General features: G+C 65.1%; 59 protein-coding genes and 1 tRNA gene (2 of these 60 cut by a window edge). 35 read left to right on the forward strand and 25 right to left on the reverse strand.

The window, feature by feature from the left end; translation table 11 throughout:
* On the forward strand, positions 1-306 hold the 3' portion of the coding sequence (locus tag ACFQS4_RS15970) for a carotenoid biosynthesis protein (RefSeq protein ID WP_500194259.1). It extends 165 nt beyond the left edge of the window; 306 of the gene's 471 nt are visible here — the last part of the coding sequence; the start codon falls outside the window, past its left edge; its stop codon occupies positions 304-306.
* 27 nt (positions 307-333) lie between these two features.
* On the opposite strand, the gene thrC is transcribed toward ACFQS4_RS15970, so the two are convergent.
* From thrC to ACFQS4_RS15985, 3 genes are all read right to left on the reverse strand, one after another.
* Positions 334-1,617, reverse strand: coding sequence for a threonine synthase (gene thrC, locus ACFQS4_RS15975; RefSeq protein ID WP_500194261.1), 1,284 nt, complete (start codon positions 1,615-1,617; stop codon positions 334-336).
* A 107-nt stretch (positions 1,618-1,724) separates the two neighbouring features.
* Entirely contained in the window at positions 1,725-2,096 is a 372-nt protein-coding gene (locus ACFQS4_RS15980) for a helix-turn-helix domain-containing protein (RefSeq protein ID WP_500194264.1), read from the reverse strand.
* Between the two features lie 74 nt (positions 2,097-2,170).
* Positions 2,171-2,476, reverse strand: a complete 306-nt coding sequence (locus ACFQS4_RS15985) for a DUF8001 family protein (protein ID WP_500194266.1) — start codon at positions 2,474-2,476, stop codon at positions 2,171-2,173.
* A gap of 141 nt (positions 2,477-2,617) precedes the next feature.
* On the opposite strand from ACFQS4_RS15985, the gene ACFQS4_RS15990 reads away from it, so the two are divergent.
* Positions 2,618-3,115 carry a DUF6789 family protein gene (locus ACFQS4_RS15990; RefSeq protein WP_500194268.1) on the forward strand — a complete coding sequence of 166 codons (498 nt, stop codon included), beginning with the start codon at positions 2,618-2,620 and terminating at the stop codon, positions 3,113-3,115.
* 77 nt (positions 3,116-3,192) lie between these two features.
* Positions 3,193-3,525 (forward strand): DUF7126 family protein, encoded by a 333-nt coding sequence (locus ACFQS4_RS15995; RefSeq protein WP_254158552.1) that lies wholly within the window; start codon positions 3,193-3,195, stop codon positions 3,523-3,525.
* A gap of 439 nt (positions 3,526-3,964) precedes the next feature.
* On the opposite strand, the gene ACFQS4_RS16000 is transcribed toward ACFQS4_RS15995, so the two are convergent.
* Complete coding sequence (locus ACFQS4_RS16000) at positions 3,965-4,675, reverse strand: 5-formyltetrahydrofolate cyclo-ligase (protein WP_500194271.1); 711 nt, start codon at positions 4,673-4,675, stop codon at positions 3,965-3,967.
* 210 nt (positions 4,676-4,885) lie between these two features.
* Here ACFQS4_RS16000 and ACFQS4_RS16005 point away from each other — a divergent pair, with 210 nt between their 5' ends.
* Positions 4,886-5,155 carry a thioredoxin family protein gene (locus ACFQS4_RS16005; RefSeq protein WP_253430898.1) on the forward strand — a complete coding sequence of 90 codons (270 nt, stop codon included), beginning with the start codon at positions 4,886-4,888 and terminating at the stop codon, positions 5,153-5,155.
* Positions 5,156-5,235: 80 nt separating this feature from the next.
* Positions 5,236-5,400: a hypothetical protein gene (locus ACFQS4_RS16010; RefSeq protein ID WP_500194274.1), complete on the forward strand. Its 165-nt coding sequence runs from the start codon at positions 5,236-5,238 to the stop codon at positions 5,398-5,400.
* A 105-nt stretch (positions 5,401-5,505) separates the two neighbouring features.
* Here the strand turns inward: ACFQS4_RS16010 and npdG are convergent, their stop codons facing one another.
* The 3 genes from npdG to ACFQS4_RS16025 form a co-directional block, all read right to left on the reverse strand.
* Positions 5,506-6,180 carry an NADPH-dependent F420 reductase gene (gene npdG, locus ACFQS4_RS16015; RefSeq protein ID WP_500194276.1) on the reverse strand — a complete coding sequence of 225 codons (675 nt, stop codon included), beginning with the start codon at positions 6,178-6,180 and terminating at the stop codon, positions 5,506-5,508.
* Between the two features lie 138 nt (positions 6,181-6,318).
* On the reverse strand, positions 6,319-6,606 hold the full coding sequence (locus ACFQS4_RS16020) for a hypothetical protein (RefSeq protein ID WP_500194278.1): 288 nt from the start codon (positions 6,604-6,606) through the stop codon (positions 6,319-6,321).
* A 177-nt stretch (positions 6,607-6,783) separates the two neighbouring features.
* Positions 6,784-8,352, reverse strand: coding sequence for a midas domain-containing protein (locus ACFQS4_RS16025; protein ID WP_500194281.1), 1,569 nt, complete (start codon positions 8,350-8,352; stop codon positions 6,784-6,786).
* 249 nt (positions 8,353-8,601) lie between these two features.
* Here ACFQS4_RS16025 and tgtA point away from each other — a divergent pair, with 249 nt between their 5' ends.
* Entirely contained in the window at positions 8,602-10,089 is a 1,488-nt protein-coding gene (tgtA, locus tag ACFQS4_RS16030) for a tRNA guanosine(15) transglycosylase TgtA (RefSeq protein WP_500194283.1), read from the forward strand.
* Positions 10,090-10,174: 85 nt separating this feature from the next.
* Positions 10,175-10,756, forward strand: a complete 582-nt coding sequence (locus ACFQS4_RS16035) for a 2Fe-2S iron-sulfur cluster-binding protein (RefSeq protein WP_500194285.1) — start codon at positions 10,175-10,177, stop codon at positions 10,754-10,756.
* A gap of 231 nt (positions 10,757-10,987) precedes the next feature.
* Here ACFQS4_RS16035 and ACFQS4_RS16040 read toward each other — a convergent pair whose 3' ends face one another.
* Positions 10,988-11,425, reverse strand: a complete 438-nt coding sequence (locus tag ACFQS4_RS16040) for an SPW repeat protein (RefSeq protein ID WP_500194287.1) — start codon at positions 11,423-11,425, stop codon at positions 10,988-10,990.
* Positions 11,426-11,628: 203 nt separating this feature from the next.
* Positions 11,629-12,450 carry a manganese catalase gene (locus ACFQS4_RS16045; protein ID WP_500194290.1) on the reverse strand — a complete coding sequence of 274 codons (822 nt, stop codon included), beginning with the start codon at positions 12,448-12,450 and terminating at the stop codon, positions 11,629-11,631.
* Positions 12,451-12,630: 180 nt separating this feature from the next.
* Here ACFQS4_RS16045 and ACFQS4_RS16050 point away from each other — a divergent pair, with 180 nt between their 5' ends.
* Entirely contained in the window at positions 12,631-13,086 is a 456-nt protein-coding gene (locus ACFQS4_RS16050) for a hypothetical protein (RefSeq protein ID WP_500194293.1), read from the forward strand.
* Between the two features lie 67 nt (positions 13,087-13,153).
* Here ACFQS4_RS16050 and ACFQS4_RS16055 read toward each other — a convergent pair whose 3' ends face one another.
* The gene (locus ACFQS4_RS16055; RefSeq protein ID WP_500194296.1) at positions 13,154-14,395 is read right to left on the reverse strand and encodes a DHH family phosphoesterase; all 1,242 of its coding nucleotides are present in this window, start codon (positions 14,393-14,395) and stop codon (positions 13,154-13,156) included.
* Positions 14,396-14,449: 54 nt separating this feature from the next.
* The gene (locus ACFQS4_RS16060) at positions 14,450-14,920 is read right to left on the reverse strand and encodes a universal stress protein (RefSeq protein WP_500194299.1); all 471 of its coding nucleotides are present in this window, start codon (positions 14,918-14,920) and stop codon (positions 14,450-14,452) included.
* 221 nt (positions 14,921-15,141) lie between these two features.
* On the opposite strand from ACFQS4_RS16060, the gene ACFQS4_RS16065 reads away from it, so the two are divergent.
* Both ACFQS4_RS16065 and ACFQS4_RS16070 read left to right on the forward strand, forming a co-directional pair.
* Positions 15,142-15,600 (forward strand): universal stress protein, encoded by a 459-nt coding sequence (locus tag ACFQS4_RS16065; RefSeq protein WP_500194301.1) that lies wholly within the window; start codon positions 15,142-15,144, stop codon positions 15,598-15,600.
* A 72-nt stretch (positions 15,601-15,672) separates the two neighbouring features.
* Positions 15,673-16,116 (forward strand): hypothetical protein, encoded by a 444-nt coding sequence (locus ACFQS4_RS16070; protein WP_500194304.1) that lies wholly within the window; start codon positions 15,673-15,675, stop codon positions 16,114-16,116.
* 85 nt (positions 16,117-16,201) lie between these two features.
* On the opposite strand, the gene ACFQS4_RS16075 is transcribed toward ACFQS4_RS16070, so the two are convergent.
* Positions 16,202-17,032, reverse strand: a complete 831-nt coding sequence (locus ACFQS4_RS16075; RefSeq protein WP_500194306.1) for a stage II sporulation protein M — start codon at positions 17,030-17,032, stop codon at positions 16,202-16,204.
* 282 nt (positions 17,033-17,314) lie between these two features.
* Here ACFQS4_RS16075 and ACFQS4_RS16080 point away from each other — a divergent pair, with 282 nt between their 5' ends.
* The 6 genes from ACFQS4_RS16080 to ACFQS4_RS16105 all read left to right on the forward strand — a co-directional run bounded on the left by ACFQS4_RS16080 (position 17,315) and on the right by ACFQS4_RS16105 (position 24,965).
* Complete coding sequence (locus tag ACFQS4_RS16080) at positions 17,315-18,787, forward strand: ATPase domain-containing protein (protein ID WP_500194308.1); 1,473 nt, start codon at positions 17,315-17,317, stop codon at positions 18,785-18,787.
* 99 nt (positions 18,788-18,886) lie between these two features.
* Positions 18,887-20,038 (forward strand): sensor histidine kinase, encoded by a 1,152-nt coding sequence (locus ACFQS4_RS16085; RefSeq protein ID WP_500194311.1) that lies wholly within the window; start codon positions 18,887-18,889, stop codon positions 20,036-20,038.
* 26 nt (positions 20,039-20,064) lie between these two features.
* Complete coding sequence (locus tag ACFQS4_RS16090; RefSeq protein ID WP_500194313.1) at positions 20,065-21,354, forward strand: amidohydrolase; 1,290 nt, start codon at positions 20,065-20,067, stop codon at positions 21,352-21,354.
* A 186-nt stretch (positions 21,355-21,540) separates the two neighbouring features.
* A complete protein-coding gene (locus ACFQS4_RS16095) occupies positions 21,541-22,311 on the forward strand; it encodes a hypothetical protein (RefSeq protein ID WP_500194315.1) in 771 nt (256 codons plus the stop codon).
* Positions 22,312-22,645: 334 nt separating this feature from the next.
* A complete protein-coding gene (locus ACFQS4_RS16100) occupies positions 22,646-23,962 on the forward strand; it encodes an adenosylhomocysteinase (RefSeq protein WP_500194317.1) in 1,317 nt (438 codons plus the stop codon).
* Positions 23,963-24,179: 217 nt separating this feature from the next.
* Positions 24,180-24,965, forward strand: a complete 786-nt coding sequence (locus ACFQS4_RS16105; protein ID WP_500194319.1) for a DUF7089 family protein — start codon at positions 24,180-24,182, stop codon at positions 24,963-24,965.
* A gap of 80 nt (positions 24,966-25,045) precedes the next feature.
* Here ACFQS4_RS16105 and ACFQS4_RS16110 read toward each other — a convergent pair whose 3' ends face one another.
* A complete protein-coding gene (locus tag ACFQS4_RS16110) occupies positions 25,046-25,624 on the reverse strand; it encodes a DUF7090 family protein (RefSeq protein ID WP_500194322.1) in 579 nt (192 codons plus the stop codon).
* 337 nt (positions 25,625-25,961) lie between these two features.
* Between ACFQS4_RS16110 and ACFQS4_RS16115 the strand changes: the two genes are divergently transcribed.
* Positions 25,962-26,642, forward strand: coding sequence for a class I SAM-dependent methyltransferase (locus tag ACFQS4_RS16115; protein WP_500194324.1), 681 nt, complete (start codon positions 25,962-25,964; stop codon positions 26,640-26,642).
* Between the two features lie 61 nt (positions 26,643-26,703).
* Here the strand turns inward: ACFQS4_RS16115 and ACFQS4_RS16120 are convergent, their stop codons facing one another.
* Positions 26,704-27,327 carry a DUF1684 domain-containing protein gene (locus ACFQS4_RS16120; RefSeq protein WP_500194325.1) on the reverse strand — a complete coding sequence of 208 codons (624 nt, stop codon included), beginning with the start codon at positions 27,325-27,327 and terminating at the stop codon, positions 26,704-26,706.
* A gap of 40 nt (positions 27,328-27,367) precedes the next feature.
* Positions 27,368-27,778, reverse strand: a complete 411-nt coding sequence (locus tag ACFQS4_RS16125) for a hypothetical protein (RefSeq protein WP_500194328.1) — start codon at positions 27,776-27,778, stop codon at positions 27,368-27,370.
* A gap of 141 nt (positions 27,779-27,919) precedes the next feature.
* Here ACFQS4_RS16125 and ACFQS4_RS16130 point away from each other — a divergent pair, with 141 nt between their 5' ends.
* From ACFQS4_RS16130 to ACFQS4_RS16175, 10 genes are all read left to right on the forward strand, one after another.
* Complete coding sequence (locus ACFQS4_RS16130; RefSeq protein ID WP_500194330.1) at positions 27,920-29,236, forward strand: MFS transporter; 1,317 nt, start codon at positions 27,920-27,922, stop codon at positions 29,234-29,236.
* Between the two features lie 360 nt (positions 29,237-29,596).
* Positions 29,597-30,475, forward strand: a complete 879-nt coding sequence (locus tag ACFQS4_RS16135) for a homoserine kinase (RefSeq protein WP_500194333.1) — start codon at positions 29,597-29,599, stop codon at positions 30,473-30,475.
* A 164-nt stretch (positions 30,476-30,639) separates the two neighbouring features.
* Complete coding sequence (trmY, locus tag ACFQS4_RS16140) at positions 30,640-31,242, forward strand: tRNA (pseudouridine(54)-N(1))-methyltransferase TrmY (protein ID WP_500194336.1); 603 nt, start codon at positions 30,640-30,642, stop codon at positions 31,240-31,242.
* 21 nt (positions 31,243-31,263) lie between these two features.
* On the forward strand, positions 31,264-31,860 hold the full coding sequence (locus ACFQS4_RS16145; protein ID WP_500196639.1) for a P-loop nucleotide/nucleoside kinase family protein: 597 nt from the start codon (positions 31,264-31,266) through the stop codon (positions 31,858-31,860).
* Positions 31,861-31,918: 58 nt separating this feature from the next.
* Positions 31,919-31,991 (forward strand) — tRNA-Pro (locus ACFQS4_RS16150).
* Positions 31,992-32,228: 237 nt separating this feature from the next.
* Positions 32,229-33,593, forward strand: coding sequence for an ABC transporter substrate-binding protein (locus ACFQS4_RS16155; RefSeq protein ID WP_500194337.1), 1,365 nt, complete (start codon positions 32,229-32,231; stop codon positions 33,591-33,593).
* 18 nt (positions 33,594-33,611) lie between these two features.
* Positions 33,612-34,496: a branched-chain amino acid ABC transporter permease gene (locus ACFQS4_RS16160; RefSeq protein ID WP_500194340.1), complete on the forward strand. Its 885-nt coding sequence runs from the start codon at positions 33,612-33,614 to the stop codon at positions 34,494-34,496.
* Entirely contained in the window at positions 34,493-35,542 is a 1,050-nt protein-coding gene (locus ACFQS4_RS16165) for a branched-chain amino acid ABC transporter permease (RefSeq protein WP_500194343.1), read from the forward strand. Before ACFQS4_RS16160 ends, ACFQS4_RS16165 begins: the two co-directional genes overlap by 4 nt.
* A complete protein-coding gene (locus tag ACFQS4_RS16170; RefSeq protein WP_500194346.1) occupies positions 35,539-36,294 on the forward strand; it encodes an ABC transporter ATP-binding protein in 756 nt (251 codons plus the stop codon). The genes ACFQS4_RS16165 and ACFQS4_RS16170 overlap by 4 nt, the downstream gene beginning before the upstream one ends.
* A 75-nt stretch (positions 36,295-36,369) precedes the next feature.
* On the forward strand, positions 36,370-37,074 hold the full coding sequence (locus ACFQS4_RS16175; protein ID WP_500194348.1) for an ABC transporter ATP-binding protein: 705 nt from the start codon (positions 36,370-36,372) through the stop codon (positions 37,072-37,074).
* 128 nt (positions 37,075-37,202) lie between these two features.
* Here ACFQS4_RS16175 and ACFQS4_RS16180 read toward each other — a convergent pair whose 3' ends face one another.
* Positions 37,203-38,174 (reverse strand): ornithine cyclodeaminase family protein, encoded by a 972-nt coding sequence (locus tag ACFQS4_RS16180; protein WP_500194350.1) that lies wholly within the window; start codon positions 38,172-38,174, stop codon positions 37,203-37,205.
* A gap of 107 nt (positions 38,175-38,281) precedes the next feature.
* Here ACFQS4_RS16180 and ACFQS4_RS16185 point away from each other — a divergent pair, with 107 nt between their 5' ends.
* Positions 38,282-39,445: an NAD(P)/FAD-dependent oxidoreductase gene (locus tag ACFQS4_RS16185; protein ID WP_500194352.1), complete on the forward strand. Its 1,164-nt coding sequence runs from the start codon at positions 38,282-38,284 to the stop codon at positions 39,443-39,445.
* Between the two features lie 114 nt (positions 39,446-39,559).
* On the opposite strand, the gene ACFQS4_RS16190 is transcribed toward ACFQS4_RS16185, so the two are convergent.
* The 5 genes from ACFQS4_RS16190 to ACFQS4_RS16210 form a co-directional block, all read right to left on the reverse strand.
* Entirely contained in the window at positions 39,560-39,829 is a 270-nt protein-coding gene (locus tag ACFQS4_RS16190) for a hypothetical protein (RefSeq protein ID WP_500194355.1), read from the reverse strand.
* 157 nt (positions 39,830-39,986) lie between these two features.
* Positions 39,987-41,252, reverse strand: coding sequence for a DUF2238 domain-containing protein (locus tag ACFQS4_RS16195; RefSeq protein ID WP_500194358.1), 1,266 nt, complete (start codon positions 41,250-41,252; stop codon positions 39,987-39,989).
* 131 nt (positions 41,253-41,383) lie between these two features.
* Positions 41,384-42,172 carry a formate/nitrite transporter family protein gene (locus tag ACFQS4_RS16200; RefSeq protein WP_500194360.1) on the reverse strand — a complete coding sequence of 263 codons (789 nt, stop codon included), beginning with the start codon at positions 42,170-42,172 and terminating at the stop codon, positions 41,384-41,386.
* Between the two features lie 177 nt (positions 42,173-42,349).
* Positions 42,350-42,748 (reverse strand): HalOD1 output domain-containing protein, encoded by a 399-nt coding sequence (locus ACFQS4_RS16205; RefSeq protein WP_500194363.1) that lies wholly within the window; start codon positions 42,746-42,748, stop codon positions 42,350-42,352.
* Positions 42,749-42,931: 183 nt separating this feature from the next.
* Positions 42,932-43,624, reverse strand: a complete 693-nt coding sequence (locus ACFQS4_RS16210) for a helix-turn-helix domain-containing protein (protein ID WP_312910290.1) — start codon at positions 43,622-43,624, stop codon at positions 42,932-42,934.
* A gap of 372 nt (positions 43,625-43,996) precedes the next feature.
* Between ACFQS4_RS16210 and ACFQS4_RS16215 the strand changes: the two genes are divergently transcribed.
* The gene (locus ACFQS4_RS16215; protein ID WP_500194368.1) at positions 43,997-45,118 is read left to right on the forward strand and encodes a DUF4397 domain-containing protein; all 1,122 of its coding nucleotides are present in this window, start codon (positions 43,997-43,999) and stop codon (positions 45,116-45,118) included.
* A gap of 108 nt (positions 45,119-45,226) precedes the next feature.
* On the opposite strand, the gene ACFQS4_RS16220 is transcribed toward ACFQS4_RS16215, so the two are convergent.
* Positions 45,227-45,502 (reverse strand): PadR family transcriptional regulator, encoded by a 276-nt coding sequence (locus ACFQS4_RS16220; RefSeq protein WP_253430794.1) that lies wholly within the window; start codon positions 45,500-45,502, stop codon positions 45,227-45,229.
* 192 nt (positions 45,503-45,694) lie between these two features.
* Between ACFQS4_RS16220 and ACFQS4_RS16225 the strand changes: the two genes are divergently transcribed.
* The 3 genes from ACFQS4_RS16225 to ACFQS4_RS16235 all read left to right on the forward strand — a co-directional run bounded on the left by ACFQS4_RS16225 (position 45,695) and on the right by ACFQS4_RS16235 (position 47,851).
* Positions 45,695-46,240: an NUDIX hydrolase gene (locus tag ACFQS4_RS16225; protein ID WP_500194371.1), complete on the forward strand. Its 546-nt coding sequence runs from the start codon at positions 45,695-45,697 to the stop codon at positions 46,238-46,240.
* Positions 46,241-46,373: 133 nt separating this feature from the next.
* Positions 46,374-47,312, forward strand: coding sequence for a cobalamin-binding protein (locus tag ACFQS4_RS16230; protein ID WP_500194374.1), 939 nt, complete (start codon positions 46,374-46,376; stop codon positions 47,310-47,312).
* Positions 47,309-47,851: a desampylase gene (locus tag ACFQS4_RS16235; RefSeq protein WP_500194376.1), complete on the forward strand. Its 543-nt coding sequence runs from the start codon at positions 47,309-47,311 to the stop codon at positions 47,849-47,851. The genes ACFQS4_RS16230 and ACFQS4_RS16235 overlap by 4 nt, the downstream gene beginning before the upstream one ends.
* 416 nt (positions 47,852-48,267) lie before the next feature.
* Here ACFQS4_RS16235 and ACFQS4_RS16240 read toward each other — a convergent pair whose 3' ends face one another.
* Complete coding sequence (locus tag ACFQS4_RS16240; RefSeq protein WP_500194378.1) at positions 48,268-49,455, reverse strand: MFS transporter; 1,188 nt, start codon at positions 49,453-49,455, stop codon at positions 48,268-48,270.
* 211 nt (positions 49,456-49,666) lie between these two features.
* Here ACFQS4_RS16240 and lpdA point away from each other — a divergent pair, with 211 nt between their 5' ends.
* The 3 genes from lpdA to ACFQS4_RS16255 all read left to right on the forward strand — a co-directional run bounded on the left by lpdA (position 49,667) and on the right by ACFQS4_RS16255 (position 53,704).
* Positions 49,667-51,082 carry a dihydrolipoyl dehydrogenase gene (gene lpdA / locus ACFQS4_RS16245; RefSeq protein WP_500194381.1) on the forward strand — a complete coding sequence of 472 codons (1,416 nt, stop codon included), beginning with the start codon at positions 49,667-49,669 and terminating at the stop codon, positions 51,080-51,082.
* Positions 51,083-51,149: 67 nt separating this feature from the next.
* The gene (gene rdfA / locus ACFQS4_RS16250; RefSeq protein ID WP_500194383.1) at positions 51,150-51,794 is read left to right on the forward strand and encodes a rod-determining factor RdfA; all 645 of its coding nucleotides are present in this window, start codon (positions 51,150-51,152) and stop codon (positions 51,792-51,794) included.
* 122 nt (positions 51,795-51,916) lie between these two features.
* Positions 51,917-53,704 carry an archaea-specific SMC-related protein gene (locus ACFQS4_RS16255; protein ID WP_500194386.1) on the forward strand — a complete coding sequence of 596 codons (1,788 nt, stop codon included), beginning with the start codon at positions 51,917-51,919 and terminating at the stop codon, positions 53,702-53,704.
* Between the two features lie 25 nt (positions 53,705-53,729).
* Here ACFQS4_RS16255 and ACFQS4_RS16260 read toward each other — a convergent pair whose 3' ends face one another.
* Positions 53,730-54,206 (reverse strand): Lrp/AsnC family transcriptional regulator, encoded by a 477-nt coding sequence (locus ACFQS4_RS16260; RefSeq protein WP_500194388.1) that lies wholly within the window; start codon positions 54,204-54,206, stop codon positions 53,730-53,732.
* A 308-nt stretch (positions 54,207-54,514) separates the two neighbouring features.
* A protein-coding gene (locus ACFQS4_RS16265; protein WP_500194390.1) for a zinc-dependent alcohol dehydrogenase crosses the window boundary here: on the reverse strand, positions 54,515-54,694 show its 3' portion. It continues 903 nt past the right edge of the window; the window shows 180 of its 1,083 coding nt (coding positions 904-1,083); its start codon lies beyond the right edge, outside the window — the gene reads right to left on this strand; the stop codon is at positions 54,515-54,517.

Below are 54,694 nucleotides of genomic sequence, written 5' to 3' on the forward strand. Positions count from 1 at the left end.
GAGCACCACCTCGGCCCGAAGGTCGCGGGCGTGCCGCTCTACGTGCTGTTCGGCTGGACCGGCGCGATCTACGTCGCACTTCGGCTCGCGTTTCTCGCGGTCGACGGCTGGAGTGTCGTCGTCCTCGCGGCCGCGCTCGCGACCGGGTACGACCTGCTGGTCGATCACCAGGGCGTCGAGGAGGGGTATTGGACCTACACCGACGGGCTCCCCGGGCCCCGTCGTCGCGGGGTTCCGTGGTGGAACTTTCTGGGCTGGTTTGTCATCAGTGGACTGACAGCGGCGGTCGCCGTCTCGCTGCTCTAGTTCGGCCTCCCTTTCGCGACTAGCGAGTCAGGACTCGAGTACCTCGAGGACGCCCGCCGTATCGGCGGGAACCGGCTCCGGATCGCGGCCGGCCGCGGCGGCCGCGTCGGGGTCCTTGAGCAAGTGTCCGGTAGTGAGACAGGCGACGCGTTCGTCGGCGGCGACGATGCCCTGTGCTCGAAGTTTCCGAAGGCCAGCGACCGACGCGGCCGACGCGGGTTCGACCCCGATGCCTTCCTCGGCCAGGTCGCGCTGAGCCGCGGTGATCGCCTCGTCGCTGACGGCGACTGCGGTCCCGCCGGTCTCCCTGATCCCGGGGAGGGCCTTCGGCGCGTTCACGGGATTGCCGATCCGGATCGCCGTCGCGCGCGTTTCGACTTCGTCCCAGCGGCGCACCGCGTCCGCGTCGTTCTCGATCGCTTCGACCATCGGTGCGGCCCCCTCGGCCTGCACGCCCGTCAGTTTCGGCACGTTCCCGATCGCGAGTTCGCCCGCCTGGACCAGCTCGCGGAAGACCTTGTACAGCGCCGCAGTGTTCCCCGCGTTGCCGACGGGGAGGACGATCCGGTCGGGCCAGGTCCCGTAGTCGGCCTGGAACCCCTCGAGAATCTCGAGCCCGATCGTCTTCTGGCCCTCGAGGCGGAACGGGTTCAGCGAGTTGAGGAGGTAGGTTTCGCCACGACTGGCCAGCTCCTGGACGATGTCGAGACACCAGTCGAAGTTGCCGTCGACCTCGAGGATGCGCGCCCCGTGGAGGCTGGCCTGGGCGATCTTGCCGGCGGCGACCTTGCCTGCGGGAAGGAGGACGAGCGTCTCCATGCCACCGCGAGAACCGTACGCCGCGAGGGCGGCACTGGTGTTGCCCGTGGAGGCGCACGCGAGGCGGTCGGCGCCGAGTTCGCGGGCGACGGCGACGCCGACGGTCATTCCCCGATCTTTGAAGCTCCCGGTCGGGTTCATCCCCTCGTGTTTAATTCGAAGGGTCTCGACGCCGACGTCGGCTTCAAGCCGAGGAACTCGGTAGAGCGGCGTGTTCCCCTCCCGGATTGTGACACCCGAGTCGAGCGGGAGCGATTCGGCGTACCGCCAGACCCCGGTGCCCGAGAAGTCCTCGAACGTGGGAAGGTCGTCGGAGCGAACCTCGAGCAGCCCGTCGCAGGCGTCGCAGGTGTAGCGAATGGCCTCGAACGGGGCGAACGTCTCGCCGCAGGCGACACACTCGAGCCAGGTACCGTCGACCGCGGTTTCGGCTGGTGACTCCCAGTTGGCCGTGAGAGAGAGGGTGTGCGAAGGATCGTGGCTTTCGGTCATTACCGGCGGGAGGGAGCCAACGGGGAAAAGTGGGTGGGTTGCTGCGGATGCTGCCGTCGAGGGCTATCGGGCCACCACGATGTCGGTGGTCATCACGACGCCGATTCTCACGAAAAGTCGTCGATGACCTCGTGAACGCCCGCGGTCCAGGTGTCGAGCGCTTCGTGGAGCGCTTCTTTCGCCTCGGGGAGGGGGACGGCGGTGTACTGGTAGACGTATCCACCGCCGTCGAGGAGTCGCCGATCTCGTTGTGCGAGCCCGCGCTCGACGAGCGTCGACAGCGATCGGTTGACCGTGCTTCGGTCGCGGTCGAGCACCGACGCCAGCTCCGCGATCGTGCTCCCGGGGTGCTCGAGGAGCGTCAGGTAGGTCCGCGTTTCGTGGGTTTCGATGCCGAATACGCAACTCATCACGGTGTGGAATTGCGGATCCGACTGCTCCATCAACTCCTCGAGTCGATGGCGGGGATCGTTCGACATGTGTTCACGTGCGGGCGATGGCGCCAAAAACGCTCGCCCGGTCGTGCGGGGTTGTACGGGTTCGCGGCCGAGGATCAGTCCTCGTCGTCGCTGTACGGGTCCGTCGATTCCGCGTTGCCGCTCGAGTCGGCTGAATCCGTGGCATCCGATTTCGCGTATCCCATCTTTCGAATGCAGGCTCGCATCTCCTCGAGCGTTTCGTGCCGGTGAAGGCGGGTCGGCGTATCGCAGTAGTACGTACCGTCGACGACGCGAAGCGTGACGTCGTGGCTCTCGCCGAGTGCCCGGGTCGTGATCACGACTCGGCGCCCGTCTCGAAGCGCCTCGAGAATCGTCTCAGGCGGGTGCTCGCCGGCCGCGATCCGCAACGGCGTCGTCATTCGTTCTCCGTTCGAGAACCACAGGAAAAACGGTTTCTCTCCATTACCCCGTCCGTTCCCGACGCCACGCACGCGCGATCGTGTATGAACGACTCCACACCGGGATAGACGTAGTTCCTCGAGGACTGTACGTCCTCTTGTATGGCATCAGGTACCACATCACAGACGACCGTCGCGAATCGAACATCGATCCAGCCCTGGCAAGCCGGGGTCGTCGGCGGGCTACTCGGCTCCGTCGCCTTCGGCGCGCTCATGGTGACCATGATCCCGGACCCCGTCCTCGAGGTCGCGATTCCGAATATGTACGGTATCGAGGCCACGCCCGCGAACCCTGCGGACCTCGCGGGCTGGGTAATTCACCTCTCACACGGCGCCGTTATCGGCGTCGTCTTCGCCGTACTGGTCCACCGCGGACCGATCGCCACCTGGACGAACTCGGGCGTCAAGACCGCGCTGGTCGGACTGCTGTACGGCGTCGTCGTGTGGGTCGTCCTGGCGGTCTTCGTCATGCCAATCTGGCTCGACGCGGTCGGCTTCCCGGGCGCTCCGCCGCTTCCGAACGTCAGCGAACTCAGCCTCGTCGGTCACGCCGTTTACGGCCTCGTTCTCGGTACGGTCTACGCCCTGATCCAGCCCTGACCGGGAAAGTGGCTTCCCCGCCGGGTTTGCGCCGCTTCGACACACACAAACCCCCGGGGCTCGTCGCCTCAGCCACGATGAACGCGATTGTCACTGCTCCCGACGAGGACGGTATCGCCGACGCGCTCGAGGCCGTCGGCGCCGACGTGAAACGGCTCGAGGGTCCCCTGACCCGGCCGGTACTCGAGGAAGCAGGCATCGTCGACGCTGAATTGTACGTCCTGACTGACGTCGGTGAGTCGACGACGATCCCGATCGTCTGTGATCTCACCGACGACGTTCGGACGGTCGTCTACGACCGGAATACGGTGCCGGAGTTCGTACGCGGCCAGCTCGACCTCGCGGTCGACCCGGCCCTGATCGCTCCGGACGTGCTCGCGAGCGAACTCGTCCGGGAGCCATCGCCGTGACCACTCGTCGCTAGTTCCCGCGGGATTGGCACATTTTGCCTGCAACTGGAATAAATTCGTTGCAATTGATCGTGCGGATTCGGAATATTCTGTTAATGAACTTTCTACCCCTCGAATTCGGCCGATTAAATCCGGGTAAAGTGTGGTAGAATCCGACCGAATCGGGTGGACCGACACCGGCGTTGAAGTAACTACCACTCGTTGTCCTTGATGGAGGTCGACGGGCGAATCCCACCACAAGAGGCACCCCAAGCCTTAGTCGATCCCGTGACTTCCAGCAACCCACCACAGCACCCTTCCCCACCATTGCCGCGCCACGTTCGCGGACGGAGGCCTGCACCTCCTCCGGCCGGTTCGTGGCTGTCGACGATGGAGGCTCTGCACCGGCCTCCTTCGTCCCTGCAATTTTCCACCCTCGAGACCGATCTCTGACCGATCTCTAGTCGTCGATGTCGTCTCGAAGTGCCCGTAGTATTGGGATCTCGTCGAGCCGTTCGTCAGCGAGCGCGTTCCAGTCGATACCCGTCGGCCTGTCGGCCGGGTCCGGGCGGAGAACGCGTTCCGGTGTGACGATCAGATCCATCGGGACGTCGTGGGCGTCCGACTCGAGACCCGAGACCAGCTGTCGTTCGTGGACGGTCGTCGCGACGATTGTCTCGTCGTCGACCAGGCCGAGTTCGCGAAGGATGGCGTACTCGAGGTCGCTGTAGCCCTCGCCTTTGCCGATCCGGGTTCCCGTTTCGTCGACGGCGACGCTTCCGGAGACGATCAGGTCGATGTCGGGGACGGTTTCGGGTCGAACCGCGGTGCCGTGAGTCGACGAACCGGAGACCGTCGTCGCCGCGTCGTAATCCTCGAGCGTCTCTGGATCGAGTTCAAGAAAGCACCGCTCGTCTCGAAGGCGCGGCACCGCCATGTAGACCGTCTTTCCGTCTCGAAGCGCTCGCCGCCGCACGGGTAGCTGTGGCGCGTCCGGATTGGCCTTGATCGTCTCTGCGGCCTGCCACTCCGGTTGCTCGGCTAACACCGCCGCGGCCTCTTTCGCCCCCTCGAAATTCGGAATGCGGCCGTGTGGCGGGTAGGGAAACCGGGCCGTTCCGGAGGACTCGAGGTCGTCCCAGATTCGGTCGCGGATCGCGTCTTTCTCCATACGAGTCGTACGTCTCACCGTCCCTATGGTGATGGTGATTTCGACCGATCGTCGCGTCGCTCGCCCCAAGATTTCGGATGCGGCCGACCGTTCCCAGATCACTACGGCCGCTCGTATGGACCTCTTACACTTCTAACACCCGGACTTCCGGCAAGCATACACAGGTGGGAAACCCTTATGCGCGGCGGGCGGAAAGATCCGATGAACGGCATGACTGTTACGCTCAAGGACTTCTACGCGGACTGGTGTGGCCCCTGTAAGACCCAGGACCCGATCCTCGAGGAGCTCGAGGACGACTGGGACGGCCGATTCGAAGTAGAGAAGGTCAACGTCGACGAGGAACAGGACGTCGCAAACGAGTATCAGGTTCGCTCGTTGCCGACGCTCATCATCGAGAACGACGACGGCGTGGTCGAACGCTTCGTCGGCGTTACCCAGCGCGAGGACATCGAGGACGCCCTCGAATCGGCCGGCGCGTAAGGGCCGCGACCGAGCGCAGGCCTGAGCAACCGAAAATCGGTTCGTCGCTCGGACGGACGATTCTCTCCGCGTTTTTCGCCGTGACGATCGAGTACGTTCCGATCGACGAGCGGGACGCCGACGTCGTCGATGCGCTCGAGGTAAACCTGGAGGGCGGTGATCGTGTCGTCCTCCGTCTCGAGGCCAACCGATTTTTCGCCTCCGTCTCGAGATCGATCGATTCATCGACGCGTACGCGTCGGTGAGGGCGCTGGTGTCGGCGGTCGTGGACAGTTCGTCGAGAATCAGTACCGTGACGCCATCGTTCGCCGGCGTCTCAAGAAGCGGTGCCAGCGCTGCTCCTGTACAGGTCAGTGGAATCGAACACCAACGTCGCGCATGTCGTCGTTGTACCGGGCGACGTTGATCACGAGCGGCGTCACGCTCTCGACCTCGGGTGCGTTGGCGATGGGGCCGGCGTCGAGCGCCCGGAGACCGTCGATCTCCGTCGCCAGTCGCCGCACCATCTCTTTCGCCGAGACGTCGTCGCCGACGACGAGGGTATCGACGTCCAGGTCGGCCTCGAGGTTCGACAGTTTCGCGGCAGCGAGGTTGTGGAACGCGCCGACGACCGGCACGTCGTCGGGCGCGCGCTGAGCGACGAGCGCCGTGACGCTCCCGGTTCCGGGCGGGTGGTAGTGCAGGCCGTCCTCGTCGCCTTTCATGCCGACCGCGGGGCTGACCAGAATCGAGTCCGCGTCGAGTTTTTCGGCGACCGCTTCGACCGTGTCGCCGACGTGGTACGGCGGCACCGCGAGTACGACGACGTCCGCGCGGTCGGCCGCCATCTCGTTGGCGAAGCCCTTGACCGTCGGCTCCCCGCCGCGGGACTGGGATTCGATCGTTTCGACGTAGGTGTCGGCGGCGTCTCGAGCCTTCTCCGGGTCGCGAGAGCCGATCAGAATCTCGTGGTCGGTGTCTCGAGCAAAGCGCAGCGCCAGTCCTTCGCCGATGTCGCCGGTCCCACCGAGGAGTGCGATTCGCATACCCGATTCTGGGGTCGGCAGGGTGATTAATCGCTAGGTGTTCGGTCGGTCCTGCCGGTTTCGGTGGGCGTTCACTCGAGAACGAAAAAGGGCCGAGACGGGTGTCCGCCTCACACCTCAGGGTTCATGGTTCATGGCTCATGGCGCGTCGTCGTCTTCCGGGTTCATCGCCGACCCGAGGCCGCCATCGTAGGCGCCGCGATTCTCGATTTCGCGGATCCGCTGCTCGATTCGGGTTTCCAGGGCTTCCCGAGGCGATGTGTGGCCCTCGAGGTCGACGTCGAGGTCCGCCTCCTGGAGTTCCGAATCGTCGAGGTCCGTTAGCGTTCGTCGCGCGTCTTCGAGGACGGTAAGCGCCTCGTCGGTCTCGAGGTCGGTCGCGCGCTCGAGAGCGGCCTCGATCTCGTCGGGGGAGTGTTCGGCCATACGGTCGATACGAGATGGGGCGGTATCAAGGTCGGGCCGTCGGGTTTCGGCTGGGTGCGGAGGCGCTCGATGGTGTGGATCGACGAGCACCGTCCATCGAACGCTGTTGCTCATCAGCATTCAGGCGTGCGAAAAAATCGAAACGGCACGTGGACTGAGTCCACCGGCCGTGACTTCTCAGCCGAGGAACGGCAGTGAACGCTGGTCGGTTTCGGTGTCGTTGGTGTCGTCCTCGGTGTCAGTATCGTCGGTATCGTTAGTGTCGGTACCGGTATCCGTCTCGTTGTCGCCGTCCTCACCGAGCGCCTCCTCGAGTTCGCTGGTGTCGCCGAGCGTGACCGTTTCGGCGGTGGAGTTCTCGACGGTTACCTCGCTGGCGGAGACGAACTCGATGGTCTCACCGGTGTCGTTCATCTCGTCGTCGGTGCCGATGTCGGTCTCGTTCTCTTCACCGTCGTCGGTTCCGATGTCGGTCTCGTTGTCGCCGTCATCAGTCCCAACGTCGGTCTCGTTGTCCTCGCCATCGTCGACTCCAACGTCGGTTTCGTTGTCGTCGTCGGTTCCGACGTCCGTCTCGGTCTCGTTATCGTCCTCGGTGTCGACGCCGTCTTCGTCGCTACTCTCGAGCGACTGGATGGTCATCGACTCGAAGGTGAGTTCCTCGACTTCGAAGGTTTCGATGGTGAGTTCCTCGATCTCTTGCGTGTTTTGCTCGTCAGTTTCGTTGTCTGTATCGTTCGTGCCGACGTCAGTATCCGTCTCGTTGTCTTCATCATCCACGCCAACGTCGGTCTCGTTGTCTTCGTCGTCCAGACCGACGTCAGTCTCGTTGTCTTCGCCATCGTCGGTCCCAACGTCGGTGTCCGTCTCGTTGTCGTCACCGTCACCGCCTAACAGCCCCTCGAAGAAGCCACCGATCTGCTCGAGGACGCCCTCTTCGTCTTCCTCGACGTTCATCTCCTCGATGGTGAGCTGTTCGACGTTCATCTCCTCGATGGTGGCGTTCTGGACGACGAGTTCGTCGGTATCCTCCTCGATGACGTTCTCTCCAGTGGTTTCGTTGTCGCCGTCCTCAGTGCCGACGTCGGTCTCGTTGTCTTCGTCGTCCATACCGACGTCAGTCTCGTTGTCTTCATCATCCACGCCGACGTCAGTCTCGTTGTCTTCGTCGTCCATGCCGACGTCAGTCTCGTTGTCTTCGCCATCGTCGACCCCAACGTCGGTATCCGTCTCGTTGTCGTCGCCCATCCCTTCTTCCTCGAAGCTAAGATCACTCATCGAGACGTTCTCGAGCTCGAGCGATTCGATCTCGATATCCGAGATGGTGATCTCCTGGGAGTCCGTGCCGAGGTCGTTGCCGTCACCTGCGTCAGTTTCGTTGTCGCCGTCGTCCGTACCGACGTCCGTGTCGTTCTCGGTGTCAGTCTCCGTATCGGTATCGGTGTCGTTCGCCCCCGAATCGTCCGTCTCGTTGTCCTCCTCGAGTGCCTGCTCGAGTTCTTCGTCTTCGACGTTCAGGGTCTCGACGTTCAACTCCTCGATCGTCACGTTCTCGAGGGTGACGTTCTCGAGTTCCAGGGTTCCGACCTGGACGTTCTGGATCGATGCGCTCGTGTCTCCCGTCGTCGCGTCATCACTCGCACTCGTCCCTGTTGTCGCCGCGGCCAGTGCAGGGCCGCCGCCGATCGCGACGGCAACCAGGGCAGTGACGAGGATGACGGTCAACTTTTGTGCTCGTGAAGCCATGCGATTCGACCGATGGCGACGATGAGAGTAAAACAAAGAGACTGTTACGGGCTTTCTTCGCGCGAAACCGGCGCTGTACTCTCGAAACGGTCGATAGTGATGATTTTACTGACAGCGTCGTCTTCGACCGGCTTCGCTGGGACCCAGAGGGGACACGTGAGTATTGGCGCAATGCTTGCATACGCTGACCACCCGAGCCCAGCGCTTCGGAACGGAACGTTTACCGGCGCGCTCGCCAACACTCGGTCGATGCGCGAGTGCTTCGAAATCCGGGCGACGGACGCCGGCGGCCGCCTCGGCGAGTTGACGGTCCCGCGAGCCGACACCACGGTCGAGACGCCGGCGTTGCTCCCCGTCATCAATCCCCACCTGGACACCATTGAGCCGGGCCGCCTGGGCGAGGACTTCGGCGCGGAGATTCTGATCACCAACGCCTACATCATCCACAACAGCCAGGACGTCCGCGAGCAGGCACTCGAGGACGGCCTCCACGACCTCTTGGATTTCGACGGTGCGATCACGACCGACTCCGGTTCCTTCCAGCTGTCCGAATACGGCGACATCTCCGTCACGACCGAGGAGATTCTCGAGTTCCAGCACAAGATCGGCTCGGACATCGGGACGCCCGTGGACATCCCGACCCCGCCGGACGTCTCCCGCGAGCGCGCCGAGACGGAACTCGAAACCACCCAGGAGCGCCTCGAGGCCGCCGAAGCCGTCGACACCGGCGAGATGCTCGTCAACGCACCCGTCCAGGGATCGACCTATCCTGACCTGCGCGAGCGGGCGGGGCGACACGCCGACGGGACCGACCTCGACGTATTTCCTGTGGGCGCGGTCGTCCCACTGATGAACGACTATCGATACGACGACATGGTCGACGTCGTGGCCGCCGCGAAGCGAGGACTGGGTGCCGACGCGCCGGTCCACCTCTTCGGAGCGGGCCACCCCATGATGTTCGCCCTCGCGGCCGCCATCGGCTGCGACCTCTTCGACTCCGCCGCCTACGCGCTCTACGCCCGCGACGATCGCTACCTCACCGTCCGGGGGACGCGTCACCTCGACGACCTGACGCACCTGCCCTGTCCCTGCCCCATCTGTACGAGCCACGATCCCGGCAGCCTGTCCGCACTGGACGACGACGCCCGCGAGACCGCCCTCGCCGAACACAATCTCCACGTCAGCTTCGCCGAAATCCGACGGATCAAGGACGCGATCCGCGCGGGTCGCCTCCTCGAGCTGGTCGAACAACGCGCTCGTTCACATCCAACGATGCTCGACGGCTACCGCGCCCTCCTGGACCACGCCGAGCAACTCGAGCGGACCGACCCCGTCTCGAAGGGGACGTTCTTCTACACCTCCCACGAGAGCGCCCGCCGCCCGGAAGTCCTGCGCCACCACCGCCGACTCGAGCGCCTCGACGTGCCGGATTCCGTCTTCCTCACCGAGGGCGACGCCTCGAGCGAGGACCGGTACGACGCCTCCTGGCGCGTCCTGCCCCCCTTCGGTCCCTTCCCACGGGCACTCTCACGAACCTACCCCCTCGCGGCCGAGGTGCCCGAGCGGCGAGACCGGGCGGCCCTCAAGGCAGCTGCCGCGGGGATCTCCCGACTGGTCGATGCCAACCCCGACAGCGAGTTCACGCTGGGCCACCGCCACTGGCCAGCGAGCGTCCTCGAGTCGGTGCCCGAGAACGTGCAGTGTCTCGACCTGACGACCGATCGATCCGCACGGTGATCCCGTCGGCGACGAGACGTCCCATCGAAACGCCGTTCGAGGAAAGAGCAACACACATAAATCACTGCACCCAAATCCCACGCATATGGACTACAGCCAGATGGGGCTCATCATCGGGCTCACCCTGACCCTCGGGGCGACCGTGCTTCACCTCGCCCGCGGGACCCCGTGGCGCCCGACCGAGGACATCTCCCAGGACGTCCTCGAACACCGTGCGAAGAGCGTCCCCGAGACCGACTTCCCGGAGCCGATGAACCGGTCTATCGGCGGCGGTGGCGCCGTCGCGGCCGTCGGCGGCGGCGAAGCAGGCGGCGAACTCGAGGGAGGGGAGGGCGAGAGCGAAGCCGCATCCGGTCCCGGGGACATCCCCGAGGACGAAATCGAGTACTACGAGGTCGAGTGGGTCAAGGAAGGCGAGACGATCGAGGTCGCGAACAACGAACCGCTGCTCGACCAGGGCGAAGACCAGGGCTGGGACCTGCCCTACGCCTGCCGCGAGGGCAGCTGTGTCTCCTGTTCGGCCAAGATTTCCGGTGACGCGAACGAACTCATCGAACACGACAACCAGCAGATGCTCGACGAGAACGAGATGGGTGAGGGGTACGTCCTCACGTGCGTCGGCTACCCACGCGGGGAGTTCTCGATCGAAACGAACGAAGCCCCGTAGTCGGTCCGACTCCCGCTTTCCGACTCGTTTTGCGGTCTCTATTCTTTCACTCGTCGCGTGGCTTCGATGCCCTGCTCGAGCGGGTCGAGTCGGCTCGAGGTTTGATATAGAAACTATAGTCTGCTTCGAACACTTCCGCTGTCTCAACCTGCTTCCTGGGCGTATCGATGAGGAAACGCACACTCGCAGCCGAAATTACTATTCGTCTACCGAAACAGAAGACTGACCGTCTCAGGCGCGAGCACGAGCGCGATCGGGCGCGTCGGCCTTGTTGTTGGCGTACGCGTTGTACGCCGAGAGGAGAGCCACGAGCGCGCCGGAAATGGCGGTACCGGTCGCGAGTTGGTCACTCCCCATCTCGATGAACGAGGGTGCGATCAACAACCACAGGCCGAGCAGGACGGTCAGCGATGCGGCGCCGACGCTCGCCAGCCGATCCCTCGAGAGCCGGTAGAAGTTGTACCCGGCGAGCAGGAAAATTGCCGTTCCGACGAGCGTGTCGTTCCAGATCGCTGTCTCCGTGGCTTCGAAGATGAACGGCGAGGCGACGACGTACAGGCCGATCAGCGCGACCAGGGCGCTCAGCCACTGCATGACGTCTGTGTTTATGGTATTTCGCGCGGACTCGCGGCGACCGCTCGGTTCGGTGTCAGTCGGTGTATCACTCATGATGAACTCCGTCCGAATCTGTAGCCCAGCTAAGGATAACAGCGGTGCTTGCACCCGTCGGGAGGACGAAACCCTGTGGACGTAAGTTCGGGTTACCGCGTTCGCACGTGTGGCAGGCTACTCGAACGACTGCCGGCGTTTCTCCGCTTTACCGGGCGTTCGTCGCCGATTGGTGGGCCGGTGCGTGTCGCTGCGCGCCGAACTCACTCCGAATCGTTCGGATCGTTGTACGTCTTCGGATCCGGATCCGGGGCGACGACCTCGCCGTCTCCGGGTTGTTCCGCGAGGTAGGAGAACTCGCCTTTTCCGTCGGGTGAGTCACCTTCCGTCCACGGGTAGCCGGGGTCCTCCTGGGGCTCTCTTCGGGTCGACATGAACGCGTAGTTGAACTCCTGATTCTCCTCTTCCTGCGGAAAGCTCGCAGGAACCGGAACCGGGTCCTCGAGCGACTCCAGGGCCTCGAGCCACTGGTTCTGGTGCATGGTGTCGCGGGCGATGAGGTACGAGAGCATGTCCTTCATCCCGGGGTCGTCGGTGTACTCCCAGAGGCGAGTCGCGAGCGTGCGTCCGGTCGCCTCGGCCATCACGTTCGCGTACAGGTCGCCCGCGAGGTTACCCGAGGCAGCGATATAGCCGCCCGTGAAAGGAACGCCGTTGCTGTCGACGGGCATTGCCGAGAGCCCGACCGAGAGGAACTGCCGTGGATTCTGGCCGGTCATCGCCGCCGCGGCCGCCGCGGCGTTTTCGCTCTCCTCGCGCATCTGTTTGGGCGAGCCGCGGAGGTTCTTCGTGACGGCCGTGGCGAGCATCTCGATGTGGCCGAGTTCCTCGGCGGCGGTTTCCATCAGTAGATTCCGGTAGGCTTCGTACTCCTCGGGCAGCGCCCACGCCTGGAACATGTACTGGAGGGCGACGCGCATCTCACCCTCTTGCCCGCCGATCGCCTGCTGGAGCAGTTTGGCGAAGTGCGGGTCCGGTTCTTCGACGGTGACCTCGTACTGAAGTGTTGGTTCTTGAAAGAACATCGTTTCTCCACTCCCCCGACACCATCACCCGGGATAAATATTTCATACGTAGTGGATATTGTAATTATGTGGCGTCCGAGAGACCGACGTGAGAGAGATACAGCGTCGGCGGAACGTCAGCACCGCCGGCAACACACCTTTTTCTCGGCGCCCGTGGTCCGTGCGGTGGCTCGAGTTTCTATGACTTCCGACACCCTCGACGAGCGAACGACGACGAGACGGCGAGTGCTCCAATCCGGAACCGTTGGGGCGGCCAGCGGGCTGATCGGACGCGTCGAGAGCGTGGACGAATCCGAGACGGCGACCGAACGCGGGTCGCCTCGGTCGGACCCCGTCCCCACGCACGGTGCGATGTTCTCGTACCAGTACGCGCCCGGATCGCGCTGCTCGCTCGTCGAACGCGACCTCGACTGGCGACCGCGAGCGCTCGAGCAGACCTACGTAACGAACGTCGTCACGCTCCACGGCTCCCGGTCGTTTCGCGCCTTTCTCTTTACCGACTCCGACCTGCCTCGGCGAGGCCGAACGATCACGCTCGGCTCGCCTCGTCGTTCCGACTCGACAGCCGCCAGAAACGTGATCGACATCGAGCTCGAGTTCGACGAGGAATTTGCGCCTGCTTCCGTGAAACCGTGAACGAAACGACGAACGACGGGCGGCCGTCCACGTTGTCGGCGGAGAGAAGGTCGATCCGCGGTCAGTCTTACTCCTCGAGTCCGTCGCCATCCGCGGTTTCCGCACTCGAACTCTCGACGACGTCCTCGAACGCCTCGAGGATGACCTGCTTCGTGACCGCGCCGCGGGTCGTCCAGTGGTGGGCGTAATCGAGCATGTCGTCGTAGATGTCGGGCTTGCAGCCCGCGGCTTTCGGGTGGCCGCCGCCGTTGACCCGTCCCGCGACCTCGTGGCAGCGGTCGAATTCGTCGGTGCCTCGAATCGAGGCCGACCCGGCGGGTTTGACGACGACGGAGGCGTCGGCGCCTTCCTCGCGCATGGCCTCGGCGACCTCGTTTTGCGAACAGCGGCCGTAGGTGACGCCGACGGTGTAGCCGCCGACGTCGTGGAACTTCGCGCGGCCGACTGCCTGCTCGATCAGGGCCTCCTTCTCGACGCGGCGCTCGGTGATGAACTCGCGCACCCACGCGGGGAAGTCGACGCCGTACTCCCTGACGACCTCGACGTACTCCGCGGGGTTCGTCCAGTAGGCGTAGTCGGCCAGGTCGTCGCTTCGCGGGTCCTCGCGGAGCCAGAGGTCGTGATCGCGCGTGACCGCCGCGAGGGTTTCGTATTTGTCGTCGAAGTCGTAGGCGAGCGACCGGAGGGTCACGTCGGCGGTGCACTCCTCTTCGGAGTCGCCGACGACGAGGTCGACGCCGGCGTCCCTGACCGCTTCGGCGACGGCGTCGTCCCACTGATGGTGGTCGAACCACGAGACGTCGCCGGCGGCCTCGAGCAGCGCTGTGAGTTCGTCCTCGACGTACTCGTAGCGATCCGGACAGAGGTCACAGACGTAGCAGTCGATGCCGGAGTCGGCGTAGGCGGCGACTCGTTCGAGGGCCTCCTCGACGTTGTGAGGGCTCGCGGGGAGCAAGGCGACGCGGTGGGGGGTCGGTTCGGGTTCCTCGAGGGGGCCGGCGCTGGCGTCGGTGACGGCATCTGCGTCACCGTCATCAACCCCGTCATCTTCTTCCTCGTCCTGGTCGTCCGTCGGCGGCTCCGGAACCACCTGCACGTCGTCGTACGCCTCGCGAATCATGGCCACGCAGGCCAGCCCGTCGGCGTCCGGGTCCGCGACGACGGCGACCTCGGCGCCCTCGAGGGCGGCCCGTGCTTTCTGCTCCTCAAGGTCGTCCCCGACGTCGTCGGGCAGGAAGAAGCCGGTGCCCGGGAGTACGGATTTGCGAGCCAGTGGGAGATCGGAACTCGAGATGAGATCGGCGTCCATACCCCTGCTGCGGGGGCGAGAGGGAAGTAACCGCCGGATGTCGCTCGAGTCCGTTCAGGTCGTCGCCTGACTGCTCCCGGCGGCCGTCTCCTCGCCTTCCGCGTCGGGGAGCTGTCTGACCGTCAGGATCGGAATCGGTGACGTGCGGACGATGCGCTCGGCGACGCTCCCCAGCAACAGGCGGTTCTCGCCGTGGCGACCGCGCGTGCCGGTGACGATCAGATCGGCGTCCTGCTCGCGCGCGTACGCGATGATTTCGGGGGCCGGACGCCCCTCCCGGACCGCGGTCGTGATTCCGGGACCGGCCTCGTCGTGAACGCTCGAGAGCGCGCCTTCGGCGTGGGTCTCGAGGGCAGTTCGGAGCTCCTCGCGGAGCTGTTCGGGCGAGGCGTCGACTTCGCTGGCGTCGACGACCGAGAGGGCGTGTACGTCGGCGCCGAATCGGGCGGCGAGGTCGATGCCGACCTCGACGGCGCGCTCGACGCTCTCGGACCCGTCCGTCGCGACGACGACCGTGTCGAACATGGTCGTACGTTTCCCCTCCGGGCCTATAAACGCATTCGAACGGCGCGGGTGTGGTATCGGTCGGAACCGATCGGTAGAGTGGACGGCGCATCTCGATATCCGGTGACGGTGGGCCGACTCGGCATCTCGTCGACGGACGACGCATTTGGACACCTCGCCAACGGCGACCGGTCGAGCGTGGAGACGGTTGGTTTTTTGCCACCGGCACACCCACTGGGCGTATGGACGTCAGCGATCCGCTCACCGTCGACACCGTGCTCGCCCCGGTCGACGGAAGCGAGGACTCCGCCACCGCCGTCGAGTACGCCGTCGCCATCGCCGACCGATACGACGCCACCGTCCACGTCCTGTTCGTCCTCGGACGGGAGGTCGTTCACGGCATGGATTCGGGCGTCGTCTCCGAGACCGACGTCGCCGAGAACACCCAGGGCTTCCTCGAGGAGGTCGCGGGCGTGACCGACGCCTACGACGTCAAGTTCTCGACGTCGACGGCTCACGGCTTCTCGCCGTCGATCAAGACGCGCCATCCCGGAAGCGTCGTCCTCGACGCCGCCGAATCCGTCGACGCCGACTTCATCGTGCTCCCGCGAGAGTCGGTGACCGACGCGCCGACGGAGGTCCTCGAGAAGGCCGCCGAGTACGTCCTCTCGTACGCGAGTCAGCCGGTGCTGTCGGTCTGACTATGGTCGCGGACAGCCGACCACGCGATAGCACGCCGAGGAACTACGGCGATGACGCTCGAACGCTAACCCATGCCCATTCCCGGCTACGATCCGCAGGACATCATCGAACGGACGCTCGAGCGGACCGCTCCCGGAACGACCGCTCGCCTCGAACTGGTCGCGTCTTCGGTCCCCGACAGCGTCGAGATCGTTGAGGCCGAGTCCGACGTCGAGGCCCCGCCCGGTGCCCTGGGTGACCCAGTCGAACTGTATGCCGTCGACGAAGTCGAGGGACTCGTGGCCTGCCGCATCGAACTCCCGTACGACCCCTCGGAACTACCGCCGGGGGCCAGTCCGACCGACGTCGCGGTCGCCGTCGAGACGGACGACGGCTACGAGTTCCTCGAGTCTGACACCGACCTCGAGGAGACGACGGTGGCGGCGACGGTGACCGACGCGCCACCGGGCTCCGTGATCGTTCCAGTGACGACCCACGACAGGGAGGTGCCGGTGGACGATTCGCCTCGAGAGTGAGCGCCCAGGACGCCGCAGTTGCTGGTACCGTCTCCTCGAATCCGCCCCGTCGATCAGCTGATCAGCCGGTTAACCGATCAGACGATCAGATCCCAAAGAGCGCCTCGACGATGGCGATGGTCAGGTACGCCTCGACGAACGCCGCCAACACCAGCAGGAACCAGCCGAAGCACGCCAGGAGTCCGGTCCGATAGAGGTACCGCTTCGTGAGAAACGAGTCGCGGTTCCCGCGGAGGCGCTGGCCGAAACGGTAGACGAGCCGGAAGCCGATGCCGGCCGCGATGAAGAGCGCCGTGAGTTCGAACACTCCGTGGGGGACGAGCAGGGCGACGAACTCGCCGTAGCCAATCAGGCCGCCGATACCGACGGCGAGGTTTCCGATGAGGACGCCGTTGAAAACCATAATGAGGAGCGTGAACGCCCCGAGCGAGACGGCGCCGAGAATGGCAAGCACGAAGGGACCCGAGTTGTTGACGACGAACAATCCGGCGGTCAGTTCAATCGACGCGGATCCGGTCCCCGGTTCGCCACCGGGCTCGAGTTCCTCGTCCCCGACGAGCTCCTCCCCGAGGGCCTCGAGCACGAATTCGAGCAGATCGACTCCGAGCGCGTAGAGGAGAACGCCCAGGAGGATCCCAATGGCGAAGGTCGCGGCGGCGAACCCGACGTACGGTCGGTGCTCGCGCCACCCGGCCTCGAGGGCCGCGAGCACCCGTCGGTCACTCAGCCGGTCGACGGCAGCGAACGCGGCGAACCCGGCCGCCAGGAGCGACGCGCCGGCAGCCGGGCGAACCGACGATTCGGTGACCAGGAGGTACAGCGCCGTCAGGAGCGTTAGAACCGATAGCGCGAGCACGAGCACGAGTGTCCGTCGACTCCGTCTCGAGTCCGTCGCCGGTCGCGAACGTGTCGCCATACGTCACGTTCGGTCAGCAAAGCGATAAATCCGCCGACCACGACAGCGAGGGTGGGCGACATCGGACTTGGAGGGGGACGATAACCGGGTGGGCGGCGATTACCGGGCACGAGTTCGCCATCGGACGGTCGCCAGTGATTCGGCCGGTGGTGGCGGCCCGTTATCTTGCACCGATTCCCGACCGATTGTACCGAATACCGGTGACAACCGCCGTTCGTTGCGATTTTCAGGGTGTGGAGCACACAGGTTTTATCTCATCCCTCCCGTAGTGTCTCGCCGTCTATGTCGGCATCCATCTCTACGATCCGATCGGGAATTGATGGCCTCGATACCCTTCTGAACGGCGGACTCGTCCGTGGCCGTATGTATCTCGTCCAAGGCGAACCGGGAACGGGGAAAACGCTTCTCGGTATGCACTTCCTCGAGGCGGGACTCGAGGAGGGAGAGACGGTGCTCTGTATTCACGGCGAGGAATCCCAGGAGGAAATCGTCTCGAACGGGCTCGCCGTCGGAATCGACGTCAGGGATGCCGAATTCCTCGACCTGGGGCCCGAATCGGACTTCTTCACCCAGGACGAGGCCTACGACCTGGTCCACCCGAGCGACCTCGAGCAAGAGCAGTACACCCGCGACGTTCACGACGCTATCAAGGAGATCGACCCGACGCGAGTCGTCCTCGACCCGATCACCCAGCTCCGGTACGTCGAGTCGAGCGGCTATCAGTTCCGCAAGCGGATGCTCGCGTTCATGCGGTTTCTCAAACAACGCGACATCACGGTCGTCGCTACGGCACCCACGGCCTACGACGAAAAGTCCGACGCTGAGGTTCGCTCGCTGAGCGACGGGATCATCGAACTCACTCGCGGGGTCGATGGACGACGAATCACTCCCGCGAAACACCGCGCACTCGGACAGATGGAGGGAGAACACGGCCTCGAGATCCGACAGAACGGAATCGAGGTCTACCCGGACGTCGTTCCCGTGCACGAAGAGACGGCGTTCGACCCGACCCCGCTGCGGTCGGGAATCGACGAACTCGACGACCTACTCGAGGGCGGGTTCGAGCAACGGACGGTCACGTTCATCAGCGGTCCCTCCGGCGTCGGAAAGACGACCCTCGGCACGCAGTTCATGGCCCAGGCGATCGAGGAGGGGATGACGTGTGCGGCCTACCTCTTCGAGGAGAGTCTCGAGACCTACTGCCACCGAACGAGGTCGATCGGGTTTCCCATCGACGAGATGCGCGAATCGGGTACGCTCACGATCGAGCAGGTCGAACCGCTGACGCTCTCGAACGAGGAGTTCGCCCACCGGGTCATCGAACAGGTCGAAACCCAGGGAACCGATGTCGTGTTCATCGACGGCATCGATGGCTACACGATTTCGGTTCAGGGTGAGGAGTCGGAACTGATCCGAAAGCTTCACGGCCTGACTCGCTACCTCAAGAACGAGGGCGTGACGGTCATCTTCACGAACGAGATCTCCGAGATCACCGGAATCTCGACGGCGACGAGCCCGAACATCAGCTACCTGGCTGACAACCTCACCTTCATGAGCTACGTCGAGTTGGACGGCCGACTCCGGAAGGTCATCGGCGTCTTGAAGAAACGAACCGGCGGGTTCGAACACAGTCTCCGGGAGTTCGAGATCACCGACGACGGCCTCCGGGTTGGCGACCCGCTTTCGGGACTCCACGGCGTGCTCCAGGGCAACCCACGCATGAGCGACATTCGCGACCTCGCACAGGATGAGTGACCGACGCTCGAGTCGATCGACGACCACCAACGCTCGAGTCGATCGACGACCACCAACGCTCGAGTCGATCGATGCCCCTCCAACCGATACCCCTGACCAATGAGTAACCCGAACCGCGTCGAGCGACGACGGTCCGAAAACCGCGTCCAGCTCCTGATCTCCCAGGAGCGGAATCGAGCCGCCGTCCGGCGCCTGCTCGAGGATCGCTACGAGGTGCTCACCGACGAGTCGGTGGTCGAGGCCGACGCCTACCTGGTCGACGACTTCTCGTTTCCCGACTACCACGCGGCCCTCGAGGAGCGTGTCGAGGAGAGCGGTCCAGTGTTCTGTCCGGTCGTCCTCATTCGTCGGGAACGGACGAACCCCCGGATCGTCCTCCCCGACCCGGACGAGAACGACGACTCGCTTTTGGTCGACGAGATCGTCACCGCGCCGATCGAGCGCGAACCGCTGGTTCGACAGCTCAACTCGCTGCTCGCCCGGCGACAGCAGTCCCTCGAGTTGATGCACAACGTCACCCGGCTCGAGGAGTCGAACCGTGCGCTCGAGCAGTTCGCCTACGCCGCCAGTCACGACCTCCAGGAGCCTCTGCGGATGGTCTCGAGTTACCTCCAGTTGCTCGAGAATCGATACGGCGACGAGCTCGACGAGGACGCCGAGGAATTCCTCGCGTTTGCCGTCGACGGCGCCGAACGCATGCATCGGATGATCAAGGGGCTCCTCGAGTACTCGCGGGTCGACACCGAGTCGGGGTCGTTCGACCCGGTCGACCTCGAGACGGTCGTCGAGAACGTGCGTTCGGATCTGCGGATGAAGATTGGGGCGTCACAGGCGGAGCTGTCGGTCGGCTCGCTTCCAACGGTTCGTAGCGACGCCGAGCAACTCCGACAGCTCTTCCAGAATCTGTTGAGCAACGCCTTAGAGTACACCGACGAGGAGTCGCCGACCGTCCGTATCGACGCCGAACGGGACGGAGAGCTGTGCCGGGTGAGCGTGACGGACGACGGACTCGGAATCAGCCCGGAGAACCAGGATCGGATCTTCGACGTGTTCGAGCGATTGCACACCCGCGACGAACATCCGGGGACGGGGATCGGACTGGCGCTGTGTAAGCGCATCGTCGACCGCCACGACGGGCGGATCTGGGTCGAGTCCAAACCCGGGGAAGGGTCGACGTTCACGTTCACGCTGCCACTGGCCGACGATTCGGCGGAGATCGAGGCGCCGTCGAAATCGGAGACGGCAGATTAACACCTTCCCCACCGAAACGTCACGCAATGACCACGCTGGCGATCGTCGGCGGGGAACTCCTCCGCCCGAACGGAACTGTCGACCGCGCGGACGTACTGATCGATCAATCGACCGGCAAGATTCTCGAGATCGGCGAGGATTTTGCGGCCGACGAGACGCTCGAGGCGACCGACTGTCTGGTGACGCCGGGGTTCGTGAACGGCCACACCCACGTCGCGATGACGCTCCTGCGGGGGTACGCCGACGACAAGCCCCTCGACACCTGGCTGCAGGAGGACATCTGGCCCGCCGAGGCCGCCCTCTCCGCCGAGGACGTCCGGGCCGGCGCCGAGTTAGGGCTGCTCGAGTTTATCAAGGGCGGCGTCACCGGCTTCGCCGACATGTACTTCGAGGTGCCCGAAATCGCCGCCGCGGTCGAGGAGGCCGGCCTCCGGGCGCGACTCGGCCACGGCATCGTCACTGTCGGCAAGGACGAGGCCGACGCCCGAGCGGACGCCCGGGAGAGCCTCGACGTAGCCCGGGAGTTCGACGGCGCGGCCGACGGCCGCATCTCGACGGCGTTCATGCCCCACTCGCTGACGACCGTCTCACGGGAGATCCTCGAGGAGTTCCTCCCGAAGGCCCGTACTGAGGGTATCCCGGTCCACTATCACGCGAACGAGACCACCGACGAGGTCCATCCCATCGTCGAGACACAGGGCGTTCGCCCGCTCGAGTACGCCGACGAGGTCGGGATGCTCGAGTCCGAGGACTTCGTCGCCCACGGCGTTCACCTGAACGAGCGCGAGATCGAATTGCTCGCCGAGACCGGGACTGGCGTGATCCACTGCCCGGCCTCGAACATGAAACTCGCCAGCGGCATGGCGCCGGTCCAGGGACTCCTCGACGCGGGGGCCACAGTCGGCCTCGGCACGGACGGCGCCGCCTCGAACAACGACCTCTCGATGCTCGACGAGGCCCGCGACGCCGCGATGCTCGGCAAACTCGCCGCGAACGACGCCAGCGCGGTCCCCGCCGAGGCTGTCGTCGAGATACTCACCCGGGGGAGCGCCGACGCCATCGGTCTCGAGAGCGGCCGCCTCGAGGTCGGCGGCGCGGCCGACCTCGCCGTGATCGACCTCGAGGCGCCCCACCTGACGCCTCGTCACGACCTCGTGAGTCACCTGACGTACGCGGCCGCCGCGAGCGACGTCCGCCACACGGTCTGTGACGGGCAGGTGCTGATGCGCGACCGGGTCGTCCAGACGCTCGACGAGACCGCCGTTCGACGACGAGCGACCGAGCACGCCGCGGCCGTTCTGGAGCGGGTGGCCTGACCAGGTCGTTCGTACTGTTCAACGGAACGAACGGTCGGTCCAGGTTCGTCCTAGTCGTGAACGTACGTTGAACACTCAGCTTATTCTATAAACGCTATAAACGATTCTCGAGCGGCCAAAACAAACGTCAACGAATCCGAACTGCTGATGGGGTTTATCAGTAATCTCGAGGGTGGTCCAGCCGGGATGAGACGCCACACACTTACCGCAGCGGTACTGGCTGCGGCGATGATCCTTTCGGTGCTGGCCCCGCTCGGTGCAGCGGCTATGGCCAGCGGGGACTCGCCGCTCACGATCGACGTCGACCAGACCGACGACGTCGTCGTGACGATCGAACGAAACGGAACGGCAGCCGACAACGCCACGCTCGAGGTCGCCCCGAATGACGAGAACGCCTCCTACGCGGGTAACGGAACGTACACGGCCGACGAGAACGGGACCGTCGCGTTGCCGACCCCCGAGGAGAACGTCTCCGTCGATCTCACGGCGTCCGCCGACAACGTGACGTACACCACGAGCGAGACGCTCGAGGCGGCCGATGACGAAGACGGTGACGAAGACGAGTCGGCCGACTCCTTCGGTGCCCTCGTTTCGCAGTTCGTCGAGGAGAACCGTAACGACACGGACGGTCCGTTCGGGATCGCCGTCGCGAACTTCGTCGTCCAGAACAACCCCGGGAACGCCCCGGATCACGCCGGTCCGCCAAGCGACGACGAGCGCGGCCCACCAGCCCACGCGGGTCCTGACGGCGATGCGGACGACGATGGTGACGCCGACGACGAAGGCGATGACGCTGATGACGACCGTCGCGGCCCGCCGGACAGAGACGATGACGACGAGCGCGGCCCACCAGCCCACGCAGGTCCTGACAGCGATGCGGACGACGATGGGGAAGAAGTTGACGGGATCGATGAAGCTGACGAAGACAGCGACGACGAAGACGGTGGCGACAACTAACTCCGCTCGACCACGATAGTACCCGAATCGAGCCCGAATCAAAACCCGAACCCGGACTGACCCCCCAACCGGCTTCGGGTCGAACGCGCTGCTGGGGGAGCGTACCGGACGCGGTCGCTGTCAGAGGCACCCACTACGCTCCTCGCCGGACACCCTGCTCTGAACTCCCCGCGAATTGCGACCTCCTCGAGCCGTCTACTCCACACCCAAACCGACAGGTTTCTTCGAACTCGTCGCCACTCGAGGTCCGATTACCTCGTCGAGACGTCGACGACTCCTCGCAACCCGACCGGCCTTCGGTAGGGTTTTGAGCGCCCTCCGTCTCTATCGGACCATGACCGACTATCCACCGATCAGCGACCAGCTATCGGCCGCGGCCGAGGATCCCGACTCGGACGTCCAGGACCTCGAGTCCGCACGCGAGGAGGGCCGCCGCAAGATGGACTGGGCCGCCCAGCACATGCCGATCCTCACCGCGCTCCGTGAGGAGTTCGAAGCCGACCAGCCACTCGCAGGCGAGCGTATCGCGATGGCGATGCACGTCGAGGCCAAGACGGCGAACCTCGTCGAGTTGCTGGCCGACGGCGGCGCCGAGATCGCCATCACCGGCTGTAATCCCCTCTCGACTCACGACGACGTGAGCGCGGCGCTCGACACCCACGAGAACATCACGTGCTACGCGAAACGCGGCGTCGACGGCGACGAGTACTACGACGCGATCCACGCGACCCTCGACCTCGAGCCGACGATCACCGTCGACGACGGGATGGACCTGGTCGCGGCCGTCCACGAGGACTACCCCGAACTCATCGACGGCATCGTCGGCGGCGCCGAGGAGACCACCACGGGCGTTCACCGCCTGCGCGCGATGGACGAAGACGGCGCGCTCGAGTATCCCGTCTTCGCGGTCAACGACACGCCGATGAAGCGGCTGTTCGACAACGTCCACGGTACCGGCGAGTCCTCCCTCGCGTCCATCGCGATGACCACGAACCTCTCGTGGGCCGGCAAGAACGTCGTCGTCGCGGGCTACGGCTACTGCGGGAAAGGCGTCGCGAAGAAAGCCTCGGGCCAGAACGCGAACGTGATCGTCACCGAAGTCGAGCCCCGACGCGCGCTCGAGGCCCACATGGAAGGCTACGACGTGATGCCGATGGCCGAGGCCGCCGAGATTGGCGACGTCTTCCTCACGACGACGGGCAACCGCGACGTCGTCGTCGAGGAGCACTTCGAGTCCATGAAAGACGGCGTCTTGCTGGCCAACGCGGGCCACTTCGACATCGAGGTCGACCTCGAGGGACTCGCCGACCTCGCCGTCGACACCTATGAGGCCCGCGACGGCGTGCAGGCCTACGAACTCGCGGACGGCCGCCGCCTGAACGTGATCGCGGAGGGGCGGCTGGTCAACCTCGCGGCCCCCATCGCGCTCGGCCACCCGGTCGAGGTCATGGACCAGAGCTTCGGCATCCAGGCCGTCTGCGTCCGCGAGATGGTCGAGAACGGCGAGGCGTACGGCCCCGGCGTCCACGACGTACCGGACGAACTCGACAAAGAGATCGCCGAGATCAAACTCGCCGCCGAGGACGTCGAATTCGACGACCTGACGGACGTCCAGCGCGAGTACATGGGCTCGTGGGATCACGGTACGTAGGTTCATCCATCGAATTTTCGTACCGCCAGTCGAACGCGCACCGTTGAACGCACCCTCGAGTACACCTCGAGCGCGGGCAGACAGATGGTTTTAAGCGAATCGCTCGCCGAGTTGGCGCCATGAGCACTGCAACGAAGGTCGTCGTCACCACGATCGCCGCCTCGGCCCTACTGGCGCTGCTGTTCGTCGCCCAGTCGATCGCCGCCGCGTGAGCGTGATGTTCGAGGAGCGCACCCTCTCGCCGGCCGTCGACGCCGTTCGCGAGGAACACGCGCGCGAGGCGCTCGTCCTGAACGCGGGTCGTGACTTCGAGACGTTCCCGCCGGCCCAGGCGGAGGACCTCGGGCTGCTGGTCGAATCCCTCGAGCCGTCGACCTACCCCGCCGAGTGGCTCCCCGAGGACGCCCCGCGACTCCTCGCTCGCTACGCCGGACGGGACTTCACTATCGGGATGCCCGGCGACGGGAGCATCGTCTGGACCCGCCAGACCAGGCCGCCGGTCGTGCTGGTCAAGAGTCGTGTCCAGGGCACTCCAGAACCATTTCTGGACTTTTTACTCGCGGAGGCGCTCGTCGAACTCGGCCTCGAGGTGCCCGAGCACTTCCTGGGGTTTTTCGAGGAAGCGTACCGAGACCTCGACGCGGCCGTTCCGCTCGAGCCGAACGCCACCTACCAGATCGCCGCCGCGCTGTACGACGGCTGGACGGGGCTACAGACCCGCGAGGTTTTCCAGTCCTGGACGGACACCCACCCCGAGCTGGCAGAGGCGTGGGCGGACGCCGGGACGCGACTCGAGGGTCGGGTCTCCGAACTTCCGGGGGCCGTCGCGCGCGGCGAGACTGACCTCGCCGACGCCACGGAACTCGCGTGCGCGGCGATCAAACACGGCCTCGAGTTACCGGCCCCGTTCGTGGCCCTCGACACGAGCGCCTACCGCGACCACGGCCCGTCTTACGCGGTCCGGTGGGCCGAGAAGACGTTCGCAGCGCTCGAGGGCGCGTAAGCCTTCGAAGCGTGAGTAATTGAGTCGTGAGCCTCGAGTTGTGAACCCTCGAGTGCAGACTCGCGCCCACGAAGCCGTGTTCAGAACTCCGCCGTGACAGTCCCATCTTCGTCCAGGTCGACGATACCGGCGAACAGCCCTCGGAACTGATCGACGACGTCGGCGTCGTGGACCTCCTCGGAGAGGTGAAACAGGCCGACAGCGTCGTGTTCCTCGAGCAACCCCACCAGCCGTTCGACGGTCTCGAAGGCGGCGTCTTCGCCGGCGTAGTAGGCGAGTTCGGTGACCGAGTCGAAACTCAGCCGGACCTTCCCGTTGTTTTCCTCGAGGAAGCGCTCGACCTGGCGGACGATACCGTCGACGTCGTCGGGGGCGGCGACGTAGTGGACATCGTCGCTCGAGCGCCGGGAGTACCCCCGTTCGATACTCAGGGTGTCCAGGATGACGGCGCGGGACTCGTCGACGTCGTAGTACTCGAGTTTCTGGGTGACCTCGCGGGCGGTGGTTCGTGTCGAGACGACGAGGAACGAATCGGTGTCGGTCTTCAGGAAGTCGGTGTCAATGCGGTCGGTTTCGCCGGTGCTCGGGTGCAGGAGGAGAATCCCCGTCCCCCCTGGTACGGTCTCCGGCGTCCCCTCGATTTCGAGCGCGTACTCCATACTGGCGTGAACAAGTTCCGGGATTGACTTAAGGATGCGGATGTCCGTTGACGTTCGATTTCGACCTCCGTCCGACCGAGCGCAACGGGAACGTGAGTCCCCTCTCGCTCGCGGGTCCGACGTACTCGGTACTCTCGACTCGGTACGCTTCGTCGGACGAAATGGGACAGAACGGAGGGCTTCGATGGACGGCCGACGCGCACCCGATGCCCACGGGTTCGGCTGTACTGGGTCCCTCCACCAGCTATTTTTAGGCCGTCCTAAAAAATGTGTCGGTCGCGCCTCGAGCGCGTCTCGAAACGGAAATTCCTTTCCTCGCTCGCGCTCGAGTACGGCTATGAGCGTTCGCGAGGAATTCGACGAGTGGGCGGCCGACGGCCGCGACAAGGGGATGGAGACGCGCCACTGGCACACGGCGAAACACGCGCTCGCACGGATGCCGGTCGAAGCGGGCGAGACGGTCCTCGACCTGGGGTGTGGCAGCGGCTACGCCGGACGTGCCCTCCAGGAGACGAACGACGCCGAGGCCGTCTACGGCCTGGATGGGGCGCCCGAAATGGCCCGCAACGCCGCGAGCTACACCGACGATTCGCGCGTCGGCTACGTCGTCGGCGACTTCGGCTCTCTCCCGTTCGCCGACGACAGCGTCGACCACGTCTGGACGATGGAGGCCTTCTACTACGCTGCCGACCCCCACGAGGCGCTCGAGGAAGTTGCCCGCGTGCTTCGCCCGGGGGGGACCTTCTACTGCGCCGTCAACTACTACGAGGAGAACGTCCACTCACACGGCTGGCAGGACACAATCTCGGTGGCGATGACCCGCTGGAGTCGCGACCAGTACCGGGAGGCCTTCCGGGAGGCGGGGCTGTACGTCGCCGAGCAGGATTCGATCCCCGACCGTGAGACCGAGATTCCGGACGAGAACGCCTTCCCCACCGACGACTGGGAGACGCGCGAGGACATGGTCGAACGGTACCGGGAGTACGGGACGCTGCTGACTGTGGGCGTCGCGCCCTGACGCTACCGAACTCTTCTCAGTACGCTTCTCCCCCGTCTCTACGTACGCTTTCTCCAGCCCCTCAGTACGCCTTTTCCCCCGCCGGAATCGCCACCTCGAGCCAGTTCTCCTCGGGCGGGAGCGGACAGTCGAACGTCTCGCTGAACGCACAGAACGGCGAGTACGCGAGGTTGAAGTCGACGACGAGGGCCTGTCCGTCCTCGAGATCGCCGTCGACTTCCAGTTCCATGTACCGGCCGCCGCGGTAACTCTGCTGTCCCGTCGTCTTGTCCCGGAACGGGACGAACAGTTCGTCCGTATTCCCGTCCTGACTGTAGGCGGCGAGTTCGTATCTTCCCTCCGCGAGGTCCGGATCCGCGCGCTCGAGGTCAAACGCGAGGGTGGCGACCCGGAGGTAGCGCACTTCGCGTCCCGCGGTCGTCTCTATCGCGACAGGGTTGGCCTCGGGGTCGTCCTCGAGGTCGACCGTCGCCGTCACCCGGTATTCGAGGTCCGGGTCGAAGTACGCGAGGCCGTCGAAGTCCTCGCGGTCCTCGGGTGGAATCGGCGACTGGGGGTGATCGCCGAAGAATCGGTCCTTCTCGGCGCGTTTGTCCTCGAGCGTCCGGTGGTACTCCTCGCGGTCGACGTCGGTGGCGGCTCCGCGGTCGCTCGCGGAGCCAGGGTCAGGGTCGTCGGTCGTCATAACCGCCGATTGGCCCGCCGGACGGGTATGCCTTCCGTACTCAGGGGCTTCCCGGCCCGCCGTCGACATCGGGGAGGCGAGAGGGGTCTTCCTTCGCGGCACGATACGCGACCAGAAACTCGTAGCCGAACCAGCCGACGACGGTGAGGGCAGTGAGGCCGACGATCGCCAGCCGCTCGAGCCCCTGGGCGGCTCCCACGAACAGAAACGCGAAGACGACGGTCAGGAAGACCACGATCCGTAGCCGGGTGAGGGGCGATCGGTCGTCGTCAGTGCGTGCGAGGTACAGTTGCGGTGTAGCGACGCCGAGTCCGACGATCACCAGGAAGCCAAAGAGCGGACTCGACCAGCGAGGCAATCCGAGCGCGTCCGTCACGAGGTCCAGCCCGAGGATGACGACGGCGACGAGCGCCATCGACCCCAGCAGGACGCGACTCTCTCGAGAGACCATACGCGGGGATTCGTCCGCCAGCGAGTAGCCGTTTTGGTTCTCGACCGCTCCCGAGACGAGCACGGACTCGAGAGCACACCGGTTCCTGAAATCGAACCCGGTTCCGGAACGATTACTCGGCTGTACCTTGGAGGTGGGGGCATGCTGTCGCTCGTCGGTCGCTTCCTCTCGCTCTTTCGCGTCGACCGGCGGGTGCTGGCGCTCGCGTTCGCCCGGATGGCCGACGGTGTCGGCAACTCGTTTCTCATCATCGTCATCCCGCTGTACGTCGGCAGCGACCTGGTCGCCGGAAATGCGTTCGGCCTCGAGGAGGCCGTCATCATCGGCACGATCCTCTCGCTGTACGGATTTCTCAACAGTAGCGCCCAGCCGTTCACCGGGCGGTACTCCGACCGAACGGGCAAGCGAAAGGCGTTCATCCTGGTGGGTCTCGCCGGGTTGGCCGTGACCAACCTGGCGTACGTCTTCGCCGACACCTACGCGCACCTGTTCCTGATTCGCGGCCTGCAGGGCGTGAGCGTCGCCTTCATCATTCCGACGTCGATTGCGCTCGTGAACGAACTCGCGACCACGCGGGATCGAGGCGGCAACATGGGCGTCTACAACACCTTCCGGCTGATCGGTTTCGGTGCCGGTCCGGTCGCCGCCGGGGTGGTCGTCAGCGCGGGACCGTACGCGCTGTCAGTCCCCGGGACGAGTGATCTTGGAGTCGCCGTCAACGGGTTCGACGCTGCCTTCTACGTCGCGACGGTCACCGCGGCGGTGAGCTACCTGCTGGTCACCGTCCTGGTCTCAGACCCCGAGTCGACGGTAGCGGACGCGGGATCGGACCTCTCCATCGCTATTCTCGACCGATCGGGTCGTCACCTCCTCGACCCAATCTTCACCCTCGGCGTCGCGACGCTCTTTCTCGCGGGCTCGATCGCCCTGTTCGCGACGCTCCAGCCCCAGATCAACGCTCGCCTCGAGCAGGGATCGACCTGGTTCGGCCTCCAGTTCGCCGGCTTCGTGATCGCGCAGATCCTCCTCCAGACGCCGATCGGCCGGGCCAGCGACCGGTTCGGGCGACGACCGTTCATCGTCGCCGGGATGGTCCTGTTGATCCCGACGACGATTGTGCAGGGGTACGTGTTCACCCCCGAGACGATGTTGCTCGCCCGCCTGGCCCAGGGCGTCGCCGGTGCGATGGTGTTCGCCCCCTCCCTTGCTCTGGCGGGCGACCTCGCGGGCGCGGGCGAGTCCGGGACGAAACTGTCGGTGCTGACGATGGCCTTCGGGTTCGGCATCGCCCTCGGCCCCTTCGCCTCCGGGACGCTCGTCGGCTACGGCTTTCGAGTGCCGTTTCTCTTCGGCGGCGCAATCGCTGCAGTCGGCGCGGTACTCGTCATAACGCAGGTCGAGGAGACGCTCGAGGTCGACCACGAACAGAACGAACGCGGCGAACCGGTCGACGGGTAGCATCGATTCACTTCAGCACTTGAGGCGTACACATATCCAGCCGTGGGATTGTACCACCCGGGTCGCAAATGATGGGTGATGGACCCTCTCCCAGCCGTACTCGAGGTTGCGATCTACGCCATCTTGATCGCGACCGGGCTCGCGGGCCTCTCTCTCCACGTCCACTTTCGACGACTCGGCGAGCATCGGTAATCGGCTTCGCGCCGGAGATAGACCCCGCCTGCAGGTGGTCGGTAGCTCCCGATAGGTGCCGGCTGACTCTGGACCGATAGCTCCCGATGGGTGCCGACAGCCGCGTCTCAAGCGGCGATCATCGCACGCTTCGCTACCTTTTTCCCGCCGCTGTGGGTACGACACGCCATGCGAACCGTGCGAGCGCCCGCGACGAGCGCGAATCTCGGCAGTGGCTACGACGTATTCGGCCTCGCACTCGAGACGCCCGCGGACGTGGTTCGAGTCGAGCGCGCCGAGGAGACCTCGATTTCGGTGACGGGCGTCGGCAGCACATACATCCCGGAAGATCCGAAGTCGAACACCGTCGGGGCGGTCGCGGAGGCGCTCGGGGTGACCGCACACATTCACATCGACAAGGGCGTCCGCCCATCGTCGGGGCTCGGCTCCTCGGCCGCGAGCGCCGCCGGTGCCGCGCTCGCGTTGAACGCCCTCTACGACCTCGGACACAGTCGAACGGACCTCGTCTCGGCGGCCGCCGAGGGCGAGGCGCTCGTCTCCGGGGAGGCTCACGCCGACAACGTCGCGCCGTCGCTGCTGGGCGGGTTCACCGTCGTCACCGACGACGGCATTACGCAGGTCGACGCGTCGCTGTCGCTGGTCGCCTGTCTCCCCGAAATGGTGGTTTCGACGCGCGACGCCCGCGAGGTCGTCCCCTCGTCGACGTCGCGAGCGGCCGTCACCGAAACCGTGGGAAACGCAGCGACGCTCGCGGTGGGAATGACGCGAAACGATCCCGACCTCGTCGGACGAGGGATGGACGATCCCGTGGTCACGCCCGCTCGAGCGGCCCTGATCGACGGCTACGACGACGTCAGGGCGGCGGCTCTCGAGGCCGGCGCGACGGGCGTGACGGTCAGCGGCGCCGGCCCGTCCCTGCTGGCGGTCTGCCGGGCCAGCGACCAGCGGGCGGTGGCCGACGCGATGCTCGAGACGTTCGACGACGCGGGCGTCGAGAGCCGCGCCTACCAGACCCGAATCGGTCAGGGCGCGACCTTGTACGATTAACTCGAGTTCGGCGATTTACCGACTGGCGTGAGAGTCGGCGACCTGCCGATTGACACAAGGTCTGACGACCCGCCGACTGACACAAGGATCGGCGTTCCATCGACCAGTGTGACCTGACGATCGATGCCCATACACGCGCGGCGCCTCGAGTGTCGAGTATCCGCATGCGCCAGTTCGTCCTCATCGCCCACGACGTCCCCACCGATGCCGACTTCTCGCTCGACGACCTCGCCGGCGGCGCCGGCCGACTCGACGCCCTCTGTCGGTCGATCACCGCCGCGTTCGTCACCTCCCACGGCATCCGCACCGACGTCCAGGTCCACCTCGTCGTCCAGGACACCTACACGATCACCTTCGACGGGCGCGACCTCCGGAACCTCAACCCCGACGAGCGAAGCACCGCCGCGCTGGTCCGAACGGCCCTCGGGCACCGCGAGGAGGCCATCGGCGCGCTGCCCGCCGAACCGAGCCCCGGCGTCGAACTGTATCGACGCGGGTTCGCCGAGACGCTCGAGGCAGTCGCCGGGGACGGCCCGGTGATTCAGCTCCACGAAGACGGGGATGCTATCGTCGACGCCGATCCACAATCGCTCGCCGACCCCACATTCGTCCTCTCGGATCACCACGACTTCACCGAGGAAGAGGCCGACCTGCTCGCCGAGGCGGCCGATCGACGGCTTCGACTCGGACCGACGCTGCTTCACGCCGACCAGGCAATCACCGTCGCGCACCACTACCTCGACACCGATGGCTACGAGCGGGTCTGATACCGCGAGTCGTCGCGAACAATCCGCTCGCACGAACCGCATCGAAGCGCAAAGGCCAAACCCCCACCGTCCCATTCACTCATCGAATCCGAAATGTCCGAACGGAAGCGTCTCGTCGTCGTCTGCGGGCTCCCCGGCACCGGAAAAACGACCGTCGCGTCGGACCTCGCGGCCCGGCTCGAGGCCGACCTCGTCCGCACCGACGTCGTACGCAAGGATCGGTTCCCCGACCCGGAATACACCGAGACGGAGACACAAACGACCTACGAGGCGACGCTCGCTCGCGCGGCCAGGGCGCTCGAGCGCGATGGCGTCGCGGTCGTCGACGGGACCTTCCGCCGTGAACCCCTTCGCGAGCGAGCGCGGGCGGTCGCCGAGGACGCAGACGCCCGATTCGAACTCGTTCGCGTCGAGTGTGACACGTCCGTCGTCCGTACGCGTATCGCGGAACGCGAGGGTGACGAGAGCGACGCCGACTTCGCCGTCTACGAACTCCTCGAGTCGGAGTTCGAGCCGCCAGCGGAGCCCCACCACCGGGTGGACAATTCGGGCTCGCTGGCGGAGACCCGTCGTCAGCTGACCGCGATCTGTGAGACGCTCGAGGCTCGCGTTTCCTGAGTCGGTTCCGCGACCCATTCGCAAACGTTAAACTGTCGGCGGGCCTCGACTCGAGTGCGGGCCGGTGGGGTAGCTTGGTATCCTTCGGCCTTCGGGTGGCCGTAACCTCAGTTCGAATCTGAGCCGGCCCATACTACTCCCGCACTTCACACTGCCGAGCGACGCGCACGCACCGCGAGGTACCCGGGTGCAGGAGTCGACGACGAGGCGAAGGTTCGAACTCCCGCGCTCACCGTCGGTGACCAGCCTGACGAGGAGTGGTAACGCCGACCCGGGCGCTGCGGTCGCTGTCCTGTCGGGCGAATTACTCTGAGCAATACTTTTATGCTTGCCTGGTATCGATACGCACCAGAGAGGGTTGTGAAAGAATGTCACGCAAGGAATCAGTCGGGACCGATCGCCGAACCTTTCTGGCGATCACTGGAACGGGCGCACTGACGACGATTGGCCTGGCGGGTTGTATCGGAACCGAGGGAGACGGGAACGGTGGCAACGGAGGCAACGGCGGGAACGGTGATAACGGCAGCAACGACAGCAATGGCGGCAACGGCGAGTCGCCCGACACCGTCGTGGTGGGGCAGCCGGCCTCGTTGACCGGTACGTGGGACTTCCTGCAGCCGGCGGCCTCCGACGCGACGGACCTGGCGGTACAGCAGATCAACGACGCTGGCGGGCCGCTCGACGCCGAGTTCGAGGTCAACCGCCAGGACACCACGGTCGACCCACAACAGGCTCGAGAGGTGCTCCGTCAGTTCATCGACAGCGACGGCGTGGTCGCTATCAACGGCCTGTACTCGAGCGAGATCGAACCGCTCTGGGAGTTCATCCAGGAACAGCAAGTCCCGATAATCACGCCGTGGCCGGGGTCGACGTATCTCGACACTAGAGGCGGGGACAAGGGAACCGACGAGACGGACGACGACGAGTGGCTCTGGCGGACCGTCATCGGCGACACCGTCCACACCTCCGGCGCCGCCCAGGCGATGATCGAGGAGGCTGGTGTCGAACGGATGGGAATCCTCAGCGCCACGAGCGCCGGCGAAGAGGGCTGGACGCGGCAGTTCACCAGCTGGTACGAGGAACTCGGCGGCGAAATCGTCGAGGTCATCTCGGCTGACGAGGGCCAATCGTCCTATCAGAGTCAGCTGAACGAACTGTTCAGCAACGACTTCGACGCGTGGGCACTGTCGTTCGCCCTCGAGGACGCGATCACGATCCTCCGGAACTGGGAGGACGGCGGCTACGGCGGCCAGTTGCTGATGGAAGACGGCCTCCGGGACGACTCCCTCATCGACGAAGTCGGCGAACAGGCGGAAGGCGCCTGGATCGCCGCTGGGAGTACGGAGGGGCCGAACTACGATCAGTTCCTCTCGAGTTACGAGGAGGTGAGCGACGAAGGGCTTCACCCCTGGGGAGTCGCGGCCTACGACGCGACGAACATTCTCGCGCTGGCGATCCACCACGCTGGCGAGACGTCTCACGAGGCTATTCAGCAGAGCATCGGCGCGGTATCTCGCCCCGACGGAACGACCGTCACGACGTTCTCCGAGGGGAAGGACGCGCTCGACAACGGCGACGAAATCAACTACGAGGGCGCCGTCACGGACTGCGATTTCACCGAGCACGGGAACGTCTGGGGAGACGTGGTCGTCGAGCGGGTAACGCCCGACGGCTTCGAGACGGAGTTCACTATCAGCGGCGACGACCTGCAGGACGAGATCGACGAGTACTGACGAGTCGTAGAACTATCTATGGAAATTCCACTCGCACAGGAGATCATCTTCGGTCTGGTTATCGGTTCGTACATCGCACTCGGCGCGATCGGATTTACGCTGGTGTACGGCCTCGTCAACATGATAAACTTCGCTCACGGCGAGTTCATCACGGTCGGCGCGTTCGTCGGCTATTTCGCGGTCGTGTTCGGCGGTCTCTCGATCCCGGTGGCCGTCGTCGTCGCCCTGGTGATCACGGCAATCGTCGGCTGGGTCATCGCCCGCGTCACGTTCGAACCCATGAACGAGGCGGGGGCGGTTCCGCTGCTGTTGATGTCCATCGGTCTGGGCCTGGTCTTGCGGAACGGGTTCCGGGTGATCGCGGGGGCTGATCGTCGGAGCCTGCCGCGAGATGTCACGACGTACCGCTTCGACGACTGGGGCTTCTTCGTCACGAGTCAGCAACTGTTCATCATCGGCGTGACGCTCGTCGCCGTCGTCGTCCTCCACGTCTTTCTCAGCCGGACGATGCTCGGGATCGCGATGCGCGCGACCTCGGACAACGAGGACCTCGCGCTGGTCTCCGGGATCGACACCCGACGGATCAGAAACGCAGTCTGGCTCGCCGCCTCCGGCCTCGCGGGCGTCGCGGGCGTCATGCTCGCCGTCTCGCAGTCGGCCAATCCCACCGTGGGCTTCGGCCAGCTCCTGTTGATCATCACCGCCGCCATCCTTGGCGGCGCGGGCAGTCCCTACGGGGCCATCGTCGGATCGTACCTGCTGGGCATCGGCATCACCGTTTCCGTCGCATTTCTCCCGTCCGGGCTGTCGGAACTCAACGCGACCATGGCGTTCGTCGTCCTCATCGTCGTCCTGCTCGTCCGTCCCGGCGGCCTCGTCAACGCGGAGGTGCGGACGTCGTGAGCGCCCCGACGTCCCGGCTCGAGAACTTGCCGATCGACGCGGTCCACGTCGGGCTCGCGTTGCTGGTGCTCTCGTTGGTGTTCTTGGTGAGTCCGCTCTTCGTCCAGCCGCCGGGCGGCTCGTTCGTCTTCTTCGAAGTCGGCGTCCTCTTCTTCCTGTACGCGATGATTCTGGTCGGGTTGAACCTCCAGTTCGGCCACGCCGGACTGGTCAACTTCGGCCCGGTCGCCTTCTTCGCGGTCGGCGGCTACGCCGCGGCGATCCTGACCGCGAACGATCCGTACCAGGCCGTCGGACTCGGATTCCCGTGGCCGGTCGGGGTGGTCGCCGCCGTCCTCGCCGCGGCCGCACTCGGCGTCTTGATCGGCGTCTCGACGCTCAGGCTTCGCGACGACTTCCTCGCCATCGTCACGCTGGCCGTCGCCGAAATTGTCCACGGGTTGATCATCGCGTTCCGCGACGTGACCGGCGGGACGGTCGGCCTTACCAGCGTTCCGCGGCCGATCGCCGGGACCACCGACGTCGGCGGTGGTGCGGCGCTCGTCTCGACGATCGTCGTCTTCGCGGCGCTCGCGTTGTTCTTCTATGGCGTCTTCCGTCGGCTGTCGGCCTCGCCGTACGGGCGCGTCCTCCGCGCGATTCGCGCCGACGACCAGGTGACCGAGACCCTCGGCAAACGCGTTTTCCGGTACAAGGTCGCCGTGTTCGTCTACGGCGCCGCCATCGCGGGACTGGCGGGGGCGCTGCTGGTCTTCTACAACGGCGCTGCCGCGGAGGGCTTCTTCACCATCGACGTGACCGTTATCGTCTGGGTCGGAATGCTCATCGGCGGGGCGGGCAACGACCGCGGCGTCATCGGCGGGCTCGCGATCATTATGGGCTTTCAGCTAATCACCCGATTCTTCAACGACGCGATTCCGTTCATCACCCAGGACCAGTTCGCCTCGATCCGGCTGATGTTCGTCGGGCTCCTGTTGATGCTCATCATCAGGTACCGCCCGGAGGGTCTCTGGGGAGACGCCGACAGGCTGGGGGTGGAGTCGTGACGTTGCTCGCCGTCGAGGACATTCGCCGGTCGTTCGGCAGCCTCGTCGCCGTCGACGGCGTCAGCTTCGAGGTCGAGGCGGGCGAGATCGTCGGCATGATCGGCCCGAACGGCGCCGGAAAGACGACCACGTTCAACTGCCTCTCGAGCGTCATCGAGTGTGACGCCGGAACTGTCACGTTCGACGGAGAGGACGTCACGACGCTTCCACCGCACGCCCTCGCACGACGGGGCCTCGTCCGGACCTTCCAGCGGACCCGCGAACTGGAGACGTTGACCGTCGAGGAGAACGTGCTCCTCCCGGCGCTCGACCACCCTGGCGAGCGGGCCTGGCACGCCGTCGGCCGGACGGGGGCGAGCGAACGACGCGAAGCCGAGGCTCGGCAACGGGCGCTCGAACTCCTCGAGGTGTTTGACCTCGAGACGATGGTCGACGAGTACGCCGGTACCCTCTCCGGGGGCCAGCGCAAACTCCTCGAACTCGCGCGGTCGCTGATGCTCGACCCGAAGATGCTGCTGCTCGACGAGCCGTTCGCCGGCGTCAATCCGTCGTTGACGAACGAAATCGTGGCGCACATCGAGGCGCTCAACGAGGACGATCTCACGCTGCTCATCATCGAGCACGAACTGGAGACGTTAACCGAACTGGTCGATCGCCTGGTCGTCCTGGCGGACGGACGGGTCCTCGCAACCGGGACGCCGGCGGAGATTATGGAACACGAGGAGGTCATCGAAGCGTACCTGGGTGGGTGAAGACAGGACAATGAGCACATTCCACGAGCACGTCTCCGAACGGAGACCCGAACGCGAACCGCGACGGGGTGGCCGATGAGTTTACTCGAACTCACCGACCTGGACGCGGGCTACGGCGAGCTACAGGTACTGTACGGGGTGGATCTCCACGTCGACGACAGCGAGTACGTCGCGATCGTCGGCCCCAACGGCGCGGGAAAATCGACTGCGATGAAGGCCATCGTGGGGCTGGCGACGCACATGGGCGGCGAGATTCGATTCGACGGCGAGAACGTCGCCGGACTGGAGCCACAGGCGATCATCGACCGTGGCGTCGGCTACGTTCCCCAGACCGAGAACGTCTTCCCGTCGCTGACGGTCGAGGAGAACCTCCGCATCGGCGCGTACCTGCTTGGCGACCTCCCGGACGACCGGCTGGCGGCGGTCCTCGAGCAGTTCCCGATCCTCGAGGAGCGCCTCGACCTGCGGGCGGGCAACCTCTCGGGCGGTCAGCAACAGATGCTCGCGATGGCGCGGGCGCTGATTCCCGATCCACCCTTGCTATTGCTCGACGAGCCGTCCGCGGGGCTCGCTCCCGACCTGGTCGACGAGATGTTCGATCACATCGATGCGATCAACGATCGCGGCGTGACGATCCTCATCGTCGAACAGAACGCGACGACCGCGTTGCGTCGCTGTGATCGCGGCTACGTCCTCGCCCAGGGAGAGAATCGGTACGTCGACGAGGGCGAGGTACTGTTGAACGATCCCGAGGTCCGGCGGCAGTTCCTCGGTGGGTAGCAGCGAGTCGCTCGAGATGGTGTCGTTCGGCCTGGTGTCGCTCGAGCACCGGTTCCTGGAGACAGCCCTCGCTCGTCGGCATAAGTCGGGCATAACGCAAAGACCACGGTTCGACGAAACGAGATGCGCTACAGCGAAACCTCGGTCCCGGCGTCGCGCTCCAGCGCCCGCCGATAGACGGTCGTCCCCGCGGCCGCGTCCAGCGTCGCGGAACCGACGCTGTCGACGACGACCACCTCGTCCGGCGATCGACGCTCGTAGCCGTCGGCGACCAGTTCACCGAGGGCGACGAGGTCCTCTGCGCCCAGGCTGGTGGCGAGGACGTCACCCGTCTCGGCGACTTCGGACGGGACGTCGGCGAACACCACGCCAGCGTCCTCGAGAACGGCCGGTTCGACCTCCTGCATCTCGGCGGTGAACGCGCCGACGGCGACGACAAGCGCTCCCGGTTCGAGCGCGTCGGCCGGGAACACCGGCTCGGTGGCAGTCGTCGCGGTCACGACCACGTCGGCTCCGTCGACAGCGGTCGCCGGGGTGTCGACGGCGCGGGCGGGAATCCCCTCGTCGCTCAGATCGGCGGCACAGGCGTCCCGGGACGCACTCGGCGAGTAGATTCGCACGTCCTCGAGCGCGGCGACCGTCTCGATGGCTCGGGTCTGCCAGCGAGCCTGCGCGCCCGCGCCGACGACGCCGAGCGTGATCGCGTCGGGGGCGAGTTCACGGACCGCGAGCGCGCCGAGACAGCCCGTTCGGGCGTTCGTGATGGTCGTCCCGCCCATGAACGCCTCCGGAACGCCGGTCCGGGCGTCCGTGAGGACGATCTGTGCATGAATTGTCGGCAGTCCGCGTTCTGCGTTCCCCTCGTGGACGCCGACGAGTTTCGTCGCGTACTGGTCGTCGCCGTAGACGTAAGCGGGCATCGCGATTCCGGTTCCCAGCGGTTCGTCCCCCTCGAGCCCCGAGCCGACGGGGAAGTGCGGTCTGTCGGGTCGTTCGACGTCACCCGCGGCCTGTTTGACGAGCGCGTCCCCGACCACGTCGACGAGGTCGGCGAGGTCGAGAGCCTCCTCGACCGCCGCCTCGGAGAGTACGAGTACCATGGGCGGCCATTGCTCCCTTCGGACTTAGCTATTGGTCACGGGTCGTCCGCGTCGACGGGTGCCTCGACTCGGCGAACGATTATGCTCCCCGGGGCCGATGGAGGGTCATGAACGTAGTCGTCGTCGGTGGGGGCATCGTTGGCCTCTCGTCGGCACACTATCTGGCCGAGCGTGGCGCATCCGTGACGCTCTACGAGCGCGGATCGCTCGGCGCCGGGAGTACCGCCCGTGCGGCCGGTGGGATTCGGTCGCAGTTCTCGACGGCGGTCAACGTCGAACTCTCGCTCGCCAGCAAGCGCGTCTGGAACGCATTCGAGGAGACCTTCGGCGTCGACATCGGACTCCGGAAGAACGGCTACCTGTTTCTCGCCCGCACCGAGTCCACCGCCGACGGGTTCCGCGAGAACGTCCGAATGCAACGGCGTCTCGGGGCCGAAAGCGAGTACCTTTCGCCCACAGAGGCGACCGACCACTGCCCCGGCCTGGACCCCGAGCCGTTCGTCGGCGCGACGTTCAATCCCGACGACGGCGTGGCGGATCCGAACCTCGCCGTACAGGGGTACGCGGCGGCGGCCCGGGAATTGGGCGTCGAGATACGAACGGGGACGGCCGTCACGGACGTCCGCCTGGATGACGGTCGAGTCGTGGGCGTCGACGTGCAGGGAACCGACGGTCGCGAACGACGCGAGGCGGACTACGTGGTCAACGCCGCCGGAGCGTGGGCGGGCGCATTCGCCGAACTGGCTGACGTCGAGTTGCCAATCTCGCCGCGACGGCGACAGGTCGCGGTCGTCGATCCGACGCCGCCGATGCCGGAATCGGTCCCGCTGACCATCGACCTCGAGACGGGGTCGTACTTTCGCCCCGAACGCGAGGGAATCGCCCTCGTCGGGGGCCACTTTGCCGAGGACGACGACCCGGAGATGGACCCCGGCCACTTCGACCAGGGGATGGACCTCGAGTGGGCGGCCCGCGCCGTCGAGCACGCAGCCGACTACGCCGAGTACTTCGGTCCGGAAACCCGTATCAGGCGGGGATGGGCGGGACTGTACGCGGTGACGCCGGACCACCATCCGATCATCGAGGAGACGATTCCCGGTTTCGTGACCGCCGCGGGCTTCTCGGGACACGGATTTCAGCACGCCCCGGCGACGGGGCAGATCGTCGCGGAGATCGTGCTCGACGGCGAGGCGACCCTCGTCGACGTGTCGGCGCTCGACAGCGGTCGGTTCGACTGTGATGAGACGCTCGCCGAGCGGAACGTCGCCTGAGGTTACGGACTCGGCGTCCTCCGCTGGGCGGGAATCGGTGGAATGCGCTATGCGGGCGTACCGTTCTCGAGGTCCGCAATTGGATAGCGAGGCACCCGAACGCTCGAGCGATCCTCAGGACTGTATCTTCTCGACGATGTCTTTCGCCTGCTCTCTCGCCTTCTCCTCGCCGACCGACTTTTTGATCAGGATGCTCTGGACCTTCCAGTCGTCGTCGCCTTCCGTGTTTCCGGTTCTGACCTCCGCGCCCTCGGAGACCGACTCCGCCGGGTTCTGCGCCCAGTCGGGCGTGCGAATCTCGTTGAACTCGTCGGGATCACGAAAGCGGACGTGGATGTAGTCGTCCTCGGTCTCGACGGTCTCGATGTCGGGTACGTCTGCCATGTCTGGGTGGACACGGTGGAGGAGCAAAAACGGCCAGCCAGCAGGTTCACGCTCGCCGGCCGACCTCTCGAGCGAGTGGCTGAACCCGGCCTACTCGAGGTGGGGGAAGGAGTCCATCGGTAGTCCTGGCGGGGACGCCGTCGCGTCCCACGCCGGATCAGGTGACGTCGCGGGAGTCGTCGAACCGGTTCGTGAACACCCGGGCGAGCCCGTCGAAGTACCCGGTCCCCCAGAGACCGACGAGGACGGCACCGACAGCGTTGAACAGGAGGTCGAGTGCAATGTCGCTCGTCCCGTACTGGGCGAGGACGGCTTCGCCGCCGACGAGACTGGCGAGGCCACCCGACCCAAATTCGAGGATTTCCCAGGCGACGCCGAAGGCGAGGACGAAGATCACGAGAAACACGAACCGAAACTCGGTGGGGAAGTCCACGCCGCTTTCCGTGCGCTCGAGCGCGTCGACGACGGCGTACCCCAGGCCGGCGACGAGCGTCGCCGAGAGGGTGTGCGTGAACTGGTCGAACCACCCGAACGCCGTATACAGCCCGATCGCACCAACCGTGTGGAGGAACGCGGCAGCGGCGATCCAGAGTGCGAGTCCCGCCCCCATCTCGTGGCCGGACGTCCGACGGACGAGGGCCGGGGCGAAGGTGAGCGCGAGCGGGAGCGCGGCGTTGACGAACAGCGCCGGATCGACGGTGACGACCGCGTAACCGACCAGAAGCGCGAGCGCGCCCTGGAGCAGCCTCACTCCCTGCCAGCACCGTCGTTTGGAGAGCCCGAGGACAGTATCGCTGTCGGTCGTGTCCGCCTCGCTCGAGGAGCGGTGACCCCGTCCCTCGTCGTGGTCCGCTCGTTCCTGCGTCAGATCACCGTCCGCGTCGTCGCGCTGGAAGAAGTAGAGGACGAAGAGCGCGCCCGCGAGCCCACCGAAGGCGGTCGCGTAGACGATGTCCCACATGAGGGGGACCACCCCCGTGAGGTGGGCCGTACCGAGCAGGGCGTCGCTGGTCCACTGGAGAATAACCCAGCATCCGGCGACGGCCATCGTCGCGAGGACGACGAACGAGACGGCGAACCGCGACGTCATCTCGACCGAGGTGTACGTATCGAGTTCCACGGCGATGAGCAGCGCGATGGTGGCGACAGTGAGAAATCCCGCGATAGGAATCGACGCCACCAGACGCACTACCAGCGGTACTGCCGCGAGCGCCAGCACCTCCCACGGGAGTATCACGAGCGGGTCCCATCGACGCAGGGTCGGGACGAGCGCGAGTACGACGGCCGTCGCCCCGAGTGCCGCCCAGACGAACGCTCCCGCTCGAGCGCTCACGATTGCCGTGACGACGATCGCGGCGACGATCGACCAGGCGAGCGCAGCGTTCGCTCTCTCGCTCTCGACGATAGCCGCGAGCACGTTCATGGGCGATATACGCGCTCAACCTCCCTCAATTGACCACCTGATATGTGCCCGTGAACGTGCTGTCGAACCCGCTCTACTCGAGCATCGATACGAGAAGTGCAGCGGGGCGTCCTCGGTACCTTGCGCCGGAGTCACGTGTCGGACTCGCGGGCACCGATGGCCTGGGCGACGTGACTGAGCGTGACCAGTCCGAGTCCCCCAATGAGGTTCCCGGCCGTCGAAATGATCGCTATCAATGTCAAGGTGGCGACGCCGATGTCCGCTCCGAACCGCATTCCGAAGAGCACGTGCAGGACGGTGACGACGACGTGATCGAACGGTCCGAGGGCCAGCAGGACCCCGACGATGTAGGCGACGGCGATGCGGCCCCCGTCGCTATCGACGGACACGAGGAGGTGAGAGAGCAACGCCACGAGAACACCGCCCGCTATGGCGTCTGCGAACATTCCCGCGCTCTCCCGGTGGGCGAGCCCTTCGGCGGTCGTACTCATCGCCGCTCCCGACCCGGGGGGAAGCGCGCCGTCGACCGACATGACGAGGACGAATAGCGTGCCACCGACGAGATTGAACACGAGGGTGAGCGACCACAGGCGAAGCAGCGAACCGACGAGCCACGAATCTGATCGTTCGACGGCCGCCGCGACCGGATCGAAGAAGTTCTCGCTGAACAGTTCCGCGCGACCGACGACCAGCAACACGACGCCCACGCCGAACGCGAGTGCGCCCGCGACTCTCGCCACGTCGCCAAACTGTGGCTCGACCGTCGCGTGTACGATGCCGAGCGCTACGATTCCGAAGACGATTGTGAACCCGGCGATGAACCCCGTCGCGGCGAGTTCGAGCAACGGCTGCTCGAGACGTCGCCTCCCTTCCTCGGCCGCACGATGAAATATCTTCGAAGGGTCCGTAATGTCGGACATATTTCGATAACCGTTCGATTCTATGCGGGAAAAAAGGAGGGCTTGCCCGTCCGAGGGGGAGAATCACGTGAGACTCGTCTCGAGTCAGCCGGTCCGTTCGGTGGCGGAAGGCGACCCCGATCGTCCAGCGTCTACGACCGGGAGTATTCCCTCTGAATCTGCCGGTTTTCAGCCCTTTTACGGCTCGAGGACGATCCGGTGGTCGGCGTCGACGGTAACGAGCCAGCCGCCGTACTCGAAGGAGAGCGCCCAGGATCGTCGTATTGACCCGGACCGCGGTTGGACCACGAGTCTGTTCAGTGCGTCTGGATCGATCGCATCGAAGAGCGGCGGAAGCGAGAGCGGCTCGCGGCCGTCGGCAGCGGCGACGGCGTCGATGATCGCCTGTGCGGGCGTTTCCTCGTCCGGATCGAACGTGTAGGCGAGCGAGGCCTCGGCGGTCGATTTCAGGTGATCGGGACTGACAGCGGATCCCGGTGTTTCGACGGCGCCCGTCGTCGCCGACTCCGTTTCCAGACGCCTTCGACCGCTCGCGTCGGACCTCGAGTTTCCGTCCTCAGTTCCTGGCCGTATCATCAGCACTACACAGACGATGCCAACGGAAGAAGGGCCGTTTTGACGACGAAACGAGCTTATATAGGGGATGGTCTCGCCACAGCTGTGACGACAGTCACGGCTGCGACGACAATCGCAGCGACGACGATTACGGCGACGATTTCCTGGAGGCCTCGAGACGAGGCGGCTCAGCCAGCGATATCGCTACGCCGGTTGGTTCGGTTCAGGCTTCGAGGCGTCGTCTTCCGGGTGCGTGGGATGTGTCCCGTTGAGCGCGGTCAGGACGAGTTCCCGGTAGGCACGCCGGAAGCGCTCGGAGAGCGCCTGGTGGGAGATGCCGAGTTCGTCGGCGAGTTCCTCCATCGACGTCTCGCGCGGGATGGTGAAGTAGCCCTGTTCGAACGCCGTGAGCAGTGTTTCGTACTGTTTCTCGGTGAGGCGATCCGTCGTCGACGGAGCCTCACGTAGCTCGGTCAGCCGCTTGAGCGTCGAGTTCGCTTCGCTCTCCTCGAGTCGATCGTAGAGCCGACTCGCGTCGTCGTGGTCGATGAACCGGACGCGGAGGTGCCAGCGACCCTCGTTCGCGGACGCCGATAGGACCGTACCGCGCTCCTCGAGGATGAGCTCGAACACGTCGAGCGCGTCGTCGCCCATGGTCACGTCGTAGAGGAGTTGCCCGTCGGCCTTATCGGCCGCGATCAACGCCACGTCGTCGACCGTCGGGTCGTCCTCGAGGGCTGCCTCGAGTTCCGAGCGGTCGGCGCCCTCGAACCAGAGGCCGCGATCCGCGGCCGCGATGACCTGCTCGACCGAACAGGTCAACTCCGGCAGGGTGTCGAAGGTCTCGCCGAGGGCGACCGTCGACGCGTCGATCTCGAAGTCAGCGATTGTCGTCATGGGTACGTATCGGGTACTGCTACGAAAGGGATAACGACCATTCCAAAACATTTAGCTTCGGATTTCCTGACTGTAAGAAATACAATCATTAGCAAAATGATTGGTGTTGCCGCCAATGGAAAAAACGACGGCACAGTGTGAATGGTGTATCAACTCGACCGACAGCAATCGCCGCTGATCAAAGGCGAGTTGCGCCGTCGACGACAGTCGAGTCCGGCGTTCGGCGGTCATCGTCCCGTCGTCGCCATCGTTGTACGGTGCGCTTTCCGTTCGGTATCGTCACCCTACACGCCCTCACCACGAGTAAATCGAACCACGGGTGCCACAACCGACTGGGCGCTTTATCCGGTCGGCAGTCACGATTCAGGCCGCATGACCAGCACACGACGCACGGCACTCGAGTCGCTCGAGGGCGCGAGCCGCTCGAACCAGGTCGAGGGTTCCGTTAGCGAGCGCGTCTTCGCGGTGAACGAGCACGAGGACGAGTCGGACGTTCCGGCGGCGGGCGTTCGCGTCACCCACCTCGCACCCGACGCGCCGGCTGTCGACGTCGCCGTCGACGGGGAGTCGGTCGTTTCGGGGATCGCCTTCGAACGGACGACGCCCTACTTCGTCGTCGAACCCGGCGCTCACGACGTCACGATTACGGCGACCGGCGACGAGGACACCGTCCTCTACGACGAATCCATCGCGGTCGAGACGGCGTTCTACACGATTGCCGTCCTCGACACTCCGGAGGAAGCGGCCCGGGTCGAGTTGCTGTCCGACGCCGGATCGACGCTGCTTCGGCTCGTTCACGCCGCCCCCGACGCACCGGCGGTCGACGTCCGCGACGCCGAGAGCGGACAGGCGGTGTTCGGCGGCGTGGCCTTCGGCCGGGGGACGAACTACGTCGCCCTCCCGGCGGGATCGTACTCTCTCGAGGTGGTGCCCGCGGCGGCCGGTAACGAGGCGAGCGACGCGTCTGCGGGCGATAGCGAACCGACGGGGGACGAATCGGGGCCGTCAGACGAATCGGAAACGTCGGACGGTGAGGGGGCGTCGGGCGAGTCGGAGACGACAAACGATGAGGAGCCGTCAATTGACGAGGATACGTCAGCCGCCGATGGCGATGATCGCACTGACCAAGGTCAGGACGCCGTCGCCACCGTCACCGTCGAACTCGAGGCAAACACCGCCTACACGGCGTTCGCGGAGGGCTTCCTCGAGTCCGGTACCGACGTCGACCGGCCCGATCGCGCGTTCGCGGTGCAACTGACCGAGGACGGACCGGCGGCGTTCGAGGAGCCGGACGCAGAACCAGAGCAGGAACCAGAATCGGGAGAGCGCGCGCCGGGTGATGATGACGATGCCGACGGTGGTGACGATGCCGACGAAGCCGGGATGGACGACACCGACGGAGACGAATCCAACAGAAGCAGTACTGACGGAGACGAATCCAACGGGACCAACAGTACCGACGGAACCAACAGTACCAGCGAATCTGACTCCTGAACCCACACTCTTGAGAGAAGAAGTCAGCCGACGTGACGCCACTCGGTCAGGGAGGCGCACGTCGCGCATCCCTGCCAGTCGGCCGTGTCCACCGTCCGGTGCCGACGCCTAGACGTCGACGTATCGCTGTACCCACTTCTGGCGCCGCTCGAGGACGCGCCGTCCCTTGGGGGTGAGCGCGTAGTAGTTCGTCCGCCGGTCGAGCTGTCCCTTTTCGACCAGTTCGCGTTCGACGAGCGTATCGAGGTTCGGATAGAGCCGGCCATGTGTCACCGGCTGATCGATGTACTCGTTGATATCGTCGAGAATCTGCTGTCCCGACGGACGGTCCATCCCGGCGATGACGTACAGCAAGTCGCGTTGGAAGCCTGTTAGTTGATCCATGGATCACCCTCTGAAAACGAACCTTCACCGATCTGTGGCTTTGTTATAGAGCGGGTACGTCGGTGGAACGGTCGGCGTAGCAACAGCGTAGCGACGGCGTAGCGGCGAGGGCGAGACGAGCCGTTCGACCGACCTCGACTCGAGCCGAGGTAGAACCGGACGTTTTTGGCCAAGACGCCCATACTGGCGGGTATGCCGGCTGATCCCCTCTCCTGGGAGACCGTCGAATCCGACGTAGCCTACTCCTGTCCGGGCTTCGACGTCGTTACTCAGACCGTACGGCTCCCCGACGGCAGCGAAACCGATTTCGATTACCTCTCCGAACCCGCGAGCGTCTGCATCCTTCCCCTGACCGACGACGGGCAGGTCGTCTGCATCGAGGAGTGGCGCCAGGCCGTCTCCCGGATCAGCCGCGGGCTGCCCGTCGGGACCACCGAACCCGACGACGACGACCTCGAGGCCGCGGCCCGCCGCGAACTCGCCGAGGAAACCGGCTACCGGGCCGAGTCGCTCGAGGCGCTGGTCTCTGTCGAGCCTGCGAACGGACTCGCCGACTCAGTCATCCACTTTTTCGTGGCCCGAGGCTGTGAGCCGGCGAGTGAGCAGCGACTGGATCACGACGAGAGCATTCGCGCGTCGCCGACGCCCTACGAGACGTTTCTCGAGTCCGTACGAGAGGGGACGATTCGTGACGGGCGAGCCGTGCTCGCGGTGGCCTACTACGAACTGTTGTCGTAACCGAAACGGTCGTCCAATTGACGACAGGCGGTCCCTGTAGCCGGACCATGCAGGCGGTTCCTGCAATCGATGGTCGACCGAACGGACACCGGAGGCAGGTGGGCTTTTGGCCCGCCGCACACAACCGTTCGTTATGCGCATCGTCACCACCCTACCGTCGGCGACCGAGACTGTCTGCGCCCTCGATCTCGAGCCCGTCGGCGTCTCCCACGAGTGCGACTTTCCGCCCGCCGTCCGCGACTTTCCGTCGGTGACGACCTCGCGGATCGACGCTGACGCCTCGAGCGGTACGATCGACGAGCAGGTGCTCGAGGCCGCCGCGGGTGACGGCGTGTACGACGTAGCCGTCGACACGCTCGACTCGCTTGACCCAGATCTCGTCGTCACCCAGGGAATGTGCGACGTCTGTGCGGTCGACGAGGTCGTCGTCGAACGTGCCCTCGAGGAAATCACGGCCGACCCCGAGGTACTGACGACGGATCCGCACTCGATTGCGGACGTGCTCGCGGACATCGAACACGTGGGCGAGGCGGCGGGCGTCCCGGAGCGCGCTCGAGACGCGGTCGCCGCTCTCGAGGAGCGTATCGACGCCGTCCGGACTCGAACGGCCGACCTCACGCCAGACGAACGCCCGCGGGTCGCCATCTTCGACTGGACCGACCCCGTCATGGTCGCCGGCCACTGGACGGCCGAACTCGTCGAGTGGGCCGGCGGTCGGTACGGGCTCGCCGACGCGGGCGAGCGCTCGCGGCCGCGAGAATGGGACGAAATACGCGCGTACGACCCCGAAATCGCCATCGTCGCCCCCTGCGGCTTCGACCTCGAGCAGACGGCGGCCAACCTCGCGGACCTCACGGATAGAGAGGGGTGGGACGAGCTGACCGCTGTCCGCGAGGGGCGGGTCTGGGCACTCGACGGAAACCAGTACCTCAACCGGCCTGGCCCGCGGCTGGTGGACACGCTCGAGGCCCTCGGACCCATCGTTAAGCCCGACCGATTTCCGGATCCGCCGGACGCATCTGTCGCCGTCCCGCTCGAGGTCCTGGATCGAGGACTCGAGGTCGACGCGTGAGCGCCGGAGGTGACGGAGACGGCGACGGCGTTGGAGATGGAGACGACGAAACCGGTCGCGGAGGGCCGAACGAGGGTTCGCCCAAAGCGACGACGCTCGTCCTCCCCGACCCGATCGAACGGGCGATCCTCGAGGCCGCTCGAGCGAGCGCTCCCCGGGAGTGCTGCGGCGTTCTCGGCGGCGAGTTCGACCCCGACGTGAGTCACGCCCGGTCGCACTACCCGGCCCGGAACGTCGCCGACGAACCGCGAACCCGGTATCGAATCGATCCCGAGGAACAGCTCGCGATCTTCGAGCAACTCGAGGCCCGCGACGAGGAGATCGTTGGCTTCTACCACTCTCACCCGCGCGGACCGCCAGGACCCAGCGCGACCGACGCCGAGGCGGCCGCCTGGCCCGATCGGTCGTACATGATCGTCAGTTTCGAGGGCAGTAGTGGCGACGACAATGCGGTCGTCAGGTCCTGGCGGTGGCGAGACGCGAGTGGCGAGGACGGCCAGTTCGAGCGCGAGCGACTCGAGCACTCGGTCGGCTTTTGAAGATCATATCGCAAAAAATAATATGCTGTGAAGTTGTGGAATTCCTCCGGTTCATTACTATTATTTCTATATCATTACTCGAGTGGTAGCGCACATTCGAGGAAGTGGCGAATGTGCCAAATTCGCCCGTATCGTGGCTCTTTCGCTGGAATGTAGTCGACCGGAAAACGGACGGACGATCGTGACTTGCGGGTGAGACTCGTCCACGGGCGGACGGGGAATTCTCACACGACAATGCTCGAGACGTCGGTTCATGGTGGAATAGGGTGTATGAGGCGTGGTCTCGCCGCCTCTCGCTACAGTCGGTGGCGCTCGAGGGAGTAGAATAGTATGGATTCTGGAACGAAGAGTAATGTACCAGATAAATTATCTAAACCAGGCGAAGGTGGAGTCCGGCGCAGTCCGGAACTTCCCAGTCACCGTGTGAACGCGACGACCGCTGCCGTCACGCCGAGGGTGAGCACGCCGGCGGCGAACAGCAACGACGAATAGCCGACGAACCCGGCAACCGTCGTGAAGACCACCGGTGCGAGGGTCTGTCCGAGGCGGATCACGCTGGTTCTCACGTTCATCACGCCAGCCCGGAATCCCGCGGGGGAGAGTTTGCTCAACTCCGTGTCGAGCAGTGGCATCGCCAGTCCCTCGCCTGCGCCGAAAAAGAGAATGGAGGCCCCCACGTACACCGGTGCGGGCGCGAGTCCGATGCCGACGAGTGCAATGCCGTAACAACAGAATCCGGTGACGATCAGCGTCCGGGTCGAAAACGACAGCGTCAGCCGTCCGCTCTGGGTCGCGATGGCCGCGTTGGTGATCGACGCGGCGGCCAGGAGCACGCCGATTTCGAACGGACGAAGGGCGAAGGCGTCGCCCAGCAAGAGCGGCAGGGAGGTGAGTAGGGCTCCATACAGCAACACGATCGAACTGAAGACCGCGACGTACAGTACTATGGCCTCCCGGATCGGTAACGCCGAAACCGCTTCCCTGAGGTAGGAGAAACCCGTGGATTGCTGTTCGATCGCCTGGGTCTCGAGCGCGTAGAGGGCGAAGAATCCGACGCCGACGCCGACGAAGTAGACGAGAAACGGCGCGTACCAGGCCAGAATCGCCAGCGCACCGCCGACCGTTGGGTACAGCGTCGCGCCGATCGAAAGCGCGCTCCGGTTGACCCCCATCAGCGTGTTGCGTTGCGTTCCCTCGTAGCGGTCGCCGACCAGCGTGACGGCGAGGCCGATCAGGGCGCTCGAGGTCGCGCCCTGGAGAAACCGGAGCACGAGCAAGGCGGTGAAGTCGTCGACGAAGGCGATCGAGCCGCCGGTCACGCCGAACCCGACGAGACAGGGGACGATGATCGCGCGGCGGCCGACCCTGTCGGCGAGGGCGCCGAACAGTGGGGCGAGGGCGATGCCGGGAAGCGTGAACACTGTGATGATGAGCCCAGCCTGCGCGTCGGTGAGGTCGAACTGCGCCTGCAAGACGGGCAGGATCGGACTGATCAGCGACACGCCCATGACGCCAACGAGCGTGGTCGCCAGGATCACCTGGAACGTCGGCGACGCCCAGGGGATACTCCGGAGTCCCGACTGCTCGAGTGACGGCTCGCTCATTGGGGTGTATCATCCCTTCGGTGGTCACGTAAATAATGTTTCTGACGGGTGGTCGGCGCAACCGGTCATCGATCGGCTGCCTCGGGGTTCGGACTGCGTCGACGTCGACGGCGGCCGACATTTAGCGACATCGTACCCCGGACCTGGCACGTACTGTGTTAACAGGTATCTTTATCCCCGACTCGTCGAGAGTACGAGACGAAGACGAGCCATGAGTTCAAGAGGTATCCCTGCAGAGACGGACGTACTGATCGTCGGCGCCGGCCCGGGTGGCTACGTCGCCGCAATTCGTGCCGGTCAACTCGACCTCGACGTCACGCTCGTCGAGAGAGACGCGTACGGCGGGGTCTGCCTCAATTACGGCTGTATCCCCTCCAAGGCACTGATCGAGGCCAGCGCAACTGCACACGAGGCTGCAAACGCGACCGAGATGGGTATCGACGCCGACCTGACCGTCGACCTCGAGCGAACGCAGGCGTGGAAGCGCGGCGTCGTCGAGCAACTCACCGGCGGGGTCGAGAAGCTCTGTAAGGCCAACCAGGTCTCGCTCGTCGACGGTCTCGCCCGGTTCGAGGACGAACACCGCGCTCGAGTGATCACCGACGGCAACGAACACCGTATCGCGTTCGACCACGCGATTGTCGCGACCGGGTCAAGGCCGATCGAAATTCCGGGCTTTTCCTTCGACGACGAGCCAATCCTGAGTTCTCGAGACGCGCTTGCACTCTCCGAACGCCCGGACTCGCTGGTCGTCGTCGGCGCCGGCTACATCGGGATGGAACTGGCGACCGTCTTCGCGAAGCTGGGAACGGACGTCCAGGTCGTCGAGATGCTGGACGACGTGCTTCCCGGCTTCGAATCGGATCTCTCGCGGCCGGTGAAGCGCCGTGCGAAGGAACTGGGCATCTCGTTCGCCTTCGGCGAGGCGGCCAGCGACTGGCGCGACGCGGGAGACGGGATCGAGATCCGAACCGAAACCGAGGGCGGAGACGGCTCGACGTACGCCGCGGACAGGGTACTTGTCGCCGTCGGGCGAACCCCGGTCACCGACACGGTCGACCTCGAGGCGATCGGCCTGGAGACGACCGACCGCGGGTTCATCGAGACCGACGACCGCGCTCGAACCGACCTCGAGCACGTCTTCGCCGTCGGGGACGTCGCTGGCGAACCGTTGCTCGCACACGAGGCGAGCGCCGCGGGGCAAGTCGCCGCCGAGGTCATCGCGGGCGAGCCCTCGCGGCTCGACCACCGGGCGATTCCCGCCGCGGTGTTCACGGACCCGGAAATCGGGACGGTCGGGCTGACGGCGGAGGCGGCCGAAGAGAGCGGGTTCAAACCGCGAGTCGGAACGTTCCCCTTCCGGGCCAGCGGCCGGGCGCTGACAACGGGGCGGTCGGACGGGTTCGTCAGACTCGTCGCGGCCGTAGAGACCGGACGCGTCCTCGGCGGGCAGGTGGTCGGTCCCGAGGCCTCGGAACTGATCGCCGAGATCGGGCTGGCGATCGAGACCGGAACGACCCTCGAGGAACTCGGCCGGACGATTCACGCCCACCCGACGCTCTCGGAGGCGGTCATGGAGGCCGCAGAGAACGGTCTGGGGCACGCCATCCACACGCTCAACCGGTAGTTCGTACGGGCGATTGTTTTCGCGACGAGTCGAAAGATATGAGATTGGCAGTCACCAAGAGCCGCCCATGAGTACGGATTCGTCGTGTTGCAAGGTCGGGGCCGCCGTGGACAGGTACGACCTCGACGAGACGTCCACCCAACACGAGACGTTCGACGACCTCCTCGTCGCTCGCTGGACTGGAGCCGACCGTGGGACTGCCCAGGGGTACCGGCCGCTCACCGAGTGGTTCAACAAGCGGATACTGAAACGCGTCTACGACGACCACGGCCTCGAGACGGGGGGCTCTCGCCTCGACCGGGAGTACGATGCGCTCACGGGGGACGACGAACTGTACGCGGAGGAGGTACGAGATTCGCTACGAAGCGAGGGCGTGGCCGTCGACGAACTCCAGCAATCGTTCGTCTCCTGGAGTACGATGCAACGCCACCTCAACGACTGCCTCGAGGCCGAGAAGGAGCGCCAGCGGGCGCGAACCGACTGGGAGCGAAACAGCGTCGACATCGCCCGCGATCAACTGGAGTCGAAGGTCGACGACGCGCTCCGTTCGCTGTCCTCGAAGGAAGAGATCCAGCAGGGCGAACGCGCGGCCGTCTCGGTGTCGATCGAACTCGAGTGTCCAGAGTGTCCGATTCGCGTTCCGCTGACCGAAGCGATCGATCGGGGATACGTCTGCCGAGAACACATGACCGACGATCACCCGTCGGAATAAGACAAACGCCGTGGAATCCGACGATTCACCGACCGAAGCGGCTTCGATACCGGCATTCACCGACCACCGTTCATTGTGCCACACCATCGCCATTAAATACGAGTAGATAGAAACAGGGACTAATGACATGGACACTGGAGATCGAAAACATCGCGGGAATACGCTCGGGGGAGGCTGATATCAAACCGGGAGTCAACGCGGTCCGCGCGTCGAACTGGCAGGGAAAATCCAGTTTTATCCGAGCGATCAAGACGGCGATGGGTACCGATCGACCGCTCACCGAGGGCGAATCCCGCGGAGGGGTCCAGTTACAGACCGCAGAGGAGCCGGTCGACGTGGAACTTCGTCGACAGGGGCGATCGGTCAGCCTCGAGGGAACCCCGTACCTGACCGACGCCTACGCCCAGCGGTGTGCGGAACTCTACGCCTTTCTCGACGAGGACAACGCCGTCCGGAGAGCAGTCCGGAACGACGAGAATCTGGAGGCCGTCCTCACCGAACCGCTCGACCTGGAGAACATCGACGAACAGATCGGGAACCTGAAACACGAACGGGAACAGGTCGAATCGGAACTCGAGCGGGCAACGAAAGCGGGGAACCGCGTTCCGTCCCTCGAAGGACAGATCGAGGACCTCGAGACGGAACTCGACGCCCTTCGTGAAGAACGCGACGCCGTCGCCGAGGGCGACAGCGGGACCGACGACGTCGACTCGCTCCGCCAGGAACTCAGCGAGAGTCGGAGCGAAAAGGCGAAGGTCGACGACCTCATCGACCGGACCGAGAACGCCATCAAGCGCACGCGCGAAAAGTTGAGCGAGCGATACGAACAGTTCGAGTCGATCGAATCAGGCGAGGAGACCGACGTCGAAACCGAAATCGCGGAGGCGAGAGATGGGCTCTCAGAACTCGAGCGGGACAAGGAATTGCTCGAATCCCTCTACTCGGTCAACAGCCGCATTCTCACGGAAGATCGCGTCGAACTCGTGAGCGACGTCGATCACGGACTGATGGGCGACGAACACGCCTGCTGGATTTGTGGCCAGGAGACGAACACCGAGGCCATCGAAACGCGGCTCGAGGCGATCCGTGACGAGATTGACTCCCTCGCGTCGACCGTTGCCGAGCGACGAGAACGCGTCGAGACGCTGCAGGAAAAACGCGACGAGCAAAAACGGATGCGACGGCGCGAACGGGACCTCCAGCAGGAGATCCAGCGACTCGAGGACACGCTCAACGACCGCGAGGACAGTCTCGAGAGCGCGCGAGAGCGTCGCGACATCCTGTCAGAGCGTATCGGGGAACTCGAATCCCGCGTCGACGAATCCGACGACCGGCTCACGTCACTCGAGAGCGAAATCAAGTACACGGAGAGCGAACTCACGGATCTCAGGGAGGAACTCGAGACGTGTCGAACCGAGGTGGACCGTCGCGACGCGCTCGAGGCGGAGCGAGACGAGTTGACGGCGGAGATTGAGTCGCTTCGCAACCGCAAGGATCGCATCCGGGCGGAGACCCGGGAGGCGTTCGACGAGTCGATCGCCGAGGTCGCGTCGATGTTCGACACGAGCTTCGAGTCGGCGCACCTGACGGGCAACTTCGACCTCGTCGTGGCCCGCGACGGTCGCGAGGTGAGCCTCGACGCGCTCAGCGAGGGCGAACTCGAACTCGTCGGACTCGTCGCCGCACTCGCCGGGTACGAAGCCTACGACGTCGACGAACTCGTCCCGGTCATGCTGCTCGACGGCCTCGGCGGACTCGCCGACGAGAACCTCCGGACGCTCGTCGACTACCTCCAGGAACGGACCACGTTCCTGGTACTGACCGCCTACCCCGAAAACACGTCGTTCGGCGACTGGGAGATCGATCCCCAGGAGTGGTCCGTCGTTTCGAGCCCCGTGACTGTTGCCTGACCGTGAACGACGGGGCCGGTACTCCTTATTCCTGATCCTCTTCCGTCGGCAGGACGACGCTTCCCTCCGAGAGGACGGATTGGGTGACGATCGACGACTCGTAGCGAACGATGCCGTCGATGTTGTGGAGAATGTCGTGGCTGAACGCCTGGAAGTCCGTGATGTCGCGGAAACTCGAGTGGATGATGATGTTGTGACGACCCGAGAGGATCCAGATCTTGTAGACGTTCTCGTGATCTTTGAGCTGCTGGGCGATGCTATCGGTCTTGGTAGGGTCCGTCGTGATGCCGAACGCGACCGAGATGTAGCCCAGCTTCGTGGGATCGGTCAGCGCCGTAAAGCGCGTGATGACGCCCTCCTCTTCCAGCGCCTCGACACGCTCGCGGACCTCAGATTCGGGGAGGTTGACCTCCGCCGCCAGGGCGTCGTACGGCGTTCGACCGTCCTCGTGTAACCGCCGCAGGAGTTTTTCGTCGACTTCGTCGAGTGTGGTGGATTCCATACCCCATCCTACGAATAGTAGGGATATAAACGTCCTGTTATTTTCGCGCGGTCTCGTGCCTAACCGTCCGGCCCAATGACGATTCGGTCGATCGATTCCTCGAGATGGGCGGTCGACGTACGACCCGCGCTCGACGCCCGGACGTGGTGCATCGCGCGCGACGAGCCCCCGATTGGCTCCGGGTTCGTGGTTCGGAGTTCGCGGTTTGGGTCGAAGCACGGAACGTTGCGAGGGTCGCCTCGCCGACCGATACGCAGACTTCCCGCGTGGGCGACTGCTGCCCTGGGCGTGTCGGTCGTCCGTCTCTCTCAGAAGTTGAGCGCGACCTTGATGGCGCCGTCCTTCCGCTCGGTGAACGTCTTGAACGCGTCCTCGAAGTCTTCGAAGTCGAACTCGTGGGTGATCAGCGACTCGACGTCAGTCTGTCCGTTTTCGACCAGCCTGGCACTGGCCTCGGCCTTGTTCGCGTGGGCGCGGGCACCGCGGAA

Source organism: Saliphagus sp. GCM10025317, assembly GCF_042663665.1.
Taxonomy (GTDB): Archaea; Halobacteriota; Halobacteria; order Halobacteriales; family Natrialbaceae; genus Natronosalvus.

What these genes read in the sequence shown, in the direction of transcription:
- thrC (WP_500194261.1), bottom strand. Translation starts at nt 1,617, where the DNA reads ATGACCGAAAGCCACGATCCTTCGCACACCCTCTCTCTCACGGCCAAC.
- ACFQS4_RS15980 (WP_500194264.1), bottom strand. Translation starts at nt 2,096, where the DNA reads ATGTCGAACGATCCCCGCCATCGACTCGAGGAGTTGATGGAGCAGTCG.
- ACFQS4_RS15985 (WP_500194266.1), bottom strand. Translation starts at nt 2,476, where the DNA reads ATGACGACGCCGTTGCGGATCGCGGCCGGCGAGCACCCGCCTGAGACG.
- ACFQS4_RS15990 (WP_500194268.1), top strand. Translation starts at nt 2,618, where the DNA reads ATGGCATCAGGTACCACATCACAGACGACCGTCGCGAATCGAACATCG.
- ACFQS4_RS15995 (WP_254158552.1), top strand. Translation starts at nt 3,193, where the DNA reads ATGAACGCGATTGTCACTGCTCCCGACGAGGACGGTATCGCCGACGCG.
- ACFQS4_RS16000 (WP_500194271.1), bottom strand. Translation starts at nt 4,675, where the DNA reads ATGGAGAAAGACGCGATCCGCGACCGAATCTGGGACGACCTCGAGTCC.
- ACFQS4_RS16005 (WP_253430898.1), top strand. Translation starts at nt 4,886, where the DNA reads ATGACTGTTACGCTCAAGGACTTCTACGCGGACTGGTGTGGCCCCTGT.
- npdG (WP_500194276.1), bottom strand. Translation starts at nt 6,180, where the DNA reads ATGCGAATCGCACTCCTCGGTGGGACCGGCGACATCGGCGAAGGACTG.
- ACFQS4_RS16020 (WP_500194278.1), bottom strand. Translation starts at nt 6,606, where the DNA reads ATGGCCGAACACTCCCCCGACGAGATCGAGGCCGCTCTCGAGCGCGCG.
- ACFQS4_RS16025 (WP_500194281.1), bottom strand. Translation starts at nt 8,352, where the DNA reads ATGGCTTCACGAGCACAAAAGTTGACCGTCATCCTCGTCACTGCCCTG.
- tgtA (WP_500194283.1), top strand. Translation starts at nt 8,602, where the DNA reads ATGCGCGAGTGCTTCGAAATCCGGGCGACGGACGCCGGCGGCCGCCTC.
- ACFQS4_RS16035 (WP_500194285.1), top strand. Translation starts at nt 10,175, where the DNA reads ATGGACTACAGCCAGATGGGGCTCATCATCGGGCTCACCCTGACCCTC.
- ACFQS4_RS16040 (WP_500194287.1), bottom strand. Translation starts at nt 11,425, where the DNA reads ATGAGTGATACACCGACTGACACCGAACCGAGCGGTCGCCGCGAGTCC.
- ACFQS4_RS16045 (WP_500194290.1), bottom strand. Translation starts at nt 12,450, where the DNA reads ATGTTCTTTCAAGAACCAACACTTCAGTACGAGGTCACCGTCGAAGAA.
- ACFQS4_RS16050 (WP_500194293.1), top strand. Translation starts at nt 12,631, where the DNA reads ATGACTTCCGACACCCTCGACGAGCGAACGACGACGAGACGGCGAGTG.
- ACFQS4_RS16055 (WP_500194296.1), bottom strand. Translation starts at nt 14,395, where the DNA reads ATGGACGCCGATCTCATCTCGAGTTCCGATCTCCCACTGGCTCGCAAA.
- ACFQS4_RS16060 (WP_500194299.1), bottom strand. Translation starts at nt 14,920, where the DNA reads ATGTTCGACACGGTCGTCGTCGCGACGGACGGGTCCGAGAGCGTCGAG.
- ACFQS4_RS16065 (WP_500194301.1), top strand. Translation starts at nt 15,142, where the DNA reads ATGGACGTCAGCGATCCGCTCACCGTCGACACCGTGCTCGCCCCGGTC.
- ACFQS4_RS16070 (WP_500194304.1), top strand. Translation starts at nt 15,673, where the DNA reads ATGCCCATTCCCGGCTACGATCCGCAGGACATCATCGAACGGACGCTC.
- ACFQS4_RS16075 (WP_500194306.1), bottom strand. Translation starts at nt 17,032, where the DNA reads ATGGCGACACGTTCGCGACCGGCGACGGACTCGAGACGGAGTCGACGG.
- ACFQS4_RS16080 (WP_500194308.1), top strand. Translation starts at nt 17,315, where the DNA reads ATGTCGGCATCCATCTCTACGATCCGATCGGGAATTGATGGCCTCGAT.
- ACFQS4_RS16085 (WP_500194311.1), top strand. Translation starts at nt 18,887, where the DNA reads ATGAGTAACCCGAACCGCGTCGAGCGACGACGGTCCGAAAACCGCGTC.
- ACFQS4_RS16090 (WP_500194313.1), top strand. Translation starts at nt 20,065, where the DNA reads ATGACCACGCTGGCGATCGTCGGCGGGGAACTCCTCCGCCCGAACGGA.
- ACFQS4_RS16095 (WP_500194315.1), top strand. Translation starts at nt 21,541, where the DNA reads ATGAGACGCCACACACTTACCGCAGCGGTACTGGCTGCGGCGATGATC.
- ACFQS4_RS16100 (WP_500194317.1), top strand. Translation starts at nt 22,646, where the DNA reads ATGACCGACTATCCACCGATCAGCGACCAGCTATCGGCCGCGGCCGAG.
- ACFQS4_RS16105 (WP_500194319.1), top strand. Translation starts at nt 24,180, where the DNA reads ATGTTCGAGGAGCGCACCCTCTCGCCGGCCGTCGACGCCGTTCGCGAG.
- ACFQS4_RS16110 (WP_500194322.1), bottom strand. Translation starts at nt 25,624, where the DNA reads ATGGAGTACGCGCTCGAAATCGAGGGGACGCCGGAGACCGTACCAGGG.
- ACFQS4_RS16115 (WP_500194324.1), top strand. Translation starts at nt 25,962, where the DNA reads ATGAGCGTTCGCGAGGAATTCGACGAGTGGGCGGCCGACGGCCGCGAC.
- ACFQS4_RS16120 (WP_500194325.1), bottom strand. Translation starts at nt 27,327, where the DNA reads ATGACGACCGACGACCCTGACCCTGGCTCCGCGAGCGACCGCGGAGCC.
- ACFQS4_RS16125 (WP_500194328.1), bottom strand. Translation starts at nt 27,778, where the DNA reads ATGGTCTCTCGAGAGAGTCGCGTCCTGCTGGGGTCGATGGCGCTCGTC.
- ACFQS4_RS16130 (WP_500194330.1), top strand. Translation starts at nt 27,920, where the DNA reads ATGCTGTCGCTCGTCGGTCGCTTCCTCTCGCTCTTTCGCGTCGACCGG.
- ACFQS4_RS16135 (WP_500194333.1), top strand. Translation starts at nt 29,597, where the DNA reads ATGCGAACCGTGCGAGCGCCCGCGACGAGCGCGAATCTCGGCAGTGGC.
- trmY (WP_500194336.1), top strand. Translation starts at nt 30,640, where the DNA reads ATGCGCCAGTTCGTCCTCATCGCCCACGACGTCCCCACCGATGCCGAC.
- ACFQS4_RS16155 (WP_500194337.1), top strand. Translation starts at nt 32,229, where the DNA reads ATGTCACGCAAGGAATCAGTCGGGACCGATCGCCGAACCTTTCTGGCG.
- ACFQS4_RS16160 (WP_500194340.1), top strand. Translation starts at nt 33,612, where the DNA reads ATGGAAATTCCACTCGCACAGGAGATCATCTTCGGTCTGGTTATCGGT.
- ACFQS4_RS16175 (WP_500194348.1), top strand. Translation starts at nt 36,370, where the DNA reads ATGAGTTTACTCGAACTCACCGACCTGGACGCGGGCTACGGCGAGCTA.
- ACFQS4_RS16180 (WP_500194350.1), bottom strand. Translation starts at nt 38,174, where the DNA reads ATGGTACTCGTACTCTCCGAGGCGGCGGTCGAGGAGGCTCTCGACCTC.
- ACFQS4_RS16185 (WP_500194352.1), top strand. Translation starts at nt 38,282, where the DNA reads ATGAACGTAGTCGTCGTCGGTGGGGGCATCGTTGGCCTCTCGTCGGCA.
- ACFQS4_RS16190 (WP_500194355.1), bottom strand. Translation starts at nt 39,829, where the DNA reads ATGGCAGACGTACCCGACATCGAGACCGTCGAGACCGAGGACGACTAC.
- ACFQS4_RS16195 (WP_500194358.1), bottom strand. Translation starts at nt 41,252, where the DNA reads ATGAACGTGCTCGCGGCTATCGTCGAGAGCGAGAGAGCGAACGCTGCG.
- ACFQS4_RS16200 (WP_500194360.1), bottom strand. Translation starts at nt 42,172, where the DNA reads ATGTCCGACATTACGGACCCTTCGAAGATATTTCATCGTGCGGCCGAG.
- ACFQS4_RS16205 (WP_500194363.1), bottom strand. Translation starts at nt 42,748, where the DNA reads ATGATACGGCCAGGAACTGAGGACGGAAACTCGAGGTCCGACGCGAGC.
- ACFQS4_RS16210 (WP_312910290.1), bottom strand. Translation starts at nt 43,624, where the DNA reads ATGACGACAATCGCTGACTTCGAGATCGACGCGTCGACGGTCGCCCTC.
- ACFQS4_RS16215 (WP_500194368.1), top strand. Translation starts at nt 43,997, where the DNA reads ATGACCAGCACACGACGCACGGCACTCGAGTCGCTCGAGGGCGCGAGC.
- ACFQS4_RS16220 (WP_253430794.1), bottom strand. Translation starts at nt 45,502, where the DNA reads ATGGATCAACTAACAGGCTTCCAACGCGACTTGCTGTACGTCATCGCC.
- ACFQS4_RS16225 (WP_500194371.1), top strand. Translation starts at nt 45,695, where the DNA reads ATGCCGGCTGATCCCCTCTCCTGGGAGACCGTCGAATCCGACGTAGCC.
- ACFQS4_RS16230 (WP_500194374.1), top strand. Translation starts at nt 46,374, where the DNA reads ATGCGCATCGTCACCACCCTACCGTCGGCGACCGAGACTGTCTGCGCC.
- ACFQS4_RS16240 (WP_500194378.1), bottom strand. Translation starts at nt 49,455, where the DNA reads ATGAGCGAGCCGTCACTCGAGCAGTCGGGACTCCGGAGTATCCCCTGG.
- lpdA (WP_500194381.1), top strand. Translation starts at nt 49,667, where the DNA reads ATGAGTTCAAGAGGTATCCCTGCAGAGACGGACGTACTGATCGTCGGC.
- rdfA (WP_500194383.1), top strand. Translation starts at nt 51,150, where the DNA reads ATGAGTACGGATTCGTCGTGTTGCAAGGTCGGGGCCGCCGTGGACAGG.
- ACFQS4_RS16255 (WP_500194386.1), top strand. Translation starts at nt 51,917, where the DNA reads ATGACATGGACACTGGAGATCGAAAACATCGCGGGAATACGCTCGGGG.
- ACFQS4_RS16260 (WP_500194388.1), bottom strand. Translation starts at nt 54,206, where the DNA reads ATGGAATCCACCACACTCGACGAAGTCGACGAAAAACTCCTGCGGCGG.